Here is a 57,671-nt window from a genome sequence, read left to right on the forward strand (position 1 = left end):
ACCAGATCATTTCCGGCATGGCGGACGATGTGATCATTGTACCGGAATCAGATGAACTGGTAGCACCTATTATTTCCGTGATCCCTCTCCAATTACTGGCTTATCACATTGGCGTATTAAAAGGTTTGGATGTAGACAAACCAAGGAATCTTGCGAAGTCTGTAACTGTAGAATAATATCCTTATGAACCATATAGAAAAGAAACCACTGCACCTTTTGGGGTATCAGTTCATCGATGGTCCTTATCTGCCGGAAGGGAAGAATGAATACTACCTCCGGGATAAACAACGCGGCAAAGAAAGTGTGCACCGCAAACTGAATGCAAGGGAGATCGAAACGCTTGTACGGAACGACAATACTTCTGACGACTGGAATAATTTCTTTGTAGATAACGACTTTGATCCCAACCTGGTGCAGCACTGCCACTTTTACGGCATGATCCGCATCGGCAAACTGGAACCTTACTTCCTGGAATTCCATAACCTCCGTTTACCAGTAGGGCTCTATAACAGTACCATCGCCTCCTGCGATTTCGGGGATAATGTGGTAGTGCAGAACGTGAACTTCCTCTCTCATTACATCATCGGCAACGAAGTGATCATTGCCAATGTAAATGAAATGGCTACAACGGATCATGCAAAGTTCGGGAATGGCATAGTGAAAGAAGGTGAACCGGAAAGCGTACGCATCTGGCTGGAACTGTGCAATGAAAACGGCGGCAGAAATGTGATGCCCTTTGATGGCATGCTGCCCGGAGATGCCTGGTTATGGACGCGCAACCGCCACGACGATACCCTGATGAACCAGTTCAAAGCTTTCACCGAAAAAGAGTTCGATAAGAAAAGAGGATACTACGGCATGGTGGGAGACCGTACGGTGATCAAGAACTGCAAGATCATTAAAGATGTAACGATCGGCACAGATGCTTATCTGAAAGGTGCCAATAAATTAAAGAACCTTACCATCAACAGTGAAGCGAATGCTGCTACACAAATAGGCGAAGGATGTGAAATGGTGAACGGGATCATAGGGCTTGGCTGTCGCGCTTTCTATGGCGTGAAGGCTGTTCGTTTTATCATGGCCTCTCATTCGCAATTAAAATATGGTGCGCGGCTGATCAACTCTTACCTGGGTAACAACGCTACCATCTCCTGCTGTGAAGTATTGAATTCACTGATCTTCCCGGCACATGAGCAACATCATAACAATTCCTTCCTCTGCGCCGCATTGATCATGGGGCAGAGTAATATGGCTGCAGGCGCTACCATCGGATCCAACCATAATTCAAGAGGAGCAGACGGCGAGATCATTGCAGGCAGGGGCTTCTGGCCCGGCCTCTGCGTAAGCCTGAAACACAATTCCAAATTCGCCAGCTTCACGCTCATCTCCAAAGGCAACTACCTGCATGAATTACAGGTGCCCTACCCTTTCAGCCTCGTAGTGAACGATGAACACGAGAATAGCCTGAAAGTAATGCCAGGATACTGGTTCATGCACAACATGTATGCACTGGCCCGCAACTCCTGGAAGTATGTGGACAGAGACAAACGCGTTGATAAAACGCAGGTGCTGGAATTTGATTACCTGGCGCCGGATTCCGTAGAGGAAATGTTCACCGCACTGGAACTGATGGAACTGGCTGTAGGAAAGGCTTATCACGGCAATAAAAAAGTAAGCGATAAAACATTACGGCAGGATGGTAAACAATTACTGCTGAACGAAAATGAATCCGTTAGCCGGATGACGCTCTACGCCGATAATATTGAAAACGCCACCCGCAAAGTACAACTGCTGAAAGTACATAAGGCCTATCCCCTCTTCCGGGAGCTGATCATACTATACGCTGTACGAAACCTGCTGAAAAATGCAGCGGGCATTGCTTCTTTCTCCGCTTTACTTTCTCTTTGCAGGAACAGCAAACGCACTGCCTGGTATAATGCCGGTGGACAGCTGATCAAAGCAGAGGATATGGACGACATTAAATCGCGGATCAGAAAAGGAAAGATCAATAGCTGGCACCAGCTGCATGATATTTATCGCCAGCTCGGTGTTTCCTACGAACAGGATAAACTGCAACATGCTCTCGCCTGCCTGCTGGACCTGTTACAGTTAACTCCCAAAGAGTTCAACGCTGAAAAGCTCAGGAAATGCCTGGAACAATCCGTGCATACTTCTGGTGCGCTCACAGAAGGTATCTACCGCAGCAGGGAAAAAGATTATACCAATCCTTACCGCCAGATGACCTACGAGAACCAGGAAGAAATGGACGCAGTAGTAGGCAAACTGGATGAGAACAGTTTTATTCAACAAACGATCACGGACCTTAAAGCCTATAAGAAACAGGTAAAAGACCTGATCAAAAAATGGGAACTATAATGGAAAAGAACCGTTGTGGCTGGAGCACGAAAGATCAGTTGTATAAAGACTATCATGATAATGAATGGGGCGTACCCAATCACGACGACACCCATTTATTTGAAATGCTCAACCTGGAAGGCGCACAAGCCGGATTAAGCTGGTACACCGTGCTTACCAAACGGGAGAACTACCGGAAAGCATTTGATCAGTGGGATGCAAATAAGATAGCCCGTTATACAGAAAAGAAGATCGAAAAGCTGTTACAGGACCCGGGCATTATCCGCAACCAGCTGAAGATCCGGGCTACGATCGGGAATGCGAAAGCTTTCCTGGCGGTGCAAAAAGAATTCGGCAGTTTTGATAAGTATATCTGGCAGTTCGTTGGGCATAAGCCTGTTCTTCATCGGTTTAAATCCTTGTCCCAGGTGCCTGCTAAAACACCAGAGTCTGATGCCATGAGTAAGGATCTGTTGAAGCGGGGGTTTAAGTTTGTGGGGTCTACGATCTGTTATGCTTATATGCAGGCTACGGGGATGGTGAATGATCATGTGGTGGGGTGTTGGAGGTATGAGGGGTAGTATTGGGGAGCGTGTATATGTTGCACAGTCAACCATTACGACATAATTTGTCGCAATAGTTTTTAATAACTCATTTATTTTATTGCTTTACAAGAGCCTCAATAAAAAGGGAGGTCGTCATCTTTCTCAGCTCCGCTACCAATTGAAATAAGTTTTTTTCCTAAATAATTAGAGATAGTAGCAGAGAGTTCCACTACTAACTCTGCCTCTAAATACTCTGGTTCTTTCCCTTCTTTTAAATGTCTACCCTGTTCTGAGCTATAACCCCATATTTTTGAAATAACCTGATCCAATGGAGTGGGGATAATAGTTCCTGCTATTTTCATTATATCACCTAGTGTTGCATTTTTTTTGCCTGAAACTTCCCTGCAAACACATTCCAAACTGGCAAGTGAGTGCTGAATAGCCCCTGTAATATCAGGATTAGGACGCCTTGAGAGGTCGGCAATGGCTTCCTTTATTTCAGACTTTGCCGTTTTAAGTTTTGCATCCTCTAAGGTACTTTCGACCTTTTTAATGGCAGTTTCAAAGGTTTCATCACCGCGCATTTGGATTAAGCCGTTTTCCAACTTCCACCCTATGCCATTAGTCCTAAAGAAATCGTTTAAGTCATCGTGAAAGAGTTGTTTTTTCTCCTCTTTGATTTGACGTGCAAAAGCCTCAATTATATCATAAATCTTATACCAATCACAATTTTCGATTAAATTATGAACTTCCCCGTCAATGTTTGGATAGTCTGTCCAATTATTTCTATCAGGCGCAACCCTTAAAACTTTACAAATTACATCTCTTAAAAAAAATGGGGTATAGTCAAAATGATAAAGGGTCATTATTAGGAACTCTCTTAATGACTGAGGTGCATCTTCTCTTACCGTTATTTCTTTGTCATTTTGTGAATGTCCAAATCTTTTTGAAAAAGTTTCCATATAATATTAATTAAAACATTAACTACAATTATAGTTCTTAGAAACATTTAAAAATAATGACTATCAGCATGTGCTATCTCGCAACATCCAAAAGTTCCTGCATTAATTCATGCAATGGAATGGCTATAACTCCATCCCGCATAGAAAATTTCTCATTGCCGGAATAAACAACATAACGCCGATCTGCTTTTATATCTTCACACGCCATGTGAAACCCTTTTGACAAGGCGGGCGCAGAACTGCGTTTCACCTCTATGGCCCATTTTTCCTGCCCGGAAAACTCCAGGATAAGATCAATTTCAGCACCGTCCGCTGTGCGATAATAAAAAGGCAATGCATGGGAAGGTGCAACAGACAGCAGGTTTTCTATAACAAACCCTTCCCAACTTCCTCCCAAAACCGGATGTCCAAGCAAATCGTTGTAAGAGGAAACATTCAGCAGTGCATGCGTGATACCGCTATCTCTTACAAATACCTTCGGTGCGCGCACAAGCCGTTTGCCTACATTAAACGTCCAGGGTTGCAGCCGCCGAACAAGCAATAGATCCACCATCAGGTCAAGATACCTTCCTACAGTTACGCTGGTTACTTCCAGATTCCTGCCCAGTTGCGAGGCATTCAAAACACCTCCCTGATTATGAGCGAGCATCGTCCAAAAGCGTTCAAGCGTTTGAGCCGGTATACGTGGTCCTAGCTGCGGTATATCACGTTCGAGATATGTTTTGATAAAATTACGACGCCAATTGAGGCTATCACGATCTGATGCTGACAAAAGGCTTTCGGGAAATCCGCCCCGCAACCAAAGGGATGTCATTTTTTCCTGATCAGACCCGGCATATTCCATCACATCAATGCCATAGAGTTCGATATAAGCGATACGCCCGGCAAGCGATTCACTGGATTGTTGCAAAAGATCGATGGAGGCCGAGCCTAGAAATAAAAACTGTCCTGCCTTATTTCCTTTACGGCGCTCTTTATCTATGATACCACGCAATGGCGCGAATACCTCTGGCATTCGCTGCACTTCATCAAGTATCAGCAGCTTTCCACTGTTTTCCGAATGAAAACTGACGATATCGCTCACCCGTTCCAGATCTAGTGTGTTTTCCAGATCAAGATACAGGGAGGGTGTTTCTTCCGATATATTTAGGGCAATGGTTGTTTTACCAACCTGACGCGGGCCCATAAGCGCAACAGAGGGGCTACGCTGTAACTCTTCCCGGATCAAAGTTTCAAGTCTACGCTTAATCATCCCTGCAAATTTAACATGAAATATTAAATTTACGGGGTTAATACAGATTTAAATAATAAGTTATTGTTTATCAATTACTTAAAAGCACAAGTTTTCCCCTATGAAAATAAAAAAGGAGGATATATCAAGATATATCCTCCTTTTTCGCAATAATTTTCCCTAATTCACCGCCACATCCCACAAAGGCACACTATTCACAAACTCCCTGGACACCACTTCCACTTTCACCCTTGTTAATCCCCAGTGAATATAACCCAGCTTCTTTGCCGCTGCCTGTGTAAGATCTACGATCCTGCGGTTAGCAGCATGCAAACGGTCTGTTACCTTCACTATCACCCAACGGTTATTCCTGACATTTGTGACTTTAATAAATGTACCCAACGGCAGCGTATTATGCGCAGCGGTCATAGCGGTATTATCAAATACCTCACCGCTCGCTGTTTTCCTGCCATGGAATTTCTGCGCGTAATAACTCGCGATCCCCATGGAAGGTGATTTTGCTTTCTGTTGTGCCATGGCTGGTATTCCCCCCATACACAACACACATAGTATTAATATAATATTTTTCATGACACCCCCTTTTGGCAAAATTCCTGCCAGATAATGTTAAAATCTCACAATCGTTTGATTATCATTAATTAGTAATTACTATCTCGCTGAGCGCCTTGCTATTTATGAAGCCGGGATCGGTTAATGTATTAAGGAAAAAATACAGATCACGCTGCTCGCTGGGAGTAAGAGGTAGTCCATTCCGCAGGAGTGGGTCTACTGTCGGGGTTTGGGGGATTTGTAAAATAATGCCTGAGGAATAATGCTCAAACACATTGAAAATATCATAAAAGCGCCCATCATGCATATAAGGCGGGCTCTTGATGATGTTGCGGAGTGACGGCACTTTAAATTTCAGATAGTCGTTGGTGTTATTGGTGATGCGCATACGACCGGCATCGTGCAGAGAGGCATTGATGGGAAGGCCGTTGTTCCTGTAAGAACCATCTGTGAACAGCGGCTCTTTATGGCAGGAGGCACAGTTATTCTGAAAGATCTTATACCCGCTTGCCTCTTCTGCGGTGAATTGCACACCGGGGGCTTTCCGCATTACGCTGTCGTATTTTGAATCGAATGAATTCATGGTGGCCATGAATTGTGCCAGCGCTTTGAAGACTTTCTGGCTATTGATCTCACCTGCACCGAAGGCATCATTGAAGAGCCCCCTGTATTTTGCATCTGCATTCAGCTTTGCAATAAGGTGTGCAAGGTCCTCTCCCATTTCATTGGGATCTGTGATGGGTGTAAGTGGTTGTATCTCCAAATGATTCACTCCTCCATCCCACATGAAATCCCTTTGCCAGATAAGATTGAATAAACCGGGCACAGAACGGAAGCCGGTGTTATTATCAATACCATGACTCAAAGGATGATCAAAGTGTGCGAAAGCAGCAAACTGCTGGTGGCAAAAACCACAGGAAATAGTACTGTCTCTGGACAAGCGCGGATCATAGAATAATCTCCTTCCCAATGCCACTCCCTGTACGGTGAGCGGGTTCTGGGACAGATCATATACAGGCTGCGGAAAATTGGCGGGTAAGTTCAGTGTATACGGCTGCGGTCCGGAAGGTCTTACATCCGATCCGCGTCTGCAGCTCCAGATGAGCAGGAAGAAGCAAGCTGTATATATGAGATATCTTGTCACAGGTCAGTTACATCTGTAATGCGGAACATGTTACGATAATTCGTGGCTATTTTCCAGGCATCTTCTCCCGGCACATGAATGGTAGAGATGGTTTGAAAACGGACCAGGTTTGGTTGATTGAACCAGGCATAGGCATCGGCGTTAATGGTGATCTGCGGATGACGGATCTCAGAAACGGATAAGCTTATGGGGCTGATCAGCGGAATGGTTTGCAGTGCACTGTATTGTCCCTGAAATCCTCCGATGTGAAAAGTGAGGGCATTATTCGCTGCGGTGGATACCGGTGAAGTGCCTTCCAGCTGCGCCATGATATAACCACTGTTCCAACTCCAGAACATTCCACTCACAGGATCTAAAGCACCCGTTTGTGCGCCACTTACATTGCGGATACTATCTACTCCCACCATAAAGGTGATCCCCCTGTATTCGCCTCCGGGAGCCGGGATATCAATTGTTTTGGATGCGGAGTCCGCTTCATTAATGAGATAATAAGCAGCGGGCAATTTTAGCTCGCTGTTATCCATTTTAATGAGAGCGATGTTGCTGATAAAATACCTGAACCTGGAAATAGTGAATGTTTCGCCGGCGGCATTGGTGTAATTGGTAGTATTCAGCTTCAGTGCAGCGCCGTTCACTACATTTTTGAAAGTGATCTGGAGGGTACCTTCCTGCTCCTTAATATCCTTTTTACAGGCGATGCATAAAACACAGAATGCGATCAGGAGGCGGTGCAGCTTCATATAAGTGGTTTCTTATACTGAAAGTTACATAAAAAAACGCTGTAAAACCGGGGTGGTCTTACAGCGTTTTTAATATGTAAATGATTATTATTTAGTCTTGTACCCTTTCCATCCGTATAATAATACTACCACAAAGCAGATCAGTGGCACAATAAAGGAGATGGCGGTTGACTGGGATTCCGCAATTGCACCCATTACATAAGGCACCAAAGCACCACCTACGATAGACATAATGATGAAGGAAGATGCTTCTTTTGTGTGTTCGCCCAGGTCTTTTACACCTAATGCAAAAATGGTGGGGAACATGATCGACATAAAGAAGAAGATACCGATCAATGCATATACTGACATTTCTCCTTTACCCATCATTACTAAAGCGCAGAGCAGGATGTTGACACCTGCGTACAATGTTAACAATGCATTCGGCGCAATCTTACGCATCAACGCAGTACCTACAAAACGGCCAATGGTAAATAATGCGAGGGATACAGCCAGCAGGTAAGAAGCTTTTTCGCTGGTGGCACCTTCCCAATATTCTGTTACATAGTTGATGAACAAAGCACCTACGCCCACTTGTGCAGCTACGTAAAAGAACTGTGCGGTTACACCAAAAGTAAAGTGACTGTGTGCAAAAAGTCTTTTGCCGCTGGAAGTTGCTTTTACTGTTCCTTCTTCACTGGTAGCGATCTCCGGCAATGTAGTACGATAGAAGAGGAAAGCGATCAGCAATACCACTACTGCCATTACAATGTATACCACCTGTACAGAAGAAAGATCAGATTCCGCGCCTGCTACTTTTTCGCCACCAAAGAATAATGCACCGCCGATAATGGGCCCCAGGAAAGAACCCAGCCCATTAAAACACTGTGATAAATTCAGGCGTTGCTCAGAAGTAGCCCTGTCACCCAATACAGTTACATAAGGGTTGGCGGCGGTTTCCAGGAACGTTAATCCTGAAGCCAGTACAAATAATGCTCCCAGGAAGAAATTGAAATTAGCAAAGTGTGCAGCGGGATAGAATAATGCCGCGCCTGCTGCATACAGCAATAAACCCAGGATGATCCCTGTTTTATAACTGAATTTTTTCATGAGCAAACCAGCAGGTAAGGCCATCAGGAAGTAAGCCCCGAAATAAGCTGCCTGCAGGAGTGTGGAACGTGCTTTATTGATGGACAATGCTTCCTGGAAATGTTTATTGAGTACATCCAGCAAACCGTAAGCCAGGCCCCACATAAAGAAAAGGCTGGTCACCAGGATGAAAGGAAATAAAAATTTCTGACCCGTTGTAGTGCCCTTGGATGTATAATTAGTTGTGCTAGCTGCGCCGCCTGCCATATACAATTGCGTTTAAGGTGAAATGATTATAAGTGGAATTTGTAGGCGTTTTTAACTGACAGAACGGTCCAGGTGTGTGTATCCCCCATCTACATAGATGATCTGCCCGGTGGTGTGTGATGATAATCCTGATAAGAGGAATACGGTCATTCCGGCAATCTCTTCAGAAGTGGTCATTCTTTTTTCCAGTGGAATTTTAGATACGATGGACTTCAGTTTCTCTTCCGGGTTGGGTAAAGAATTGATCCATGTTTCGTACAGCGGCGTCCACACCTCTGCTGGTATTACGGTGTTCACGCGTACGGAAAAAGGCAGCAGTTCTACGGCCCATTCTCTTGTGAGTGCATTGATAGCACCTTTGGAAGCAGCATAACCGGAGGTGTTGCCCTGGCCGGTGCTGGCTACTTTTGAACCGATGTTCACAATGTTGCCTTTTGTTGCTTTCAGGTAAGGCAATGCATAATGCGCCAGGTTGTAGTAGTGAGAAAGATTGTTCTGCAATGATTGCATGAACTTCTCCGGGCTGCCACTTTCCAGGCCTACGCCATCATTGGCGCCTGCGTTATTGATCAATCCGTCTATACGGCCAAATTCTTTTACGGTTTGGTCTATTACTTTTTTACAGTCTTCCACTTTACCTAATTCAGCAGTGATACCGATCGCTTTGCCACCGCCTTTGCGGAGTTCTGCTACTGTTTTTTCATTATCAGCTTCCTTACGGCCTGCAATCACGGCAATGCCGCCTTCCGCTACGATCATCCGCGCAATAGCTTCACCAATACCTTTGGCGCCACCTGTAACGATCACTACTTTATCCTGTAATCCGAGATCCATTTGTGAAATTTAAGCGAGTTTATAAAATTCAATGGCATTACCACCCATGATCTGTGCTTGTTCAGCAGCAGATAAACGGGAGATGTAATCCGTCACGATATCCTTTACCTGTGTATAATCTGCTGCGAGCAGGCACACCGGCCAGTCTGACCCAAACATTAAACGTGCTGGTCCAAATGCTTCCAGTGCCACATCCAGGAAGGGCGTAAAGTCTTCTTTCTTCCAGTTTTGTATATCCGCTTCCGTGACCATACCGCTCAGTTTGCAGTATACGTTCTGAGAACGGGCGATGTTGCGGATGTGTTGTTCCCATCCTTTCAGTTCGCCTGTTTCAAAATCCGGTTTAGCGAGGTGATCTATCACCATGGGCTGGTTTTCGAACTTCTTCACAAACTCTACAGCAGCGGGCAGCTGGTGTGGATAGATGAGGATATCGTAAGTTAATCCGAATGCAGAGAGGGCTTTGATACCACGACCGAAATCTTCTCTCAATAAGAAGTTACGGTCTGGTTCTCCCTGTACAATATGCCGGACACCTTTCAGTAAAGGGAACTGTGCGTAATGTGCCAAACGTTCTTCTACATTGGCTGCCTTCAGATCTACCCAACCTACTACACCTTTAATAAAAGGGTTTTCGGCTGCAAGTTGTAAAAGGAAATCTGTTTCTGCTTCGCTTTGATCAGCTTGTACAGCTACACAACCTTCTATGCCATTGGCCTGTAATACGGGCGCAAGATCAGCGGGTAAAAAATCCTTGCGGATAATGCTCATGTCCTCCGTGATCCAGGCGTCACGGATGGGGTCAAAATTCCAAAAATGCTGATGCGCATCTATCATAACGTAAATATCTTGTCCATCAATACCCATTTTTCTCCGGGCTTTGCTACCGGGATGGCTTGCTGATATTTCCACATCAGTTCCTCCCACTCTTGTACTTTCGGATTGGCTGCATCTGAAGCGCCTTTCCTTTCAAAAGAAAAAGTATTGTCCACCTCCATGATCATGAACATACGGTTACCGGCGCGGTAGATCTCCAGGTTGGTGATACCGCTGCTGCGGATACTTTCCAGGATCTCCGGCCATACGGCACTGTGATATGTTTCATATTCTGCTATCAGCTTCGGCTCATCCTTCAGATCAAGCGCCAGGCAATATCTTTTCATAACGATCTGTTTTATTTTTTCCAGGCAACCGCCTCTTGTTTAGAAGTACCCAATCCGTCAATTCCCAATTCTATCACATCTCCTGCCTTCAGATAAACGGGCGGATTGAATCCTAAACCAACACCTGCAGGTGTTCCGGTAGAGATCACATCTCCCGGGAGCAGGGTCATGAACTGGCTCAGGTAAGAAACGATGAAAGGAATTTTGAAGATGAAGTTGGAAGTATTACCATCCTGCATCTTTTTACCATTCACGGTTAACCAGAGGCGCAGGTTATCTATGTTTTCAATTTCATCTTTTGTAGCCATCCATGGGCCCAGTGGCGCGAAGGTATCGCAGCTCTTTCCTTTTACCCATTGGCCGCCTCTTTCTATCTGGAATTCCCTTTCGCTGTAATCATTGTGCAGGCTGTAACCCGCAATGTATTGCAGCGCATCGCTTTCTTCCACATAACTGGCTTTTTTACCGATCACTACGGCCAGTTCTACTTCCCAGTCTGTTTTCACACTGTTGCGCGGGATCACGACATTATCATTAGGCCCTACGAGGGAAGAAGTTGCTTTAAAGAATACGATAGGTTCTTTGGGGATGGCTGCATTTGTTTCCTTTGCATGATCTGCATAGTTCAAACCGATGCAGATGATCTTGGAAGGGCGTGCCACGCAGGAACCCAGCCTTGTACCTTCTGGTACTTTAGGGCAAACATTGCTATTTGCAGCCCACCATTCTGTAAGGCGGATCAAACCATCTGTTTCAAAAAAACGTTCTCCGTAATCTTCTCCGAAAGCAGATACATCAAACATACCCGCGTCTGTTATAACGCCTGGTTTTTCTTCTCCCAACAATCCAAACCTGATAAGTTTCATATGTTATATTATTTTACAACTGATTTTAATTGTTTAGCGCCAATGCGGCCTTCCACTACTTTTACTTCGTAATATTCTTCCAGTTCACCATCTATCTGCAAACCCACAAACACATCATCTTTTTTGTAAGACTGGATATAAGGTTTACCACCGCCATATACCGGCATGTTCAGGGTACGTTCAGCACCACCGAATTTGATGTAGACATCCACTGTACCCACAGTAGCAGATGGTTTTAATTCTACGATGAAATCTGAGATGATGAGGCCGGACTGGAAGTTCTCTTTGTATTTTTCCACAAGCGGCTGCTGACGGATCACATCACCCAGGCCCAGTTTTTTATCAATGTATTCGTAGATGCGTGCAGGGGGTGAAGGCACCCATAAGATCCGCAATGATGCGCCATCCTGTGTACCGTGATAATAACGGTTATCCCTGTTTGCTTTGATGATGCCTATCCACACGCTGTTGGGTTTATCCCAGAGGATGCGGTAGATAGCAGTATCTGCGAAACCTTTCATCAGGGGCAGATCCTCAAATGATTTTTCATACTTCAGCGTGTCTACCGTGAAATTGAATGTAACGGTGGAAGTGTCTTTGTCTTTTTTGCTAAAAGCTACATTGATGGTTCCGGCAGGTTTCGCTTCTTTCACAGTGTTATCTGCGGCAGAAGCGCTTGTTTCTGTTTTCTGATCTGTGGAATTGTTACAGGCCATTATGCCTGTGGCCAGCGCACATACGGCGAGGAATTGTTTCATTAGTTATTCAGTTTTATAAAACCTCCGTCAAGCGGATAATCGCAACCGGTGATAAAACCTGCTTCATCAGAGCAGAGGTATAAAGCGAGGTAACCCACTTCATCCGGTTTGGCCATACGGCCTATAGGTTGTGTCTTAGACAGCTTTTCAAACATTTCCGCTTCTTTGCCGGGATAGTTCTTGGCAATAAACCCATCTACGAAAGGCGTGTGTACACGGGCAGGGGAAATACTGTTCACACGGATCTTGTCTGCCAGGTAATCTTTGGCCACGGAGAGCGTCATGGTGTATACGGCGCCTTTGCTCATGGAGTAAGCAAACCTGTCAGGAATACCTACGCTGGAAGCAATAGAAGCGATATTGAGGATCACGCCGCCACCTTGCTTTTTCATCTGCTCTATTACCCCATACATGCAGTTGTAAGTACCTTTTACATTCACGGAGAATACGCGGTCGAAATCCTGTTCGGCCGTAGATTCCAGTTTCCCTACGTGTGCAATACCGGCGCAGTTCACCAGGATATCCAGTTTACCGGATGTTTGGATGATCTTTTGCATCACGGCCACTACCGCGGCCTGATCTGCCACATTCACGGCATGCACAAATCCCTTGCCCCCAGCTGCACTGATCTCTTCCACGGTACCCTTTCCGGCATCTTCATTCAATTCCAGCACGTGAACAATAGCCCCATTGCCGGCAAAACAACGCGCAATTGCCTGTCCGATGCCACTACCGGCACCCGTTACAACAGCAATTTTCCCATCTAAACGGAACAAACTCATCTTTTACTTATTTTAAGGGTTCTAAAATACCGTAATTATAGGCGTTATTGCAATCCTTTTTTACCCTCATTTTGTACTTTCTTGACTATTTTCATGTGTAAATAAACCCAATGTTGTGAAAAATATATACATCTTATACTTATTCCTACTACCATGGAAGCTCTCCGCCCAGGAAATCCCCCTGAATAAACACGGCCTGCCTGTTGTGAATTCCCTCCAATTATACAAAGAACTGGTGAAACAGAACGAGGACCTTCGCTTAATAAAGATCGATGATATAAAGCAGGATGTACGTTATGCTACTGCTAATAATTTTACGAAGGAGCAACTATACCCCTACCCTGTTGTTTATCTGCGGCGCCCTGCCTACCGGGCATTACAAGCTTTACAAATGGTACTGGAGCCTATGGGTGTGGGGCTTAAAATATTTGACGGGTACCGGCCCTACCGAATAACGGAGAAGATGTGGAAGGTGATGCCGGACGACCGTTATGCTGCTGATCCTAAAAAGGGATCCGGCCATAACCGGGGCATAGCGGTAGACCTTACGCTCATTTATCTTAACACGGGCAAGGAATTCCCCATGGGCACGGATTACGATGATCTTTCTGAAAAAGCCCATCACGAATATGAGCAGTTAACGCCGGAAGAAAAAGAAAACCGGGTATTCCTGCGTACTTTAATGGAAGCACACGGGTTTGTAGCATTGGATACGGAATGGTGGCATTATTACCTGAAAGACCCGGAAAAATATCCTTTAATGGATATCTGGTTTGATGAGTTAAAGTAATTTCATAGTTTAACAGCCTAATACACGTCTATGCAAAGAATAAAACTACTGATGACGATCTGCCTGGCACTGGTAACCGGGATAAGTACTGCACAGGAATCTCAAAAGGGATGGCAGCAGCTTTTTAACGGGAAAGACCTGAAAGACTGGGATATCAAGATCTCCAAACATCAGCTGAATGATAACAACGGGAACACTTTCAGCGTGAAAGATGGTAAGCTCACTGTATCCTATGATGGGTACAAAGCTTTTGATGAACAATATGGTCACATCTTTCACAAGAAAAAATTCTCTGCTTACCTGCTGGTGATGGAATACCGTTTTGTGGGAGAACAGGTGAATGGCGGGCCGGGATGGGCTTACCGTAACAGTGGCGCGATGATCCATTCACAATCAGCGAAGAGCATGGGTGTGGACCAGGATTTCCCTATTTCCATCGAAGTACAATTGCTGGGTGGTAATGGCAAAGGAAAACGCTCTACGGCTAACCTTTGCACACCGGGTACCAACGTGGTGATGAAGGATCAACTGGTTACTGCGCATTGCATTAATTCCACTTCCAAAACATATGATATGGATGTATGGGTGAGAGCGGAAGTATTGGTGCTGGGAGATTCCATCGTTAAACATATTGTGGAAGGAGATACGGTGCTGACCTATGAAAAACCACAGATCGGCGGCGGTAATGTTTCCAACTATGATCCGGCGCTGAAAAAGAATGGTCAGCTTTTATCTGAAGGATATATTGCGCTGCAGAGTGAAAGCCATCCTATTGAATACAGGAAGGTAGAGTTGTTTGATCTGGTGCCTTATATGAAGGACCCGAAGAAGCTGGGGGCGAAGTTGAAAGAATTGCAACAGCGGAAAAAATAAAAAAAAGGGCCGTATCAAAATTATGATGCGGCCCTTTTTTTATTCGGGTACTTGATGGAGGCATGCCATCATTTATGCAATTCTCCGGGCTATCTTTTATTTTTGATACGGCCCCTTTTTATTATATCTTCTCGATAGACACTATTCGGATCCCCCGGAAACAATCATCCTGGCATCCATTTTCCACATAACCGCAAGAAGAGATCATACCACTGTTCTTTGCTTCGAAATACACCGTGACATCTTTTCTTTTCGGCAGCCACTGTGCTTTCGCCTCCTGGTAGATCTCGTCCAATGTTTGGGGAGTAAACGCATTCTGATGTGAGTTCAGGTTAGAGGCGTCTTCCTGCCATTCTTCCATGAGGGTGATCTGCCCTGTTCCACCATCCATGTTGCTGCGTTTAAAAGCGCGCCCCACAGGTTTCCCGGCTTGAACAGTAATGGAGGTTTCAGTCCTTGTTCCTGTCCAGCTTACGGTACTTACCGTATAACGGTAGTTATCACCGGAGGAAGTCCTGAAATTCGTCCAGGTTTTGTAACTCTTGTCAAAATCTTTTTCGTAAGCGGTGTCGCTTTTCTTACATGCTGCAAAAAGCAGGAGCATTAACAGGTAAACATTGTACTTCATATGGGAATTTTTCTCCCTGTTAAAACGTAAGATGTCCCTTTAATGTTACAGTCAACTGTTTACACCGTAGGTTCCCATCCTGGTTGATAATCCCGTTTCCAGAATTTCATGGCAGCGGGATCATTTTTTATATGGCCGTTGGAAGGGTCAATATGCAGTGTATTGCCGGAGCGCAACGCAATATTACCTAACTGGCAGAGCAGCGTACTTTGATGACCACTGATGATATCTGAATTCAATGGCGTGCCTTTGCGGATACCGTCAAAAAAGTTTTGCAGGTGAATAGCATCCAGGTCTGCCGCAGGATTTGTTACATTGCGGGCATCTATCGTTTTATCGTTCTTCACTTCTTTCACAATCTTATTCTTCAGATCAAAGATCGTGTAGGCATTACCGCTATCTATCAGCAATGAACCGGTTTCTCCATAGAAAATAACGCCTACGGAACCACCTTCAATATATTTGCCATTACAGCTGCGGCCTTCCCAGACCATGCTGGTGTTATTAGCAAATTCGTGTGTGATCACTTGTGTATCCGGCGTTTCCCAGTCATCTTTGTAACGGTAGCGGCCGCCGGAAGAAGTAACGCGGGTAGGGTAATCTACCTGTAAACCCCAACGCATCAGGTCTACCATGTGTGTTCCATTGTTTAATGCTTCGCCGGTGCCCCAGTTCCAGAACCAATGCCAGTTATAATGGAGCAGGTTATCTTTAAAGGCACGGCGTGGTGCAGGGCCTTGCCAGAGATCGTAATTCAACCAGGAAGGCACATCTATTTCTTTACCGATGCCAATGGATTCCCTGTTATTGGTGTACCAGCCTTTGGCAAAGTAGGCACGGCCAATTACGCCATCCTGTACTGCTTTGATACCAGCTGCTACATTCGGCCAGGAACGGCGTTGGTTGCCCATCTGGATCACTGATCTGTATTTCTTCTGCACCTGCACCAGCAATTCACCTTCATGGGGATTGTGGCTGCAGGGCTTTTCCAGGTATACATGTTTGCCAGCTTTGGCGGCTAATATAGCTGCAGGGGCATGCCAATGGTCCGGTGCGGCTATCACCAGTGCATCCATCTCTTTATTCTCCAGTGCCTTCCTGAAATCAGGAACAGCAGTAGGCGCTTTTTTCTGAATGGCTGTTACCTGCTGGATACATTTCTCCGCAGCGCGGCTATCTACATCTGAAATGGAGAGTACTTCACAGTTCGGCTGGCGGGCATAATTGGTGGCCAGTGCCAGACCGCGGGCATTTACGCCCATCATGCCTACTTTTATACGTTCGTTTGCACCGATGATGCTGGCATAGCTTTTGGCGCTCATACCGGGCAGTATTCCGCCAATAGCCAATGCGGCGGACCCTTTCATAGCGTTTTTAAGGAACGCCCTGCGTGATTTTTCCATTTTTTAACTGGATTTGGTTGTTATCCCTTTAAAGTAATACTATTTGTAAGAAAATGAAAGTGAAAAGTGCGCTTTTAATACGGGATGGATACGGGATTGCTACGGGATTGGTATGCTTTTGCTACGGGATTACTCCCTTTTTATTGGGATTTCCCAACTTTCTGCGTGGCAGATAAGGTTTAAATTTGGGTATGGCCAGGCAAATAGGCATAAAAAAGATCACGGGCACTAAGGGCAATATCACCTTTTACAAGATGAACGGGGAATACTATGCCAGGATGAAGAGTTCTTTAAAGGGTAAAAGAGTTAAAAAAGATCCTGCTTTCCGGCTTACGATGATGTATGCCGGCTGGCTGGCAAAGGCATCCAAAATTGCTGCTGTGGTGTATAGCTCTCTCCCTGAAGATGAACGGGAACATCAGCAATACCGTACCATGACGGGTATAGCGATGAAGATGCTGAAAGCAGGATCAGCACCGGAAATGATAGTGGACCACCTGGTGAGTTTGTATACGTTTCATGTAACAGCGGAAGGGATATTAGCATGCCCTTCCGCCAGAAAAACTACTTCCCCTTACGGATATCCATCTCCTGCTGCATCTTATCCACCTGCTTCTTCAATTCAATTATATACAGCATCTGCTCTTCTATCTTCTGCAACAGCAGCTTGTTCATTTCTCCCACATCAACGCCTTTCTCTTTCACTTCCGTTTCATTAGGGATGCCCGGCAGGTGTTTATGTTTTTGGATGTACTGCTCCGTTTCGTAGATGGAGGGGAATTTGTAACCCGGTTCAAACACAAAATCGGACCAGCCGGTGAGGGTGACTTTTACTTTTTTTGCGAATACATTTCCTTTCACGGCGAGTTTTGCATCTGGGTCGGGGTACAAGGTGCCGATGCCTACGTTTCCGCTTCCATCTATCACAATATCATCTCCGTAGTACCATTCAACTCCTGTGTTTAATTTATCAAAATGCCTCCGGGTGCCGATGATCATTTTCCCTGTAGCATGACCATTTGTAGTGTTGCCGGGTACAGTCATAACGCGGCCCTGGCCCCATGGATTATTACCGTCCATATCAGTAGGCAATACAAATTCCAGTGCAGCACCTGTACTCATATTACGTCCGGTCTGCGTTGCTTTGATGGCAACTCCCCCACCAAAAGTCTTATTATTTCCCATATTTATATTTTCCGCCAGCGCTACGACCGTCAAAGTGGAAGGTCCTCCTTCATTTTTAATAGTGGTTTGCCCCTGTAACACGATCTGATCGTTTGGGCTACTAAGTTCCTGTACATTACTTACCTGATCCCCTGGAACAAGGATAAGTGTTTCATTACGGGTATACCCTGTAAAGGATAAATTAAACATAGTTGCTCCATAACCGATCTCAGCAGCCATGTACTTTTCTCCGTTATACGTAAGCAATACCAAACGGGCACTTTCATTATACCCCACCAAAGTACCAAGATCTGCATTATAAGCAGAAGCGGTATTCACTTCCACCGTCCATTTACGGTTATACGACCCCGTAGTTCCACGGATAGCTGTTATCTTTCCCATCACAAAGTTGTCATTCATGGCTACGCCTGCATAGGATTTGTGCAGCAGTACATAATCCGGCCCCGCACCATCACGGGTTTGGCCTGCTATGCTTTTGTTTGCGTAATAATCTCTGCCATTGTTGAGCGAGTGAATTTCCTGTGCCTGGGCACCTGCTATGGTTAGCAACAATAGGATAATACCGGTTAACTTTTTCATATGTAAAAGGGACTTTTAGGATAGCAATATAATAAAAAAACTGCCCCGGTTACCCGAAGCAGCTTAACTATTACATACATCGAAAAAACTCTTCCTAGAATATCTTGTTCAGTGCATCTACATAAGCATGTACACTGGCATTTACAATGTCTGTTGAATAGCCAAATCCATAATAGGATTTGCCATTGTGGTTCACGCGCATATTCACTTTACTTACATCTTCACTACCACCACGCATAGCCTGAATGCTGAATTCATCCAGTTCAATATCATCCTGTATGATGGTATGAATGGCGTTGATCGTTGCATTCACAGGACCGTTGCCGGCTGCGCTGCCTTCTTTCTCTTCTCCGTTGATGCGCAGTTTCACAGTAGCCATCGGGCGTAAAGGATCACCGCATACTACCTGCAGCAGAATTACTTTGATCGCTTTATCATCATAGTTGCTATCCGCACCATCGCCCATGAGTGTGAGCAGATCGTGATCTGTGATCTCTTTGCGGGTATCCGCCATTTCTAAGAAGCGGGAATACACATCATCAATATTGATCTTTTCCAGTTTGTAACCCAGTCTTTCCAGGTGATGTTTCAATGCATGGCGGCCACTGCGTGCAGTAAGGATGATGGAGTTGGATTGCAGTCCGATATCTTCCGGATCTAAGATCTCGTAGTTTTCACGGTGTTTCAGTACACCGTCCTGGTGAATACCGGAACTGTGTGCAAAGGCGTTCCTTCCTACAATTGCTTTGTTTGGTTGTACGGGCATGCGCATCATGTTAGATACCAGGTTGCTGAGATCGTAGATGCGTTTGCTGTTGATGCCTGTGGTGTAACCCAGTGCGTGATGGGTTTTCAGGATCATGGCCACTTCTTCAAGAGAAGTATTACCGGCACGTTCACCAATACCATTGATGGTACATTCTACCTGGCGGGCGCCATTGAAAACACCGGCGATGGTGTTGGCAGTAGCGAGACCAAGATCGTTATGGCAGTGTACGGAAATGATAGCTTTATCAATGTTGGATACGTGATCCATGAGGTATTTGATCTTGGCGCCATATTGTTCCGGCAGGCAGTATCCGTTGGTATCAGGGATATTCACTACGGTAGCTCCGGCAGCAATTACTGCTTCTATCATTTGAGCGAGGTAGGCATTATCTGCACGGCCGGCATCTTCTGCGTAGAATTCTACATCATCAACAAACCTGCGGGAGTATTTTACTGCTTCCACAGCGCGTTCCAGGATGTTTTCCCTGGTGCTGTTGAATTTGTATTTGATGTGCATATCTGAAGCGCCGATACCGGTGTGGATGCGTTTGCGTTTGGCGAATTTAAGCGCTGCTGCTGCTGCATCGATATCTGCTGTGTTGGCACGTGTGAGTGCACAGATCACAGGTTCGGTCACTGCTTTAGAAATTTCGACGACGCTTTGGAAATCGCCGGGGCTGGAGATAGGAAAGCCTGCTTCTATCACATCCACTCCTAACGCTTCCAGTTCTTTTGCTACAATGATCTTTTCCACGGTCGTCAACTGGCAACCCGGCACCTGTTCGCCATCGCGCAGGGTTGTATCAAAAACGTAAACACGATTGTTATCCATGGTATTTTACTATTTCAAATGAGGTAAATAAAATTAATTCAGGTTTTCCAGCACTTTGGCGCCCATGGCGTCTGTGCCTAATAAAAATTCGTTGGGTGTATGTTTGTTGGCAATATCCATTGTACGGTAACCCTGGCGCAGCGTGGCATCTACGGCACGGATCACACGTTGGGATTCTTCTTTTAATCCGAATGAAATATCCAGCAGCAGCGCAGCAGATAAGATAGATGCCAGCGGATTGGCAATCCCTTTTCCGGTAATGTCGTGCGCGGAACCGTGGATAGGTTCATAGAAACCGATGGAATCTCCTACGGATGCAGATGCCAGCATACCCATAGATCCTGCGATCTGGGAAGCTTCGTCTGTGAGGATATCTCCAAACAGGTTGCCGGTTACTACCACATCAAAACGCTTAGGGTCTTTGATCAATTGCATGGCGGCATTATCGATGAACATATGTTCTGTTTCCACGTCAGGATATTCTTTCGCAATTTCCTGTACCACTTCTCTCCAAAGGCGGGATGCCTCCAGCACATTGGCTTTATCTACAGAGCAGAGTTTTTTACGGCGGGTGCGTGCAGCATCGTATGCTTTACGGGCAATACGTTCTACTTCATATCTATGATAGATCATCAGGTCAGACGCCGTGTTGCGGTCTTCACTTCTGTTCTTTTCTCCAAAATATACATCTCCTGTGAGCTCACGGAAGAAAAGGATATCTGCGCCTTGCAGGATCTCCGGTTTAATACTGGAGGCATGCAGCAGATCGTCGAATAATTTGATGGGGCGAAGATTTGCGTAGAGTCCCAGTTCTTTCCTGATCTTCAGCAATCCTTGTTCAGGGCGTACTTTCAGGGTTGGGTCATTATCATATTTTTCATGGCCGATGGCACCGAATAAGATAGCATCGCTCTGGCGTGCTTTTTCCAGTGTTTCATCCGGCAGCGGATTACCAGTGGCTTCTATGGCTACGTGGCCCATGATGCCTTCGTGGAAGGTAAAAGTATGCTTGTAGTTTTCCGCTATTGTTTCCAATACTTTCTTTCCCCAGGCTGTTACTTCCTGTCCGATCCCGTCTCCGGGTATTACCAGAATTTTCTTTGTGACTCCCATAGTTTATTTAGAAATTAAATGGTCTTGTTGTTTCGTATGCTGCTACTTCTTTGCTTAGACTGAGCAGGTAATCAATGTCGTCATAACCGTTCAGGAGGCACGTTTTCTTGTAGGCGTTGATATCGAAGGTTTCCTTTTCGCCGGAGTTTACAATCCTGATGAATTGCTCTTCCAGGTTAACTTCTACTTCAGCGGTTGGATCTTTTTCAACAGCGGCGAAGATCTTTTGCAGGAAATCATCACTTACCTGGATGGGCAGGATGAAGTTATTCAATGCATTGTTCTTAAAGATATCTGCAAAGAAACTGCTCACTACTACTTTAAATCCGTAATCACCCAATGCCCAGGCGGCGTGTTCCCTGGAAGAGCCGCAACCGAAGTTCTTCCCGGCTACCAGAACGCGTCCTTTATAGAGCGGATTGTTGAGTACGAAATCTTTTTTTGGCGTTTGCTGATCATCAAAGCGCCAGTCGCGGAACAGGTTCTCACCAAAACCATCACGGGTAGTAGCTTTCAGGAACCGGGCCGGGATGATCTGGTCTGTGTCTATGTTCTCTATCGGTAAAGGTACCACGGTGGATACCAGGTTTGAAAATTTCTTGTCCATGTTGTTTTAATTAGATCATGTTCCTCACGTCCGTTACATTTCCGGTAATAGCAGCTGCTGCAGCTGTTAGCGGGCTTGCCAGGAAAGTACGGGCATTAGGGCCCTGGCGACCTTCGAAGTTCCGGTTGGAAGTAGCAATGCAATACTTTCCGGCCGGGATCTTATCCTCATTCATGGCCAGGCAGGCTGAACATCCCGGCTGGCGCAACTGGAATCCTGCTGCTTCAAACACTTTATCAATTCCTTCTGCAATCGCCTGTGCTTCCACTTGTTTGGAACCCGGAACGATCCATACGGTTACATCGTCTGCTTTGCGTTTTCCTTTTACGAATTCTGCCACCATGCGGAGGTCTTCTATCCGGGAATTCGTGCAACTGCCGATAAATACGTAATCCACTTTCTTTCCCAAGAGCTGGCTGCCTGGTTCCAGATCCATGTACTGCAGGGATTTGGAGAAAGAAGGTCTTTCTTTATCGTCTATCTCTCCGAGAGAAGGAATGTGCTGGGTTACCCCGATACCCATTCCCGGGTTCGTGCCATAAGTGATCTGGGGTTCAATATCCGCCGCGTCGAAGGTGAGCACTTTGTCAAACTCCGCATCTTCATCCGTTTGCAGTGTTTCCCAGAAAGCGAGGGCTTTGTCCCAGTCTGCTCCTTTTGGAGCAAACTCACGGCCTTTGATATATTCAAAAGTGGTAACGTCCGGTGCAATCAATCCGCCGCGGGCGCCCATTTCGATACTCATGTTACAGATGGTCATCCGGGCTTCCATGCTCAGGCTGCGGATGGCTTCTCCGGCATACTCCACAAAGTAGCCGGTAGCGCCGGAAGCAGAGATCTGTGCAATGATGTAGAGGATGATGTCTTTAGATAAAACCCCTTTCTTCAATTGCCCGTTCACTTCTATCTTCATCCTTTTGGGCTTGTATTGCAGGATGCACTGGGTGGCCAGCACCTGCTCCACTTCTGAAGTTCCGATCCCGAAGGCAACGGTTCCAAATGCCCCGTGTGTGGAAGTATGACTGTCACCACAAACGATGGTCATGCCCGGCAGGGTGATCCCCAGTTCTGGCCCTATCACATGCACAATGCCCTGGTAAGGATGGCCCAGGCCGTATAATTCCACCCCAAATTCAGTGGTGTTCTTTGTTAGCATTTCTACCTGTTTCCGGCTCAGGGCTTCCTTAATGGGAAGATGCTGTTCCAGGGTAGGCACGTTATGATCTGCAGTAGCCCTGGTCTTAGCAGGCCTGAAAACAGGGATATTACGTTTCCGCAGACCATCAAAGGCCTGTGGACTGGTCACTTCATGTATAAAATGTGTATTAATGTACACGGCATCCGGGAATCCCGGCTTACTGGCAACGATGTGCCCATCCCAAATCTTATCGAATAATGTTTTACCCATGTGTAGTTCGTTTACACCCTATATTTGCTTTTCTTATCAGTTTATTCATTCAAATCTAATTGACACATTTAATCTACAGTTCGTTAAATTTGTCATTATTACGATTCATAACAGCTAAGTATAGCCATTAACCTATTAAGGATCAATTATTTATAATCCAGTATCAACGATGTCCAACACGCAGAATGATGCGCTATTTATATTGATTAAAACGCTCACGAAGGCCGAAAAAAGGAATTTTCAACTGGCTTTTAACCGGGATAACACGAAAGAGGACGTACTGTTCATTCAGCTGTTCCAGACTTTGGACAAGCTGAAGGAGTACGATGAGGCGGAAATACTGAAACGGATCCCGGACATCAAAAAACAACAGTTAAGCAATGTAAAGGCCCATTTATACAAACATCTCCTCACCACCTTACGGTTGTTGTATAAAACCAAAGACCCCCTGATAGAACTCCGGGAGCAACTGGATTATGCCCGGGTGCTTTACAATAAAGGTTTGTACAACCAAAGTCTGAAAATCCTGGCCAAGGCAAAAGTGAGTGCCCGGGAGCAGGAAGAGGTGATGTTGTACTTTGAGATCGTGGAGTTTGAGAAACTGATCGAAACCAGGCATATCACCCGCAGCCTGGATAACCGGGCAGATGAACTGAGTGATGAATCCCGTATTATCAATGAACAGCTCAACAATGTCAGCAAACTTTCTACCCTTTCGCTCCGGATGTATGGCATGTACCTCAAATTAGGACATGCGAGGGATGTGAAGGATGTGCATATGCTAAAAAGCTTTTTCGACTCCAACCTGCCGGTGGTGCCTTTACAGGGTATGAGCTTTTATGAAAGGGTTTACCTGTATCAGGCCTATTGCTGGTATTACTACATCCTGCAGGATTTCCTGATGTATTACCGTTATACACAGAAGTGGGTGGACCTCTTTACAGAATATCCTGCTTTAAAGGATTCTGATGTAGACCTTTACATTAAAGCGCTGCATAACTTACTCACCGCACATTTTCATACCATGAACCACGACAGGTTCATTGAGGTGCTGGGCGTGATGGAGAAATTCATTATTGAAAAAGAAGAAAGCCTCAACGAAAATACCCGCACTTCTGCATTCGTATATCTCTATACCGGCAAGATCAACAGCCACTTCCTGGATGGTACGTTTACGGAAGGGCTTAGTTTAGTGGCGGAAGTAGAAGAGAAAATATCAGAACACCAGCTGACGGTAGATCAGCATCGTGTATTGGTATTCTATTACAAGATCGCGTGTTTATATTTTGGCAGCGGGGATAATGATAATGCCATTGTGTACCTGAATAAGATCATCCAACTGCGCATTGGCAATTTGCGGGCAGATATTCAATGCTTTGCACGTATCCTGCATCTGATAGCTCATTATGAACTGGAGAACTACAGCCTGGTGGAATACCTGATCAAGTCTGTGTATCACTTCATTGCGAAACATAAAGACCTTAGCCTGGTGCTGGAGGAGATCCTGAAATTCCTTCGTAAGAATATGTATGCCAATCCCAAAGCCCTGCGTACTGCTTTTAAAGACCTGAAAGGCAAACTGGAACAGATCGCGAAGAATCCTTTTGAGCGGAGGAGCTATCTGTACCTGGATATTGTATCATGGCTGGAAAGTAAGATAGAGGGCATCCCGGTGCAAACGGTGATCAGGAAGAAATTCATTGGAAAAGTACCCCGGATCTAGGGTTTTCCACATAACCGCTGTGGATTACCTCAATTGGTAACATTAAATTAAAGTGCCATAGGAAATCCTGTTAACAGGAAACGTGGTGAGATTACCCCAGTAGTTGCCCGATCATTCATCAAAACATTGCTGATCAGTTACTCAAGTATTCACTTCTTCCATAATTTATTTTTATATTTTTCGTGCCAGTTTTTTAACACATTTCACAAATATATTATACCAGAGACCTGCATTTATATGTGCAAAAGTCCGTATTGTACACCCCTGCTACCTCTTGAAAAAACCGGCTTTCTTTATCCACACGTGTTAGGAACTTTTGCCTCTTCCGCACCCCTTTGATCGTTAGATTTGCAAACAGTCTTGACGCTGTTGTATCGGCTTCTATCGTTAGAAAAACAACCATTACAGCTTCATTGTCAAAGTCTTCGCGAGTGAGAGTGACCCTTTCCAATTTAAACAGGATTGTTATACCGTCGGCCCGCGTCTTTATTTGAAAAACATTGGACAGTCATAACCATATTATAAAATTTTTATGAGTAACGAGAATGAGATATTATTGAGAGAGAACAAAGACCGGTTTGTAATCCTCCCGATAAACTACCCCGCCATCTGGGAACAATATAAACGCCACGAAGCCAGTTTCTGGACTGCGGAAGAAATTGATCTTTCCAGCGACCTGAAAGACTGGGCTAACCTCAATGACGGAGAACGCCACTTTGTTTCCCACGTACTGGCATTTTTTGCTGCGTCTGACGGGATTGTGAATGAGAACCTGGCCGTAAACTTCATGAGCGAAGTACAGATCCCGGAAGCCCGTTGTTTTTATGGCTTCCAGATCATGATGGAAAATATTCACTCTGAAACATATGCATTGCTGATAGACACATATATCAGTGATCCTGTTGAGAAGAACCGTCTCTTCCATGCTATTGATACCATCCCTGCTGTTACTAAAAAAGCAGAATGGGCTTTACGCTGGATCAACAACGGAAGTTTTGCACAGCGCCTCGTAGCCTTTGCTGCGGTGGAAGGTATTTTCTTCAGTGGTAGCTTCTGTTCTATCTTCTGGTTAAAAAAACGCGGCCTCATGCCCGGCCTGACCTTCTCTAATGAACTGATCAGCCGTGATGAAGGATTACATTGCGAATTTGCCTGCCTGCTCTACAGCATGCTGAATGGTAAACTGGATGAAGCGGAAGTACACCAGATCATTGGCGATGCCGTTGAGATCGAAAAAGAATTTATCACAGACGCGTTACCTGCTGCATTGATAGGCATGAACAGCGAACTGATGAAACAATACATCGAATTTGTTGCAGACCGCTGGATCAGCGAACTCGGCTGCAAGAAGATATATAATACAGCCAATCCTTTCGACTTTATGGAAATGATATCCTTACAGGGAAAAACCAATTTCTTCGAAAAACGGGTGGGTGACTATCAAAAATCAGGCGTGATCGGTGGAAAAGAATCCAACACCTTCAGCCTGGATGAAGACTTCTAGAAACTACTAACCTCCATATATTCATCACCCATTAAATTCAATACACCATGTTCGTTATAAAAAGAGACGGCAGAAAAGAGTCTGTCAAATTTGACAAGATCACAGCAAGAGTAGAAAAACTGTGCTATGGACTCGCGCCTGAATATGTTGATTCGATAGATGTGGCTAAAAAGGTGATTCAGGGACTGTACGATGGTGTTACCACTACTGAATTAGATAACCTGGCTGCCGAAACTGCTGCTTCACTTACTACCAAACATCCTGACTACGCACAGCTTGCTTCCCGTATTGCGGTGAGCAACCTGCATAAGAATACAGAGAAGTCGTTTTCCAAAACGATGAAGAAACTGTACGATTACATCGATCCTAAAACGGACAAACCAGCAGGTTTGCTGAGTGACGAAGTATGGGACATCATCCAGGAGAATGCAGACATCCTGGATTCCACTATCATCTATGACCGCGACTTTGCTTTTGATTACTTCGGTTTCAAAACCCTGGAGCGTTCTTACCTGTTGAAATTAGACGGAAAGATCGCTGAACGTCCGCAACATATGTTCATGCGTGTGTCTGTTGGTATTCACAGGAACGATATTGATTCTGCTATCAAAACGTACAACCTGATGAGCGAACGCTGGTTTACACATGCCACGCCTACCCTCTTCAACGCAGGTACGCCTAAACCGCAAATGAGCAGCTGCTTCCTGTTAACTATGCAGGGAGATAGCATTGAAGGAATATATGATACGCTGAAACAAACTGCCAAGATCTCTCAGAGCGCCGGCGGTATTGGTTTAAGCATTCACAACATCCGCGCTACGGGTTCTTACATCAGCGGTACCAACGGAACTTCTAATGGTATCATCCCCATGCTGCGTGTATTCAACGACACTGCACGTTACGTAGACCAGGGTGGTGGAAAACGCAAAGGCGCTTTCGCTATCTACCTGGAGCCATGGCATGCTGATGTATTTGAATTCTTAGATCTCCGCAAAAACCACGGTAAAGAAGAAATGCGCGCACGCGACTTATTCTATGCCCTCTGGATGCCTGACCTGTTCATGCAACGTGTAGAAGCTGGTGGAGACTGGAGCTTGTTCTGTCCGCATGAAGCACCAGGACTGGCTGATTGCTGGGGCCCCGAATTTGAAGCACTGTATGCAAAATACGAGAAAGAAGGCCGTGCACGTAAAACCGTGAAAGCACAAGACCTCTGGTTCGCTATCCTGGATGCACAGATCGAAACGGGTACTCCTTACCTGCTGTATAAAGATGCTGCCAACCGCAAATCTAACCAGCAGAACCTGGGTACTATCAAAAGTTCCAACCTGTGTACAGAGATCATCGAGTTTACTTCCCCTGATGAAGTGGCAGTATGTAACCTCGCATCACTGGCGTTACCACGCTTCGTGATAGATGGTAAATTTGATCATCAGAAATTGTACGAAGTAGCTTACCAGGCTACACTCAACCTGAATGTGATCATCGATACCAACTACTACCCTGTTGAAGAAGCCCGTCGTAGTAACATGCGTCACCGTCCTATCGGATTGGGTGTGCAAGGTTTGGCGGATGCATTCTTCCTGCTGCGCTATCCGTTTGAAAGCGCACCAGCACAACAGCTGAATAAAGAGATCTTTGAAACTATCTACTTTGCTGCATTGACTGCTTCCAAAGACCTCGCATCTAAAGATGGCGCATACGAAACATATGAAGGTTCACCTGTTTCCAAAGGTATCCTGCAGTATGACATGTGGGATGCTACTCCATCTGCACGTTGGGATTGGGCTGGCCTGAAAGCTGAGATCAAGAAACATGGTATCCGCAACTCCCTGTTGCTGGCGCCTATGCCTACTGCCTCTACTTCTCAGATCCTGGGTAACAATGAGTGTTTTGAACCCTACACTTCCAACATCTACACACGTCGTGTATTGAGCGGTGAGTTCGTGGTAGTGAACAAACACCTGCTGAAAGACCTGGTGGAACTGGGCCTCTGGGATAACGATATGAAACAGAAGATCATTGCAGCCAATGGTTCTGTACAGAGTATTGCTGAAATCCCATCTAACATCAAAGAGCTGTACAAAACTGTTTGGGAGATCAAACAACGTACGATCATTGATATGGCGGCAGACCGTGGTGCGTTCATCTGTCAGTCGCAAAGCCTTAACCTGTTCGTAGATACACCATCTGCATCTAAACTGACTTCTATGCATTTCTACGCATGGAAGAAAGGACTCAAGACCGGTATGTACTACCTGCGTACACAAGCTGCTACGCAAGCGGTTCAGTTCACAGTGGAGAAACAAGGTGGCCAGAATATGGTGCCGGTTGTGAATTCAGGAGATGTGCTGGAACTGGAAGTACCAGAGGGTGCGGTATGTACGATGGAAGAAGGTTGCGTTACCTGCAGTGCATAATTGCTGACTTTAGATATTTAAGAAAGCCCTGGGAGTTGTTGCTTCCAGGGCTTTTTTTATTGAATTATCCTTCGTTCAATTAGTAATACCAATTATCATCAATCTTAACTAATTGGTTCAGGTAATCTTTCCATTGAGATTGCTCGATCTTTTTCATATCAGATACATATATCAGTATCTTTCCAGCGTTAGTATGGAATTGTAAATCAATTCCCTTATCATAAAACTCTCTGGTTACAGCTCTAAGACCCAAATTTTCCATTTGTTTCAGCAGAAGCATACCGTATTCACTGATAGGACCCTCATTATTTGAACGTATTTTCAATCCAATAGTATCCGGACTAAACAGTATGCTCTCCCTGTAGAAAATATACTTCTTCCCTATTAGATCAAATACATACTCATTCTTGTTTCCCTTGTCATAAGTATATATAAACAAAATTCGTTTTCCACCTTCTTTAAAAATACTTATGTTCTTAAATGCATGAAGTACATCTTCCCGATGTTGATAAACATCATTTATTTCATCTGGAAGGCCCTTATCCTTACAGGCTAAGAAACAAACACAAATCAAAAAGAGGAAATATTTCATTTTTATAAAAATTTAGGGTTGCTGTTGTAATCGTTTAAGTTCTGCTGCTGCATTTATTAAAACTTACAATCCTCAAACGGCTTCAAAGCCCTGCCCCTTTGTTTCTCCGCTACTGCAAACTGTTCTTCATTCAATGCTTTAAAACCTTTGGGGGCTTTGTTGGAAGGGCCTTTATAAATGCCCAGGAAGGGTTTGGAGGATGTTCTTCTGGTGACCGGGTCTGTCATCTTGAAGAATTGAGGGTACCAGCCTTGTACTTGTACGTTTTCTGCTGGTGCTGCTTTTTCCCTGTTCTGTAAGATCTTTTCAAGCGGGATGTTTTCTATATCGTCTGCGTGGAAGAAATATACGCGCTTTCCTTTTAATCTGTTTCCTACTTTGAAAATGCCGGCATGGTGCCATTCCCTGGCGAAGGGGATCAATTCTTTTGCGGTGATCTTTGTGTTGACTTTTTTAGATAGTTGAGTGGCTACGGCACCTGCTTTCAACAATCCTTTCTCTTCTGCATCCTGGTAGTTCTCGGACTTTTTCTGCTGCAGGTAATCACGCATTTTCATACGGGAAAGGTACGAACTAATTTACCTTCTCCAGTTTTTCCAGCCTTTCGTTCAATTGCTTCAGGGTTTTATTCATCTCTATGATATACAACGCCTGCTCTTCTATCTTCTGCAATAATTTCTGGTTCATTTCGCCAAGTTCTATTCCGTTCTCTGCAACTTCTGTGGCGGATGGAATACCAGGGAGGTGTTTGTGTTGTTTGATGTGTTGCTCCAGTCCCTGTAAGGAAGGGAGTTTGTATCCTTCTTCAAATACGAAGTCGGGCCAACCACTGATGGTTACTCTTACTTTCTGTGCGGTAATGATCCCTGCTACGGCTAATAAGGATTGCGGGGTTGTGGTGCCTATTCCAACATTACCGTTTTCAGTGATCCGCATTCTTTCTGTCATGCTATGAGTTGTGGCAGCACCATAGGCATTTGTATAGAACTTTATATAAGTATCATAACTTCCTCCTCTGGCAAAACTAATAGCTGAAGCTCCGCCGCCAAATGCAGAATACCCAATGGCTGCTTCTGTTTCAGCTGTTCTGCCCTGCATCCACAAAAATTTCACGTCATCGAAATTATTGACAAAGCCATTATTGGATTTCAGCATTCTCATAGCGCCATCATGCAGATCCAGCCGCTCTCCCGGGATTGTAGTTCCTATGCCAATTTTACCATCCTGCGTTAACACCATGTTCGGATTGCTTCCATTTGTTGCAGACAGGAATCCAAGGCTATTTGAATTTCCTTCCAGCTGCATAGAATATTTTTCCGATCCGGTTACCCCTACATTTTGGCCGGATGTACTTGCATTCTGCGCAAATACAATGGCATTCCTTGCATTTGTACCAAAAAGCCAGGCATCATTTCCATCCTGTATCCTGCCTGTTAAAACAAGATGCGTTCTTCCATAATTTATAGCATTGTTTGTTATAAAAACACTTGTGTAGGAATCAGTTTCATTGAGCCCTTTTATTTGTAATATGCCGGGAAGTGCGCCACTTGTATAACCGATTCCATATGGCCCGGATAAATAGGTTTGTTGTGCATGAACAGTAAAAGATAACAAAAGGAACAAACTGAGAAGGAGTTTCATATCTGGTATAGATTAAACCGGGTTAAGAATAGTATAAAGTAATAGATTTTAATTTAATCTTTCTAATTCTTCGATCAACTCTTTTTCCGTCATCATCCCTTCTACAAATTTGCGGTATCCCTTCTTACTATTAATAAAAATTGTAGCCGGAATACTACCCTCCCAGCGCGGATCGATCTTATTGGCGTATTTATTGGCATTCGGCTCATCCAACCATACCACGGCGGAACGGATCTTACGTTTACGGATAAACTTAGTGATCTGCTCCGGATACGCATCCTTCATATCAAGGCTTAAAAAGATAAATTTTACTTGTGGGAATTTCTGCGCCTGTTTTACGAAATAAGGCATTTCTTTTACACAGGGGCCGCACCAGGTTGCCCAGAGATTGATCACTATGGCGCTGTCCGGATGTTGCATGAGCTGTTCTAATTCGGCGGCTTTGATGCGCGTTACCTCCTGAGCTTGGGAAAATGCAGGGAAGCAAAACAGTAATATGATCGATAACTTTTTCATACTTAAAGGTCTTCTTCTTTAAATCCCCATTCATTCAACAGCGATTCTCTTTGTGCGGCTGGCAGGCTGGGTTGCTCATATTGACCGGCAGCCAGTTTCTGGCGCATGGCTTCGTAGATGCTGATGGCACAGGCTACGGAGATATTCAGGGAGCGGATGATCCCCTGCATAGGGATGATAAAATTTCCGTCTGCCAGGGCGCGGGTCTCATCACTGATGCCATAATGTTCACTGCCGAATACCAATGCAACGGAACCGGTAAAATCTATATCGTACAGGCTCACGGCATCTGAGGAAAGATGGGTGGTGTATATTTTATCAAAACGCTGGCGTAGTTCGGTGAAAAGCAGGTTCACATCTGTGAACTGGTGTACATCCAGCCATTTGTCTGCACTGGAAGAACTTCTTCTTCCCCAATGGCGGCGGGGTGTTTTATTGGTAAGTACGTATATATCCTGGATACCTACGGCATCGCAGGTGCGCATGGCGGCGGCAATATTGTGCGGGTCTTCCACGTTTTCTAATACCACCGTTAGATTGGCCTGCCGCTTGTTTAATACTGATAATAGCCTTTCTCTTCTTTCCGGTGTCATGTGTTGTTAATTTAATGGCAAAATTAGGAGAAATTAAGTTTAGGTGGGGTGATTTACTATCTTTAGCTAATTGTTTAATAAAAAGCATCCTATGAAGTTTAAAAAGGTACTGAAAGGTATCGGCATCACATTGCTCGTACTGATTGGACTACTGATCGCCATTCCCTATTTCTTTAAAGGGCAGATCATGGCGAAGATCAAAACGGAGTTGAATAAAAGCCTGAATGCCAAAGTAGATTTTAAAGATGTGGATATCAGCCTCTTCCGCAGATTTCCCCGTTTGGCCGTAGCATTGGAAGAATTACAAATCACCGGTGTAGCTCATTTTGAAGGAGATACCCTGCTGGCTGTTCGTCGCCTGGACCTGGCTATGAACCTCATGAGTGTCATCAAAGGGGACAACATAGAGATCTATAACGTGGTACTCCAACAGCCACGCATCTACGCCACCGTGGATGAACAAGGCCGTGCCAACTGGGATATCACCAAACCAGATACCTCCACAACTGCTGCCGCACCAGCGGATACCGCTGCCAGTGAGTTTGCACTCAGCCTGCAACAATACAGCATCGAGGATGCCACTATCAAATACACGGACCGCCAGGGTCATATGGCCCTCACGATTGAGCAGCTGAATCATAAAGGGAAAGGAGATTTCTCACAGGACCAATTCACCCTGCAAACTACTACTACGGCAGAATCAGTAAGTTTTGCCCAAGGGTTCATTCCTTACCTGCTCAATGCTAAAGCGGAGATCCTTGCGGATATCAATATCGATAATAAAACGAGCACGTATGCTTTCAAAACGGATAAGATCTCTGTAAACAACCTGAAAATTGCTACAGAAGGATTTCTCCAGTTGCTGAGTGACAGTGCATATAAAATGGATATCAAATTCAATGCGCCTTCCACGGACTTCAAAGATATCCTCTCCCTGATCCCGGCTATTTATTCCCAGGATTTTGCGAGCATCAAAACGAGCGGCAGCACTACTTTTTCCGGTTTCGTGAAAGGTACTTATACGCCGCAGCAAATGCCCTCATACGGATTACACCTGACTATCAAGAATGGTTTCTTCCAATATCCTGACCTGCCTAAACCGGTGAAGAATATTCAGTTAGCCGTAAACGTTAGTAACCCGGATGGTATTCCTGATCATACGATCGTGGATGTGCCGCAGGCTCACCTGGAAATGGATGAAAGCCCTGTAGACCTCCGCCTGATGGTGAAAACGCCGATATCTGATCTTTACCTGGATGCAGCAGCCAAAGGCAAACTGGACCTCAGCAAAGTGGCGCAGTTCGTGAAAATGGAAGCAGGTACCAAACTGAGCGGTTTGCTGGATGCAGACCTGAAAGCGCGGGGATATATGAGCGCCATTGAAAAGCAACAATATGAAAACTTTGATGCTTCTGGTAAACTGGCGGTGAATAACTTAGCTTATAGCAGTAAGGATTATCCTGATGGCGTGAAAGTATCCAGCCTGCTGATGCAATTCAATCCGAAGAATGTAACGGTGCAGGAATTCATCGGGCAATACCTGGGTACTAATTTTACCGCAACAGGACAAGTGAATAACCTGCTGGCCTACGCACTCCGTAACGATGCGCTGAATGGCCAGCTGGCTTTAAAAGCGGATAACATCAACCTGGATAAATGGATGGCTACCGGTACCACAGAAGCAACTCCTGCCAAACCTGCGGATACTGCAGCTGCGGTTCCTTTTGCCGTTCCTAATAACCTTGATTTCACCATACAGGCGCAAGCGGATAAAGTGCATTATGATAAAGTGGACCTTACGCAGTTATCGGGTAATCTGCTGATCAGCGATCAGACGGTAACGATGAAAGACATCAAGGGGAATGCACTGCAGGGCAGCATGAAAATAGATGGTACTTATTCCACCAAAGTAGATAAACTGCATCCTGATATCAGTCTTACGTATGATGTAAAGGAACTGGACATTCAGCAAACCTTCAAAGCATTCAATACTGTGCAGAAGCTCATGCCTATTGCACAATTCCTGAGCGGTAAGCTGAGTTCCCAAATGACTATGAAAGGTAAACTGGGTAAGGACATGACGCCGGACCTCAGTACGCTTACCGGAGATGGTAACCTGTTACTGATACAGGGTTTCCTGAAAAAATTCGCACCGCTGGACCAATTGGCCACACAACTGAATGTGAATTCATTGAAAGATATTTCTGTAAGGGATATCAAGAACTACTTCGCATTTGAGAACGGGCGTATGAAGGTGAACCCCTTCCGGGTGAAACTCTCTAACATGAACATGCTCATCGGCGGCTCGCATGGTTTTGATCAATCCATGGATTACACCATGCAACTGGCATTACCCCGCGCCCTACTGGGTCAGCAAGGGAATAGTCTTGTGAACAACCTGGTTACACAGGCCAATAACAAAGGCATCCCTGTTACCGTGAGCGATACTGTTTATCTCAATGTGCTGATGGGCGGAAGTTTATTGAAACCTTCCTTAAAAACTGACCTGAAAGAAGTAGCGGGTAATGCAGTGAACAACCTGAAAGATCAGGCTACTGCCCTCGTGAAAAACAAGCTGGATACCATTCAGCATACGGTGAAAGATTCTTTGCAGTCGGTGAAAAAGGAAGCGGTTTCCGCAGTGAAGGATGAGTTGAAAAAGCAATTGCTGGGCAGTAAAGACAGTACCCAATCCGGCAAACCACTGCAGAATGCAGGAAAGGCTGCGGAGAAAACATTGAATAATACATTGAAAGGTTTGCTGAACCGTAAAAAAGCGCCGGCAGACTCAACAAAACAATAGTTTGATTTGTTTTTAAAACGTGGTATAGCGGTAAATACGTTATGCCACGTTTTTTTATGAACAGCATCATACACAGCCCCTTTTGCAATGCCAGTTTGTTAGCCGGACTGCTCTTCCTTTTCATGGGTTTCATGATCCGGAAATTCCCCCCGCGCAGTATGAAAGCCTGGTATGGATACCGTACTTTCTCTTCCACCATTAATGAAAAGACCTGGCACGAAGCCAATCAATACGCAGCATATCTTTCCCGCTGTATGGCTTATATCCTCATCCCTTTCGGGTTGCTGATGGCATTCCTGTTTAAAACACAAACGGATGCCTTCCTGTATCTTACCATCTGTCCGGTTATCTTCTGTGCTTTGCTGATGACAGGCATGACCGAGTGGCATTTGCTGCAGGTATTTGATGAAGACGGGGAACGAAAGGAGAATAAGAAAGATGGTGTTGATATAGGTTAAAATGTAAAAAGGCTAAAGCGTATGCCACTTTAGCCTTTCAATATATTCGGGCAGATTATTTTCTGCCGCTGAAAATGTGTTTTTCAGCATGGTAGGAAGAACGAACCAATGGTCCGGCTTCTACATAATCCAATCCCATGTCGTAACCGATCTCTCTCAGTTCTGCAAACTCATCCGGATGCACAAAGCGGATCACGGGGAGATGTTTGGGAGTAGGCTGGAGATACTGGCCGAGGGTGATCACATCACAACCATTGTCTGCCAGGTCCTGCATAGCCTGTACCACTTCTTCTTTGGTTTCACCGAGACCCAGCATGATACCGCTTTTGGTACGCATGCCACCTTCTTTTAATCTGCGGATCACTTCAAGACTGCGGTGATATTTAGCCTGGATACGCACTTGTTTGGTCATGCGCTCCACGGTTTCCAGGTTGTGGGATACCACTTCCGGGGCTGCTTCGATCACACGGTCCAGGTTTTCCCAGATACCTCTGAAGTCAGGGATCAGGGTTTCCATGGTGGTGTTTGGATTGAGGGCGCGAACGGCTTTGATGGTATTGGACCAGATAATGGAACCGCCATCTTTTAACTCGTCACGGTCTACGGAGGTGATAACGGCGTGTTTTACCTTCATCAGGTAGATGGCTTCTGCCACCCTTTGGGGTTCATCCCAATCTACAGGTTCAGGCCGGCCGGTGGCTACGGCACAGAATCCGCAACTCCGGGTACAAACATTGCCCAGGATCATAAAGGTGGCGGTACCGGCTCCCCAGCACTCGCCCATATTTGGACAATTTCCGCTTTCGCAGATGGTATGTAGTTTATGTGTGTCTACCAGGTTCCTAACCTGCCTGTAATTCTCTCCGATCGGCAGTTTCACACGCAGCCAGTCGGGCTTTTTCACTCTCGGCGCAGCTGCTTCAGCTGCGATTACGGGTAATTCTTGCATCGCAAATCCTTTCTTTAATAAGATACAAAGTTACTTATTCCAGCGTTTCCCCAGTTGTATTCCTATGTAAGCATTGAAAAAGAAGGACTTACCCTTCTCATCTACCATGATTTCCACCTTTTTGGTGTAATATTCGGCGTTTACGCCTACTTCAATTGCGGAAATTACTTCATTGAACTTGGCCCAATCGAACCGGAACCCTACTTTGGCATGCAGCCCGGGGTTCAGTTTTACTTCGCCCCAACCTTTTGTGAGGCCCCCAGCGCCGTAGATCAGGTCGCGGTTCAGGAAATCGTCCCGTATTTCGTCGGAATATTTTACTGTCCGGCGGTTATTGGGATCGCCGGAATCATTCATGAGGTCCAGGTAATAGGGTTTAACGAGGCCGAAGGATACACCACCATAGTAGATGGCATTCACTTCTACACCGTTCTTATTGCCTTTTCCGCCAATCAGGTATTTCTGACCTACGCCCAGTTTGGCCTGGTAGAAATTATTCTTTTTACCATAAACGAAGGGGGTGGTGCTGATGGTGTAGCCCATCTGGGAATCCAGTACCCTGGAAGCACGGTCCTGTTTAGGGTGTCTTTTTTCTGAAAATTCCAGCTGGAAGTAGTTCACGAAAGAAGCGTTCTTGCGGAAGCCCATTTCGAGAAAACCTGTCCAACCGTCTGTATTGAGGCGGGCGCCACCGGAGAATTCCCGGTTAAAGAGGTTATCCCCTTCTTCGATCTCTCTGAAAAGGGAGATCTTCCTGAGCCTTTTCTCTTCCTTTTCCTCCTTTTTGGATTGCCGGCTACTTTGGGCATAGAGCATGGTGGAAGTCAGCAATAATAGTAAGAGTACATTTATTTTTTTCACGGTGAGCGCGATTATATTTTAATTAAACGCCTGAATACGTTTTATGTTTTATTCCCATACAAACATAGACAAATTTGTTGATAGTTGGCAGGAGTTCAGATGTACCTTCGTATAGGAAAATACGCTTATTTTACAGACAAATTTATATATCATGCAAACAGCAGCGATCCTTTACAATGGCGAATTGAGAACTACAGCAAAGCATCTCCGGTCAGGTACGGTTATAGAGACGGATGCACCGGTGGATAATAATGGAAAAGGGGAGCGGTTTTCGCCGAGTGACCTGGTGGCTACTGCCCTTGGATCTTGTATGCTGACGATCATGGGGATTAAGGCGAGGGATAAGGGGTGGAATATTGATGGTACGGCGGTGAGTGTGGAGAAGATCATGGGGACGGAGCCGCGGAGGATCACCGGGGTGAAGATACAGTTTGATTTTCCGGCGGGGCATGGATTGGAGGAGAAGGATAGGAAGATATTGGAGAATGTGGCTTTTACGTGTCCTGTAGCGGAGAGTGTGCATCCGGATATTAAGCAGGATGTGACTTTTAATTGGTAGGCTGAGAGCTTGCCGCGCTGCAAAGGGCGGTTTATTATTTTTTTTGAGGGAGATTTCTTTTGGGAGGAAGTTTCTTCTTTTCATATTTTTTGGGAGGGGTTTTATTCTTTAAAATAAAACCCCTTCCTCCCATTCCTCCTCTCCCGTCCAGCCGAGTTCATCTTCGCGGCATTCGTTTACATCTGCGCCTCTGATCAAACGCTTGCCTACTGCACATTGCAGGCATTTCTTTTCTTCACAGTAATATTGTTTCAATTGCAGCAAAGACTGGGAATCCCAGGCTGATGTGGCTTTTGTGTTTTCTGCTGCCCAGGCGCGGATGACGCGGTTGTTTTCCGGGGGGAGTTGTTGCAGAAACCTTACTGCTCTTTGCTGGTATTGGAGTAAGCCCATATGCCGGCCATATAAGTGTAGTAAAGGGATGACGGTATTTATGAGGATATGATGTACACCCGCTTTTCCGATACCTGCCGTGCGCAGAGCGGGAATATCAAAACGATAATGATCTTCCCAGTACGGGGAAGGGTCTACGAAAAATAACTTTTCCAGTGAGGGTAGGTCCTCTATTTCGAGGATGCGGGAAAAGAGATGAGGCGTGTTATGTAATAATGCGGCAAAACAGGCGATCCGCATAGTGGGGAAAGCAGACGGGCGCATGCGTAACCAGCGCCAGCCATGAGATGGCAGAGATTCCAGCTGGTGTTTGTGTTGCTGGAAACGGTATTCTTCCTGTAACTGCTGCGGATATGCATCTTTAAAACTTCCTGCCAGCATACCTGCCTGTCCAAACAACAAAGCTTCCAGCCTTTGTAAATGCGGACGCTGACGAGCCAGTAATACAAAAGGCATGGATTGTGCCAGTTGCAGAAATGCTTCTGTGTTTACGGGCATCCCGAAACCCTGTGCCATAGCACGGAAACAGACTTCCTCCCAATTAAAATGATTCTGTTGCAGCCAGTTCATAAAAAGGCTCGTTTTGCGTTCAAACCGTTCCCGCATGAGTTTACCATTCCAGGATAACCAGTCTTCTTCTGTAATCCGTGGTAATAAAGGGGCGCAGGGAACAAAGGTGGCGTCCTCTTTCAATTGCTGGTAGCGCTTTAGCAACATCTTTGGGATCCGCTGCTGTAGTTCCAGGCAGGGGATGTTCAATGCAGGAGCATCGTTTTCAAACACCACATGCAGGATCACATTATCATAGCGCTGATTGCGATGGTGGCCATGTTTCCGCCAATCTGAACTGCGGTAATGCAGTTCTACATTCCCGGCCCATTCTACGCCGCCGATATTGATCCTGGCTGCTGTAAAGTCTGGTCCGGCATCCCGGTTAAGGGTACCAGCGTGGATAATGGTGACAGGCTCTCCCTTAATAGTGGAAAGACGATGCTGGTTAAACAAACCGAATTGCCAGATATGCTGCAGCAATTCCTCTGAGAATAATGGGTCAACAAACATAAAATACTATTACAAACCATCAATAAATTACTACAAAAATTGCTAAAAATCGAAATTCTGCATCTGTATTTGGAAATTTGGCTCTTCTACCATTACCTTTGCGCACAGTTCTTAAACATCACTTATCCAGAAAGGCAGAGGGTACTGGCCCTGCGAAGCCTTAGCAACCAATTCCGGTTACACGGAAAAAAGGTGCTAATTCCGGCCCCTATACGGGGAAAGATAAGTTGGCAGAGATATTACTTACAGCATCATCAACATATTGCTTTAAGCTCTTCCAACCCCGGAAGGGCTTTTTTTGTGCCTGCTCTCCATTCTGTTATTAAGTCGATATTTATAGAATCGCAACGGCTTGTTCGTTTCGTAAAAACATTGATCGACCATGAAACCATCTACGCAACTGATCCACAGCATCCCGATAGATGAACTGACGGGAGCCATTTCGGTGCCTATCTACCAAACGTCTACGTTTGTGCAGGAAAGCCCCGGAATCAACAAAGGATTCGAATTCTCGCGGGCCAACAACCCCACGCGGAAAGTGCTGGAAGACCTGATCTGTAGCCTGGAAGATGGCTATGCAGGCTTCGCCTTTGCCAGTGGTATGTCCGCCATCGATGCTGTATTGAAATTATTGAAAACCGGCGATGAGATCATGGCCGTGGAAGATACCTATGGTGGCATCTTCCAGATCTTTAACGCGATGTTCGAACGCTTTGGCATCAAAGTGAACTTTGTGGATACGAGTGATATTGATAAAGTGCTGGAAAAGATCACGCCCAAAACAAAGATCATCTGGCTGGAGTCTCCCACCAACCCCACTTTGAAGATCTCTGATATTAAATCTATCAGCAAGATCGCCAAACAGCATAACATCCTGCTGGTGGTGGACAATACCTTCTCCACTCCCCTGCTGCTGAAACCTATTCCACTTGGAGCGGATATCGTGATCCACAGTGCATCCAAATACCTCTCCGGCCATTCTGATGTAATAGCAGGACTGGTAGTAGTGAACAATAAATTACTGGCAGACCAGATCCGGTTCAACCAGAATATCTCCGGTAGTATCCTTAGCCCTTTTGAGGCATGGCTGACTATCAGAGGTATTGAAACACTGGCCCTGCGCCTGGAAAAGCAATGTGCGAATGCTACGGCTATCGCTACTTTCCTCACAGATCATCCTGCAGTGGATAAAGTATTCTATCCTGGATTGGCCACACATAAGAACCATCATATTGCGCGCAAGCAGCAAAAAGGATATGGTGGCATGGTGAGCTTTACGCTGAAGGAAGACCAGATCAAAAATGCGATCCGTATTGTGAACGCTACCAAGCTCTTTAAACTGGCGGAAAGTTTTGGCGGTGTGAAGAGCATGCTCAATCACCCGGTGACGATGACGCATCGTAATATACCTGAAGATTTCCGTCGTAAGGCGGGATTACAGGATTCCTGCATCCGGTTGTCTGTTGGCGTGGAAGATGCGGAAGATCTCATCAATGACCTCAAACAAGCTTTGGATAAACTTAACCAGCCTATTGGCAAACAAATTACTGTACTGCAATAACTATGGAAAAGAAGAACATTAATCTTGGCATTTTCGGATTTGGCTGTGTTGGCCAGGGCCTCTATGAAGTACTGAACCGAACAAAAGGTATCAACGCAAGGATCAAAAAGATCTGTATTAAAGATCCAAACAAACCCCGTCCGATAGACGCGAGCTATTTTACGACGGACCCTAATGAAATCCTCAACGATCCTACTATCGACGTGGTAGTAGAATTGATCAACGATACGGAAGCTGCTTTTTCTATTGTAAGCACTGCACTGAAGAATGGTAAAGCGGTGGTTAGTGCCAGTAAACGCATGATCGCAGAGAACCTGCCTGCTCTCTATCAATTGCAGGTAGAGAACAAAGTACCGTTCCTCTACGAAGCATCCAGCTGTGCCAGTATTCCTATCATCCGGAACCTGGAAGAATACTATGATAATGACCTGCTGAATGCAGTGGAAGGGATCTGTAATGGTTCTACCAATTACATCCTCACAAAAATATTTGAAGAGAACCTGAGCTTTGAGACGGCACTGCGCCAGGCTACGGACCTCGGTTTTGCTGAAACTGATCCAACGCTGGACATCGAAGGATATGATCCTAAATTTAAGATCGTGATCCTGTTGCTGCATGCATTCGGTACTTTCGTGAAACCGGAGAATGTATTCAACTTCGGGATCAGTCACCTCAATGATTTTGATATTCAGTTTGCCCGTCAGCGGAATTGTACGATTAAGCTGATAGGTACCTGTCGCAGACAGAATGGGCATGTGAATGCTTATGTATTGCCTCATCTCATTAAAGAACACAATCTGCTGTATGATGTGTATAATGAGTACAACGGTATCCTGCTGGAAAGTGCTTTTACAGATAAGCAATTCTTTGTGGGTAAAGGGGCAGGGGGTACTGCTACGGGTAGTGCGGTATTGAGTGATATCTCAGCCTTATTGTACAATTACCGTTACGAGTATAAAAAGATCAAACAAGCCAACCAGCCTGCTTTCACTAATGATCTGCAATTGCAGGTGTATGTGCGGTACAGCACACCGGATCAGGTGGATCTTACCGAGTTCTATAATATCTCGGAGAAGTATGAGTCGCCTACCTACCGTTATGTAGTGGGTACCATCAACCTGGATAAATTAAAAGATGCGGTGTGGTTGCAGAATAAGGATGTGAACTTATTGGTGCTGGAACATTAATAAAAGAGACCCTGCCGCGCTACAAAGGGCGGAGGTTTTTTATTCTTTAAAGGAAGATTCTTTTTTATAGAAAAGGCTGTATCGATTGATGCAGCCTTTCTTTTTGCAAAGAGCCTGCCGCGCTGCAAAGGGCGGAGGTTTTCTCTTTTTGAGGGAGATTTCTTTTGGGTGTGAGGCTCTTTTCTTTTTTGAAGGATGAGGGTTTTCCGCGCTGCAAAGGGCGGTGTTGTTTATTTTTAAAGGAAGATTCTTTTTTATAGAAAAGGCTGTATCGATTGATACGGCCTTTTTTTTTGCAAAGAGCCTGCCGCGCTGCAAAGGGCGGAGGTTTTCTCTTTTTGAGGAAGATTTCTTTTGGGTGTGAGGCTCTTTTCTTTTTTGAAGGATGAGGGTTTTCCGCGCTGCAAAGGGCGGAGTTTTATACTTTTTAAAGGAAGATTTTTTTTGTAGAGAACCTGCCGTCCTGCAAAGGCCGGTGTTTTTTTTTATTTTTAGGCGAAGAGGTTTTATTAAATTATTTTATATAAAAAGCCTACCGCCCTTTGCAGCGCGGCGGGCTTTTTATTTTTTTACGGGAAGAAGTTTTATTAAAAATAATTATTTCTTCGTATAACTGAAGGTTATAACCCTGTTACTCACGGAAGGATCGTTTATCAGTTGCTCTGATCTCACTTTTTGTTCTACCAGCAGATCCTTTTCGTTGAACTTATATTCATACGTATCGCGGGAATGTACCTCTCCGGCGAAGACTGTTTCTTGTTTAACAAGGTTATTAAAACTTAATAACTCAAAGGATAAGGGGGAGCATAGCCACATGCAATTATCCTTTAGCGCTATTTTTTTATTGCCGTAGGTGTAATTCTTTGTGCTGCCCTGGGTCGTGTCTTCATTATATACGTTGAACGTTGTCATGCTTTTTACATTCTCATTCTCCCAGGTGAGTTTGTAAATGGTGGACTTCCATCTCACTTCACTTATTTTATGCTCAGCGTTATATATCACGTCGTAGTATGCTTCAGATTCGTTGATGCGGATAATGTTGTTTCCGGTGTATTCAAATGCCCTCGTGACCACATCAGATTCCATGATCTTAGCCAGTTTGTTTTCTTCGAAAACAGGGTAGGCAACAAGTGTATCCCGGCTTTCTACATCGATACGGGTGAGTTTGCTGAGGAGCCATTCTTCTGCGGGAGGATGCTCTCCTCCTGCCGGAGATGTATCATTCTTGTTGCAGGCAAATAATAAGAGTATAAAAGCGGAAATATTTAATAATGCTCTTTTCATTTCTTTTGCTTTACAGAAAAAGGGCTGCCACTGTGTGTGGCAGCCCTGGACTTACTTCTTTGTATAGGTGAAAGTCACTATACTGTTACTTACGGAAGGCTGATCCATCAGTTGCTCTGATCTCACTTTCTGTTCCGTCAGCTGGTTCTTTTCATTAAACTTAAACTCAAAGGTATCCCTGGTGTACACTTCGCCGCTGTAAAGGGTTTCGTGTTTAGCCAGGTTATTGGCGCTTAAATATTCGAAAGAGGTTGGCGAACTCAGCCACATGTAATTATCCTTAAATAAGGCTTTCACAATGTTGGGCTGATCGTCGTACGTGAAGTTGTTGGTGCTGCCCTGGCTCGTGTCCGTACCAGCTACATTGAAAGTGGTCACGCTTTTCACATTCTCGTTTTCCCAGGTGACCTTGTAGATGGCAGCATAATCAGGAGCGGCAATTGACTTCCGTCTCAATTCGCTTATCTTATTCTGTGCATTGTATAACACTTCATAATACTCTTCAATCGTCCACTCCTGTGCCTGATCAAATCCATATGTGTTGATGCGGGTAACGTTGTTACCTGTATACTCAAATGAATTCCTGATAGTGGGTGTGGTCACTTCCAGGTCAGACTCCATGATCTTCGTCAACTTGCTTCCTTCAAAAACAGGATAAGAAGTGAAGCTGTAAGGCTGATCACCGTCTGCTCCGCTTTCTGTTAGTTCAGACAGAACAGATGACGTGTTGTACTTCAGGCTGGTGGTAACGGTATCCTGCCTTTCCACATCAATATTGGTGAATTTGGTAAGGATCCATTCTTCTGCCGGCGCTGCATCATCCTTTTTACAGGCAGACAGTAACAGTACAAAAGCTGCAATGCTTAATAATGTTCTTTTCATGGTACAGGTTATCTTGTGATATATTCAAGTTTTACTTTGTAGATGTCCGGAGATCCACTTTCAAATGTGTCTTCAGAATCTATCGTTTTCAGCAGATTACCTTCAAAAGTGTACACATCCGTAAAGGTGGAATACAGTTCACCATTCATGAACATTTCCTCTTTTACCACGTTATTGGCACTCAGGTATTCAACGCTGGCTACATCACTTAACCATTGGTAATTTCCGAGGAGTTGCTGGAAGCCGGGTTTGTTATCATAGGTGTATTTCTTTACGCTGTTCAGTACATAATCCGCGCCACCTTCTTTCACGTATAGGCTGCAGACCTTCACATTGTTTCCTTCCCAGGTCAATACGGATTTCTTATTATAACCGTTGTTCATTTCAAACAATTCAGCGAGCTTTCCGCCAGCATACACCAGGGAATCATAACGATATGTGTCCTCTATTCCATCTCCGTTCCTGTCTCCAAAATATTGCACCTTACTAACAACACCAGCTGTATATACAAAAGAACTGATTGTGTGCAATGCAGGCTGGTCAGGGTTCTTTTCGTAGATGGATACGATCTTTCCTCCTTCATAAACCGGGCCTTGTGCATAAGATTCCAGTATATCATTATTAATGTAGGAATAAGACAACTCTTTAAAGGTATTGTCTGCATTATAGGTGATGAAAGTGGTATCATTACCATCTGTGCCAACTTCGATAATGTGGCTCAGGTAGTAGGTTTCAGGTGAAGCGTCGTCTTTTTTACAGGCTGCAAAGAAGAGAGTGATGGCTGTTAAGCCCAACATTGTTTTTTTCATAGGATATTTGCTTAAGTAGTTTACCGTTTATTTTGTGATGTATTCAAACTTTATTTTGTAGGTTTCTGAACGTACAGGATCTGTGAATGCTTCTTCTGTATCTATCGTTTTCAGCAGGTTGCCTTCATAAGTATATGCATGGGTATAAGTGGAACCCAGCACATCATTATTATTGAAGTATTCTTCTTTTGTGACATTATTGGCACTCAGGTATTCAAAGCTGGTCAGATCATCTAACCACAGGTATGATCCGATGAGATGCTGATATCCGGGCTTGTTATCATAGGTATATTTATTTACACTTTCCAGTATAAAATCATTGCCGGAATGTTTAAAGTAAAGCGAGCAGGTCTTCACATTATTCCCTTCCCAGGTAAGCAGATATTTATTCTGATTATCAGGTTGATCCGGGTTCAGCGCCCATAATTCTGTTAATTTTCCTGCGACATATACCAGTGAATCAAAAGCAGGGCCCACTTCATACTGTCCATCCTGGTTATTATCCCAATAATAGTTCACTTTTGTTACAAGATCACCTGTATAAACAAAGGATTTCGTGTAGTGACTAACAGGATTCAAACTGCTTCTTTGCTGCACAGCTATTATCTTTCCTCCTTCGTATACCGGTCCTGCCTCATAGAATTCCAACTGGCCATTGTTCATGCCGGAAGAATATGTTTCTTTGAAAGTATTGTTTTCATTGTAGGAGATCAGTGTGGTATCATTACCATCTTCTCCCACTTGAATAAATTTGCTCAGGTAGTAAGTTCCAGGTGTTGTGTCGTCGTTGTCGTCTTTGTTACAAGCTGCAAAAAAGAGGGTCATGGCAGTTAAGCCCAACAGTGTTTTTCTCATAGGTTGTTTATCGTTTTGTGTATTCTAAAACAGTTGTATAATTTTTAGCAGATTCAAGATATACAGATTCTTCTCTCGTAGCGATGGATGTTAGCAGCCCTTCTCCGTTATATATGAATGTATTGGTCCTGCTGGTTTCCACGGTTCCTTCCGGTTGTCTTATCATGTCTGCTTTAGTTACGTTATTAGCACTCAGATAGGTGAAATTTGTGATGTCCGCCAGCCAATAGTAGTTACCAGTCAACATCCGGTGGAATGCTGGTTTGGCATCATACGTGTAGTTAAACGTTTGGAACAATACATATTCAGTACCGGTTTGTTTTGAATAACATTCATAACTCTTCACATTATCTCCTTCCCAGGTGAGTTTATAGAATGTAGTGGAACCATTCTTGTAGTTCGCATATAACTCAGCTAATTTTCCTCCGGCATATACCAATGAATCATGACTGTTGATCACCCATTTGGCCTGCTCACGATCATATACTTCCTGGTCAGCAATGGTTACCAGGTTGCCGGTATACTGAATTGAAGTGATGGTATGGCGCTCAGGCATGGAATTGCTCCACATTTGGATACCGGTAATTTTATCGCCTTCGTAAACGGCGCCGAAAGCATTAAATGCCGGCGCATCGTTGTGTATATATGAAAAACGGGATTCTTTAAACGTATTGTCCGCATTGTATGAAATGAAGGTGGTATCATTTCTTGCCTCGTATACATCGATCAACCTGGTTAAATACCAGTTTTCAGCTGCCGGATCATCATCCTTTTTACAGGACGAAAAAAAGAGGGCAATGACTATTAAGCTAAATAGTGGCTTTCTCATAGGGTAGGGTGTATTCTATTTTTTGATGTATTGCAAGTTTTCAGTGTACTCTTTGGTCAGGCTGTTAGGCAGGTCTTCTTCTTTTGTGGCGATCTTTTCCAGCAGGCCTTTTGCATCGTAGGTGTAGACCATTGTATTCCTTACGGCCAATACGTTGGAAGGCAGTAAAGTGGTTTCTTCTTTCAACAGGTTATTTTCACTCAGGTATTCCACATACCAGGGATTGGTGAGTATTTCGAAATTACCGGGAATGTTTTTCCAGAAATTAGCTTTATCATCGTAGGTATAGTTGATGGTGGCTTCATGTACCATCGTACCTTCATTATTTCTGTGACGTTCTACTTTGGTGATGTTTCCGCCGGTCCATTGTAGTTTCAGGATGTGATCTATCTTGCCCTGCTGAATAACCACATATTCCTTCAACTTACCATCTGCATACACCAGGGAATCTGCTGCACTGGATGGAGAGCTGTCGTCATTGTAGTAATCTATCCTGCTGAGCAGGCTGCCATTATATTGGAAGATACATTCCAGCCGGGGCGTGATAGTTGAATCAAGTGTTACCCGCATTTTTTCTATCCTGCCATTTACATATTCTGGCACTTGAACCGTATAGATGGTGGTAACACCACTAGGGGCGGGATAGGGCATAATGGAGAGCACTTTACTTACTTTGTGTTCATTATCGTAGAAATAGCGCGTAGTATCTGTATTGCGGATCTTTGCGGACAGGAACCACTCGACCATGACATCGGGGGGATCCACTGCTGCATTATCTTTTTCCGAGCAGGACGCAAGCAGGCATATCATGGCAGAGATGCCAATCAGTTTTGTTTTCATAGGATAATAGGTTCTTTTACTAGTTAAATTTCGTGTATTCAAAAACGGTATTAAAAGTCAGTGACTGATTATTATCAAGGTCTTCTGTTGTTTCAGTTGTTTTCACCACATTCTTTCCTTCCAGCACAAAGTCTTTCACTGTTCTTGAAAACAAGATCTCTCCGGGAACCCTTGCCCTCTCCGCTTTGGCCAGCATCTTATCACTCAAAAGCGTAAAATCCCGGAACAGGTAGAGGAAAAGGAACTGGCCGCTGATGCGATGCTGTACTCCTTCTTCTGCCGCATACGTATAGGTGTTCACGTAAGCGGGTATGTCTGTTCCCTGGTCTACGTCAAAACCTTCTTCTTTTATTATATTTTTCTCTTCCCAGGTGAATTTGTTCACCCTGCTGCGGATGCCTCCGCTGATCTCGTGGTATTCTGCCAGCCGGCCATTCTTATACACCAGGGAATCATAATCCAGTATCACCCATTGGTCCTGTAAGTTCCAGCCATACTGATTGATCCGCACGATGTTCTCTCCGCTGTATGTAAAAGATCTAAAAGGGAGGCCCTTCACATATTCCATCAGGTACACGAATTGTTTGATCCGGCCGTTTTCGTATACTACTTTAAAGGAATCATTATTGGCTTCATTTACCTGTTTTATTGTTCTGTTGGAATTATAAAAGAAGTGAGTCGTATCTGTTCCCTTTATCATGCTGGAAACCAACCAATAATCTATTGGCGGAGCAGGCGGAGCGTCTTTTTTCTTGCAGGCAGACAGGGTTATTGTCAACACCGTTAAGCATCCAAGGGTTTTCATCAGCATAGGGCTTCCTTACATTACAAAATTCTGCATTTCGGGGACAAATATAAATATAATTTCTATAATGTATATATTATTATAATCTGGATAAGCGTTCCGCTACCTGGCTGATGGGAAGGCCCATCACGTTATAAAAGCAACCGTTTATCCGATCTATGCCCACAGCCCCTATCCATTCCTGGATGGCATAAGCGCCGGCTTTATCAAAAGGTTGATAATGATCTACATAGTAAACGATCTGTTCGGGGGTAAGGGGTTTGAAATGTACTTCTGTGGTTTGCGAAAAGGCATCTTCCGTTCCATTGAAACGGATCACGACTCCTGTGATCACTTCGTGTATGCGTCCGCTTAAGCGGGAGAGTATATTAATGGCGTCCTGCCTGTCTGTCGGTTTGCCGATGATCTCTTTATCCAGTAAAACGATGGTATCTGCAGCGATGATCACATCGTCCTTTCCAAAAGAGCTGCTGACAGCATTGGCTTTCTGGCGGGCAATATGTACCGGCACTTCTGCAATGGGCATTTCCGGCGGGAAGGTTTCTGCTGCTTCACTCACCATTACTTCAAAAGGAATACCGGCCTGCTCTAATAACTGCTTGCGGCGCGGAGATTGCGATGCCAGGATCACACGTTTACCAGCGTACATTACAACATGATTTTAAAGAAGATCATTGATAAGATACCTGTGAGCATCACGATCTTGATCCAGGTACTGATCTTATGATATTGTTCCGGCGTATAGGCCGTGAGGAAAGGTTTCTGTACGAAAAGGGTGAAAGGCGCCAATACGAAAACGAAGATGTAAGCCACTGCTGCATACCATTCTTTCAAACCAGTTACCACCATGATAGTGATCAGCAAGACCTGCAAAATTACCATCAGCAGGATGGTGAAACGTTTCGTTTTCTTCAATCCCCATACGATGGGTAGTGTGCGGCAGCCGTCTTTACTATCCCCGATCATGTCTTCCATATCTTTCACGATCTCACGGATCATGGATAATACAAAAGCGAAGGTGGCGTAAACACCGATGATCTTGATGAGCTTTCTTCCTTCGAAGGACATGATGGCTTCAAAGCTGGAATAGATCTGCTTTTCGTAAAACCCTACCACCACTACGCTCAATGCGGTCAGGATGGAGATCACTACGTTGCCGATCAGCACCTGGCGTTTGAAAGAAGTGGAATAGAACCATAACAACAGGGTGCAGATCACCTGTATAAAACCAAGGTAGAACTGGCCGATCTGGAAAGCTACCAGGAAACCCAGTGATACCCCGGCCATGTTCAGGAGGGTATGCCAGGCCATGGCCCAGCGGCGGTTAATGATCCTGTCCACCACCATTTTATCTGGTTTATTGACGAGGTCGATATTGATATCGAAATAATCATTGATGATGTATCCGCCGGCTGCTACCAATATGGTAGAGAGGCATAACATCAGGAAATGCGGGAAAGAGAGGGAAGGTTCTGCTCCTCCATTTAATAATACCGGCCTTACCACGCAGTACTGCAGCAAAAATTGCGTCAGTACAATGTAGATCAGGTTCGGGTACCGTATCATTCTGAAAAAGGCCGCGAGGAGAGTCATATTCAATTCAATGTAGAATTATTCAATTTCGAATGACGAATGTAGCTGAACTAATCGTAATCCGGCTATTTTGATGCCACCCCTTCGTCCATTGTCCAGTGACCGTTGAGTTTCAATACTTTCTCAATTACGTCACGGACACAACCCTGGCCACCTGTCACGGGGGATATGTATTTGCAAATGCTTTTTATTTCCGGGGCAGCGTCTCCGGGGCAAACGGGCAAACCGCATAACTGCATGGCCCTGTAATCCGGAATATCATCTCCCATAAAGAGTACTTCTTCCCAGCGCAGATCATGTTCAATGGCATAATCTTCCAGTTTTTCCTGTTTATTGGTGACGCCGGTGAAGATATCTGTGATGCCTAATCCGTTGAGGCGGTTGACCACACTTTCTGAGCGGCCGCCTGAAATAATGGCTATGCGATAGCCTTTTTTAACAGCCAGCTGCAGAGCATAGCCATCCCGGATGCTCATTTTGCGGCTTTGTTCCCCATTGGGGAGCAATTGTACCGTTCCGTCTGTCAGTACGCCATCCACGTCGAATATGAACGTGCGGATGTGCCTGAATTGTTCCAATACGTTCATCGTTAGTTCTGCTGGTGTTTTTCCATGAATGGGCAAAAATAGCTATTTTTCTGCGTGGTGGAACTGGTAAATACTTTCAGACAGCATGGGATAGATCTGTTGCATGGAAGGAAATTGTGCCAGGATGGATTGATGAAGGGCCATGGTCTGTTCATCGTGCCTTATAGCGGGGCCTGTTTGTACAGATTCCGGCGGATATTTATCCAGCCGCTGGAAGGTTTCCCGGATAATTGGCCCGAGAAGGGAGAAATCCCGCCCTTCCTGCTCACAATAGAATTTAGCCAGGGCTATCAGGTGATTGGTGAAATTGTTGCAAAATACGGCTGCCAGGTGCATTTGCAGGCGCTGGGCGGAGTTCATGGTAGCCGTAACAGGAGAAATACTCTGTGCCAGGGCATACAACCGCTTCAATACTTCATCGTTGGAACCTTCCAGGATGAGGGGGATGGAAGGATAACTCTTGATCTCCTTCCGGATACTTTGGAGGGGATAGATCACCCCGATATTCATGGACATGCGGGAAATAGCCTCCATGGGTACTGCCCCTGCGGTATGAACCACAATCCTCCGGCCCAGTCTTAACTGGTCGTTCAATTCAAGGATCACGCTATCGTTTACAGCCAGCAGGTATACATCTGCCTCCATATTAATATCTATCAGTTCGGTAGTATACTCCCCTCCCAGCAATTCTGCCAGTTCCCGGGCGTTTTCCTTCCGTCTGCTGATCACCTGGGTTACATGGTGACCGTGTAACTTCATCAGGTGACCAAAACAATGCGCCACATTGCCCGCTCCTATAATAACTATGTCCATGATACGTTTTTAAAATTCGGTTAACGGCGGTATGGCCCCCAAATCCATGCCAACCACCAGATACATGGCTTTATTTTAACATGTAATAATACTGCCTTTACAGCTAATAGGAGACTAAATATATTATATGGAGGATTGCCTCCTGCCATTGCTACCTCGAAATCAACTATTTACCGGATAATATTTTTTATATCAACCTACTTTTATATACTTGCAGAATGCGGATTCGCACCTTTCGTGCTAAATTTTGCGTAATTATAGTAAATAAAGCAGGCGTTCATGGCTAAAAATCTTGTAATTGTTGAGTCCCCGGCAAAGGCAAAAACGATAGAAAAAATTTTAGGTAAAGACTTTGAGGTTAAATCTTGTTTTGGTCATATCCGGGATCTTGAAAAGGATGATATGGGTATTGACATTCAGAACAGCTTCAAACCCAAGTATATAATACCAGAAGATAAAGAAAAGGTTGTAAAGGAATTAAAAAAAATAGCGAAGGACTCCGATGAGGTTTGGCTCGCAACGGATGAGGACCGTGAAGGGGAAGCCATATCCTGGCACCTTTGCGAAGTACTCAACCTGGACCCTGCTACTACCAAACGCATTGTATTTCATGAGATTACGAAGCCTGCCATTGAAAAAGCCGTTCTGAATCCCCGCCTGCTGAACATGGACCTCGTGAACGCTCAGCAAGCCCGCCGGATCCTGGATCGTATTGTTGGTTTTGAACTGTCGCCCGTTTTGTGGAGAAAGATGAGCATGCGCAATTCTCTGTCCGCTGGCCGTGTTCAATCGGTTGCCGTACGCCTGATCGTGGAAAGGGAAAGGGAGATCAATGGATTTACTACTACCAGCAGCTTCAAAGTGGAAGCTTTTTTCCTCGCCAAGGACATTGCGGGTAAAACCATCACTTTCAAAGCAGAAGGACCTACCAAGTTCAAAACTGCGGAAGATGCGGAAAAGTTCCTCCAACAATGTGTGGGGGCAGCTTATACGGTGAAAGACATCCAGGTAAAACCGGGTAAGAAATCACCTTCAGCGCCTTTTACCACTTCTACCCTTCAGCAGGAAGCCAGCCGGAAACTGGGTTACAGTGTTTCCAAAACGATGCTCCTGGCGCAAAAGCTCTATGAAAGTGGTAATATCACCTATATGAGAACGGATTCCGTGAACCTCTCGGAAACCGCCATGACGGACATCAGCAATGCCATTCACAAGAATTATGGCGAACGCTACTACCAAAGCCGCAAATACAAGAACAAAAATGAGAACGCTCAGGAAGCCCACGAAGCCATCCGCCCTACTTATATGGAGAATGCTTCCGTGGACGACGCCGATCTCAAAAGATTATATGAACTGATCTGGAAACGGACCATCGCCAGCCAGATGAGTGATGCCGAACTGGAAAAGACCATCGCCAAGATCGAGATCTCTACCAATAAGGAAGACCTCACAGCCAGCGGGGAAGTGCTGAAATTTGACGGGTTCCTCAAGATATATATGGAGGGTCAGGATGATGAGGACGAAGGTGAAGAAGATCAGGAAGGTGTATTGCCACCACTCGCTGTGAAGCAGGTGCTGGAAATGAAGGAAATGAAGGCCACTGAACGTTATACCCGCCCTGCTCCCCGTTATACAGAGGCAAGTCTGGTAAAGAAACTGGAAGAGCTGGGCATCGGCCGACCTTCTACTTACGCCCCCACTATTACTACTGTTCAGAAACGCGGATATGTAGAAAAACGGGATAAAGAAGGCGTGAAAAGGGATGTACGCATCCTCTTCCTGAAGAATGACCAGATCAGCAAACAAACAGACCAGGAGAACACCGGCGCGGAGAAATCCAAACTGTTCCCTACGGACCTGGGCATGCTGGTAACGGACTTCCTCAAACAGTACTTCGAAAAAGTAATGGACTATAGCTTCACGGCTAATATTGAACAACAGTTTGATGAAATTGCCCATGGCAAAAAGGTATGGAACATCATGCTGCATGAGTTCTACGATCCTTTCCATCATACGGTGGAAGAAACCCTCGAGAAAGCAGAAAGGGTGAAAGGGGAAAGACCACTTGGAGAAGATCCCACTTCCGGCAAACCGGTTGTAGCGCGTATGGGACGTTTTGGCCCAATGGTGCAGATCGGGAAAGTAGAAGATGAAGAGAAACCACGCTTCGCCAAATTAAAACAAACGCAAAGCATTGAGACCATCACCATGGAAGAAGCCATGGACCTGTTCCGCCTTCCGCGTAACCTGGGTCTTTTTGAAGGAACGGATGTACTGGTGAATATCGGTCGTTTTGGTCCTTATGCGCAACATGATAAGAAATTCTATTCCCTCAAAAAGGAAATGGACCCCTACTCTGTAGAACTGGAAGAAGTAGCACCCCTCATCGCTGAAAAACGTACGGCCAAAGATGAACGTACTATTAAGGTGTTTGAGAAAGAAAAGATCCAGGTGCTGAAAGGACCTTATGGCCCTTATCTTAAAGTAGGTCTGAAGAATTATAAGATTCCGAAAGAAAAAATAGATACTGCAGCGGACATCACGGTGGAAGAAGCAAAAGCGATCATTGAAGAGCTGAAGGCTAATCCTCCTAAAAAGAAAGCGCCTGCACGGAAGAAGAAAGCGGAATAGAAGATACTGATTTTATTGTAGAAATACAATGCTTCCAATTCAGACTACAATTCGTAAATTGTTTACCAGAATCTAACTCTAGCTGCATTGAACGAAACCAGGGAAATAAACGCATTGTTCCATTTACTGGATGATCCGGATCAGGAAGTATTTGATACGGTGGCCAGCAAGATCCTGCTGTTCGGAAAAGAAATTATTCCGAACCTGGAGCATCTCTGGGAAACCACTTACGACGAATCTATCCAGGAACGAATAGAACTGCTCATTCACCGTGTTCACTACCAGGATTTACAGGAAGCTGTTCGTATCTGGGGGAGTACCGGTACGCAGGACCTGGTGCAGGGGGCTATCCTGGCTGCCCGGTATCAGTATCCGGAGCTGGTGGCAGCTACGGTGAATACGGAGATTGAACGTATCAAACGGAATATCTGGCTGGAATTAAATAACTACCTCACACCGCTGGAGCAGATCAACGTGCTGAACAGCATGATCTATAATTATTTCGGCTTAAAGGGTGAAGAGGTGTCCTACCAGCGTAAGAACCAGTTCTTCCTTAACCAGGTGATGGAAGCTAAGAAAGGGAACCCTATCACCAACGGGATCATCTATCAAAGCCTCTGTTCTATGCTGGACCTTCCGGTGTATGCAGTGAACATTCCCCGCCAGTTCATCCTGGCTTATTTTGATACTTTCTATGATTTTACGGAGCCTGCTGATCCAGGGGATTACAGGATACTTTTCTTCATTGATCCTATCCAGGGGCAGATCTATACACAGCAGGATGTGGAGACTTATTTTAAACGGGTAAATGTGCCGCAGTTGCCGGAGTATTATAAACCGATGAGTAATCAGCGGATCATTCAGTTCCTGATGAGTGAATTGGCGAAGTGTTTCCGGAATGATAAGGAGCAGTATAAGTTTGATGAGTTGAATAATCTTTCGCAGATATTGGAGTTGTAAAGGAGATTTTTTTATAGTGAGGCTGTCCTGAGGGGCGGCCTTTTTTGTTTTTAGGGAACAGTTTTTTTTCTTTTGTTTATAAAAAATACCCCTACCCTCGCAGCAGAAGGTGGAGCGACTTTATTAGGGAACAGTTTTTGAGCATCATCAATATGCTAAAAATTGCCAGTTATAATGTCAATGGAATTAATGGGCGGCTAGCTGTTTTGCTTAAATGGCTGGAGGAGGCTAAGCCTGATATTGTTTGCCTGCAGGAATTGAAAGCACCCAATGATCGGTTTCCTTTAGCGGCCATCCAGACAGCTGGTTATCAGGCGGTATGGGATGGGCAGAAGAGCTGGAACGGCGTTGCTATCCTTTCGCGGTCCCTTCCTATTGAGGAGGTTCGGCGTGTGTTGCCGGGAGATAAGGAAGATGTCCAGAGCCGCTACCTTGAAGCGGTTATTGGGAAGATGGTAATTTCTTGCCTCTATTGCCCGAATGGTAACCCCTACCCTGGTGAGAAGTTTGAATATAAACTCAAATGGTATAAACGATTAACCGCACATGCTAAAAAGCTGCTTGAGCATGATGTGCCTGTCATCCTGGTTGGAGATTATAACGTGATGCCTACCGCGCTGGATGTTTATAAGCCTGAGAAGTATATCAATGATGCGCTTTTTCGTGAAGAAGTAAGGGAGGCTTTTGACAGGCTTTTAAAGCAGGGATGGAGTGATGCTATCCGGCAGCTTTTCCCGGGTGAAATCATTTACACCTTCTGGGATTATTTTCGCCATGCCTGGGAGCGGAATGCGGGGTTGAGGCTTGATCATTTTTTAATGAGTCCGCATTTGACGGATCGGCTTAATGGGGGTGGTGTTGATAAACATGTTCGGGGTTGGGAGAAGACAAGTGATCATGCGCCTGTTTGGATTGAATTGAAATGATTATAATCCTGATATCAAAATTATCTGGACATAAATCTGGACAGTTTTGTCCAGATTTATAATTATGCCCCAATTTCAGGAACTTATCTGGACAATTTGTCCAGAATGTCTCTGGATAAAAAACTTTTTGCCTTTAGAGAAGAAGACGAATATGGGCCTTCAGATAGCCCGTATCTACAAAACATGCATATTATGCTGATTTTCTGCATAAACGACGTATTTTTAGAATCATTTTGGCTTTATTTGCTTTAATTTGCATAAAATCCGCATGTATGTTAGTCTATTTTAAAGCAGAAAACTACAAGTCTATTAAAGCCCCTGTAGTCATAAATTTTGAGGCAACGGCTATAGCTGCCCACCAACAGACAAATGTACTTGATAGAGGTAAAGCAAAATTGCTAAAGACAGTATTGCTGTACGGTGCAAATGCCAGCGGCAAATCAAACATTTTGGAAGCATTTGTAACCTACCGCGGACTGATATTGACGTCAACAACTCATCACAGTACATCCCCGCTTCCAGTGCATTTTTTCAAACTGAATACAGAGACTGTAAAACAGCCTTCACACTTCGAATCTGAATTCATCATTAAAAATAAGCGCTACAAGTATGGCTTTAAAGCAAACCGTAAACATATAGAATCTGAGTGGCTGATTGAAGTGAAATTGACGACTGAATCGCCGATTTTTTTAAGAATTGCGCAAGAGTTTGACATTGACAAAAAGAAATTCCTGAATGCGGAAGGGCTAGAAAAAAAATGTAATGAAAACGTGCTTTTTCTATCAGTCGCAGACCAATGGAATGTGCCGCTGGCAAAGGAAATCTATAAATGGTTTTTCGACATGGTTACCATACATGGACTACATGACGGAAAATTTAAAAGACATACAAACGAGCTGTTAGAAAAAACAGAATATAATAAACTGATCAATGATCTCGTAGCACATGCAGATCTGGGGATTAAGTCGTTAAATGTGGTCAAATTTAGGGAGACTCAGCGGCAGCATCTTCAGGAGCGTGGTGTATTGTCTCCTGGCGACTTAGATCCAGACAACGAGAGCCGCGTGTTTGCGCGTCATGATATTTATAATAACGAAGGGCAGATAACCGGAGAAGAATCGTTTGATATGCTGACCCATGAATCGGAAGGAACCAAGAAATTTTATAACATTCTTGGAGCAATACTATCTTCCATTAAAACCGGCAACTTGGTTTTAATAGACGAACTGGACGCAAGATTTCATACACTATTGACCAAGGCTATTATTGGCCTTTTCAACAGTGAAATTGTAAAAAGCGGGGCACAGCTAATGGCCGTAAGTCATGACGTGTCTGTAGTAGATCATGAGCTTTTGAGAAGGGACCAGGTTTATATTGTTGAAAAAGACAACTTTGGTGCTACTACCACAGTGAGCCTTGCCGAGTACAAAACTGTTCGTAATGAAACTCCTTTTGCCAAAAACTACCTGGAAGGCAAATATGGCGGCATTCCTTTTATCGAAAATCTTGAAAATTTCCTGAAGGATGGCAAAAAATAAGAGCAAGGAATTGAGTGGATTTGCAA

General features: G+C 44.8%; 57 protein-coding genes and 1 riboswitch (2 of these 58 cut by a window edge). Of the genes, 18 read left to right on the forward strand and 39 right to left on the reverse strand.

Annotated elements, in window-relative coordinates:
* The 3 genes in view from glmS to GFS24_RS17960 are tightly spaced (at most 7 nt apart) and all read left to right on the forward strand, a layout consistent with a single transcriptional unit that may run on beyond the window.
* Positions 1–176, forward strand: the final stretch of a protein-coding gene (gene glmS / locus GFS24_RS17950) for a glutamine--fructose-6-phosphate transaminase (isomerizing) (RefSeq protein WP_153661731.1). 1,663 nt of this gene lie to the left of the window's left edge; 176 of the gene's 1,839 nt are visible here — the last part of the coding sequence; its start codon lies off the left edge, out of view; its stop codon occupies positions 174–176.
* 7 nt (positions 177–183) lie between these two features.
* Positions 184–2,376 (forward strand): DUF4954 family protein, encoded by a 2,193-nt coding sequence (locus GFS24_RS17955; RefSeq protein WP_153661733.1) that lies wholly within the window; start codon positions 184–186, stop codon positions 2,374–2,376.
* Positions 2,376–2,936, forward strand: a complete 561-nt coding sequence (locus GFS24_RS17960; RefSeq protein WP_253906518.1) for a DNA-3-methyladenine glycosylase I — start codon at positions 2,376–2,378, stop codon at positions 2,934–2,936. Before GFS24_RS17955 ends, GFS24_RS17960 begins: the two co-directional genes overlap by 1 nt.
* A gap of 98 nt (positions 2,937–3,034) precedes the next feature.
* Here the strand turns inward: GFS24_RS17960 and GFS24_RS17965 are convergent, their stop codons facing one another.
* The 12 genes from GFS24_RS17965 to GFS24_RS18020 form a co-directional block, all read right to left on the reverse strand.
* On the reverse strand, positions 3,035–3,862 hold the full coding sequence (locus GFS24_RS17965) for an AbiJ-NTD4 domain-containing protein (RefSeq protein ID WP_153661737.1): 828 nt from the start codon (positions 3,860–3,862) through the stop codon (positions 3,035–3,037).
* Between the two features lie 73 nt (positions 3,863–3,935).
* Positions 3,936–5,114 carry an ATP-binding protein gene (locus tag GFS24_RS17970; protein ID WP_153661739.1) on the reverse strand — a complete coding sequence of 393 codons (1,179 nt, stop codon included), beginning with the start codon at positions 5,112–5,114 and terminating at the stop codon, positions 3,936–3,938.
* 159 nt (positions 5,115–5,273) lie between these two features.
* The gene (locus tag GFS24_RS17975) at positions 5,274–5,684 is read right to left on the reverse strand and encodes a septal ring lytic transglycosylase RlpA family protein (protein ID WP_153661740.1); all 411 of its coding nucleotides are present in this window, start codon (positions 5,682–5,684) and stop codon (positions 5,274–5,276) included.
* Positions 5,685–5,748: 64 nt separating this feature from the next.
* A complete protein-coding gene (locus tag GFS24_RS17980; protein ID WP_371731089.1) occupies positions 5,749–6,807 on the reverse strand; it encodes a cytochrome-c peroxidase in 1,059 nt (352 codons plus the stop codon).
* Entirely contained in the window at positions 6,804–7,547 is a 744-nt protein-coding gene (locus GFS24_RS17985; RefSeq protein WP_153661741.1) for an MbnP family protein, read from the reverse strand. Before GFS24_RS17985 ends, GFS24_RS17980 begins: the two co-directional genes overlap by 4 nt.
* Positions 7,548–7,634: 87 nt before the next feature.
* Positions 7,635–8,882: an L-fucose:H+ symporter permease gene (gene fucP / locus GFS24_RS17990; RefSeq protein ID WP_153661743.1), complete on the reverse strand. Its 1,248-nt coding sequence runs from the start codon at positions 8,880–8,882 to the stop codon at positions 7,635–7,637.
* A gap of 51 nt (positions 8,883–8,933) precedes the next feature.
* Positions 8,934–9,716: an SDR family oxidoreductase gene (locus GFS24_RS17995; RefSeq protein ID WP_153661745.1), complete on the reverse strand. Its 783-nt coding sequence runs from the start codon at positions 9,714–9,716 to the stop codon at positions 8,934–8,936.
* A gap of 9 nt (positions 9,717–9,725) precedes the next feature.
* A complete protein-coding gene (locus tag GFS24_RS18000) occupies positions 9,726–10,553 on the reverse strand; it encodes an amidohydrolase (RefSeq protein WP_253906519.1) in 828 nt (275 codons plus the stop codon).
* Positions 10,550–10,879 (reverse strand): L-rhamnose mutarotase, encoded by a 330-nt coding sequence (locus GFS24_RS18005; protein ID WP_153661749.1) that lies wholly within the window; start codon positions 10,877–10,879, stop codon positions 10,550–10,552. Before GFS24_RS18005 ends, GFS24_RS18000 begins: the two co-directional genes overlap by 4 nt.
* A gap of 11 nt (positions 10,880–10,890) precedes the next feature.
* Positions 10,891–11,745 carry a fumarylacetoacetate hydrolase family protein gene (locus GFS24_RS18010; protein WP_153661751.1) on the reverse strand — a complete coding sequence of 285 codons (855 nt, stop codon included), beginning with the start codon at positions 11,743–11,745 and terminating at the stop codon, positions 10,891–10,893.
* A gap of 8 nt (positions 11,746–11,753) precedes the next feature.
* Positions 11,754–12,503: a hypothetical protein gene (locus GFS24_RS18015; RefSeq protein ID WP_153661753.1), complete on the reverse strand. Its 750-nt coding sequence runs from the start codon at positions 12,501–12,503 to the stop codon at positions 11,754–11,756.
* A complete protein-coding gene (locus tag GFS24_RS18020; RefSeq protein ID WP_253906520.1) occupies positions 12,503–13,285 on the reverse strand; it encodes an SDR family NAD(P)-dependent oxidoreductase in 783 nt (260 codons plus the stop codon). The genes GFS24_RS18015 and GFS24_RS18020 overlap by 1 nt, the downstream gene beginning before the upstream one ends.
* Positions 13,286–13,400: 115 nt before the next feature.
* Here GFS24_RS18020 and GFS24_RS18025 point away from each other — a divergent pair, with 115 nt between their 5' ends.
* Together GFS24_RS18025 and GFS24_RS18030 are read left to right on the forward strand one after the other, a co-directional pair.
* Complete coding sequence (locus GFS24_RS18025) at positions 13,401–14,075, forward strand: M15 family metallopeptidase (protein WP_153661755.1); 675 nt, start codon at positions 13,401–13,403, stop codon at positions 14,073–14,075.
* A gap of 30 nt (positions 14,076–14,105) precedes the next feature.
* Positions 14,106–14,948, forward strand: a complete 843-nt coding sequence (locus GFS24_RS18030) for a DUF1080 domain-containing protein (protein WP_153661757.1) — start codon at positions 14,106–14,108, stop codon at positions 14,946–14,948.
* A 121-nt stretch (positions 14,949–15,069) separates the two neighbouring features.
* Here GFS24_RS18030 and GFS24_RS18035 read toward each other — a convergent pair whose 3' ends face one another.
* The 7 genes from GFS24_RS18035 to leuC all read right to left on the reverse strand — a co-directional run bounded on the left by GFS24_RS18035 (position 15,070) and on the right by leuC (position 23,471).
* Positions 15,070–15,576: a hypothetical protein gene (locus GFS24_RS18035; RefSeq protein WP_153661759.1), complete on the reverse strand. Its 507-nt coding sequence runs from the start codon at positions 15,574–15,576 to the stop codon at positions 15,070–15,072.
* A gap of 59 nt (positions 15,577–15,635) precedes the next feature.
* Positions 15,636–16,979, reverse strand: a complete 1,344-nt coding sequence (locus GFS24_RS18040; protein ID WP_153661761.1) for a Gfo/Idh/MocA family protein — start codon at positions 16,977–16,979, stop codon at positions 15,636–15,638.
* A gap of 564 nt (positions 16,980–17,543) precedes the next feature.
* Complete coding sequence (locus GFS24_RS18045) at positions 17,544–18,743, reverse strand: hypothetical protein (protein WP_153661763.1); 1,200 nt, start codon at positions 18,741–18,743, stop codon at positions 17,544–17,546.
* A gap of 94 nt (positions 18,744–18,837) precedes the next feature.
* Positions 18,838–20,343: a 2-isopropylmalate synthase gene (locus GFS24_RS18050; protein ID WP_153661765.1), complete on the reverse strand. Its 1,506-nt coding sequence runs from the start codon at positions 20,341–20,343 to the stop codon at positions 18,838–18,840.
* Between the two features lie 33 nt (positions 20,344–20,376).
* Positions 20,377–21,456 carry a 3-isopropylmalate dehydrogenase gene (gene leuB, locus GFS24_RS18055; RefSeq protein ID WP_153661767.1) on the reverse strand — a complete coding sequence of 360 codons (1,080 nt, stop codon included), beginning with the start codon at positions 21,454–21,456 and terminating at the stop codon, positions 20,377–20,379.
* 7 nt (positions 21,457–21,463) lie between these two features.
* A complete protein-coding gene (gene leuD / locus GFS24_RS18060) occupies positions 21,464–22,063 on the reverse strand; it encodes a 3-isopropylmalate dehydratase small subunit (protein ID WP_153661769.1) in 600 nt (199 codons plus the stop codon).
* Between the two features lie 10 nt (positions 22,064–22,073).
* Complete coding sequence (leuC, locus tag GFS24_RS18065) at positions 22,074–23,471, reverse strand: 3-isopropylmalate dehydratase large subunit (protein ID WP_153661771.1); 1,398 nt, start codon at positions 23,469–23,471, stop codon at positions 22,074–22,076.
* 169 nt (positions 23,472–23,640) lie between these two features.
* On the opposite strand from leuC, the gene GFS24_RS18070 reads away from it, so the two are divergent.
* From GFS24_RS18070 to GFS24_RS18080, 3 genes are all read left to right on the forward strand, one after another.
* Positions 23,641–25,194, forward strand: a complete 1,554-nt coding sequence (locus GFS24_RS18070; RefSeq protein ID WP_153661773.1) for a hypothetical protein — start codon at positions 23,641–23,643, stop codon at positions 25,192–25,194.
* Positions 25,195–25,726: 532 nt separating this feature from the next.
* Positions 25,727–26,698: a ribonucleoside-diphosphate reductase small subunit gene (locus GFS24_RS18075; protein ID WP_153661775.1), complete on the forward strand. Its 972-nt coding sequence runs from the start codon at positions 25,727–25,729 to the stop codon at positions 26,696–26,698.
* A gap of 47 nt (positions 26,699–26,745) precedes the next feature.
* Positions 26,746–29,118: a ribonucleoside-diphosphate reductase subunit alpha gene (locus GFS24_RS18080; RefSeq protein ID WP_153661777.1), complete on the forward strand. Its 2,373-nt coding sequence runs from the start codon at positions 26,746–26,748 to the stop codon at positions 29,116–29,118.
* A 79-nt stretch (positions 29,119–29,197) separates the two neighbouring features.
* Here GFS24_RS18080 and GFS24_RS18085 read toward each other — a convergent pair whose 3' ends face one another.
* From GFS24_RS18085 to GFS24_RS18105, 5 genes are read right to left on the reverse strand one after another with little or no spacing between them, the layout of a single operon-like run.
* The gene (locus tag GFS24_RS18085) at positions 29,198–29,710 is read right to left on the reverse strand and encodes a hypothetical protein (RefSeq protein ID WP_153661779.1); all 513 of its coding nucleotides are present in this window, start codon (positions 29,708–29,710) and stop codon (positions 29,198–29,200) included.
* A 56-nt stretch (positions 29,711–29,766) separates the two neighbouring features.
* Positions 29,767–30,267: a hypothetical protein gene (locus GFS24_RS18090; RefSeq protein WP_153661781.1), complete on the reverse strand. Its 501-nt coding sequence runs from the start codon at positions 30,265–30,267 to the stop codon at positions 29,767–29,769.
* Positions 30,268–30,283: 16 nt separating this feature from the next.
* On the reverse strand, positions 30,284–31,351 hold the full coding sequence (locus tag GFS24_RS18095; protein ID WP_153661783.1) for a hypothetical protein: 1,068 nt from the start codon (positions 31,349–31,351) through the stop codon (positions 30,284–30,286).
* 48 nt (positions 31,352–31,399) lie between these two features.
* Positions 31,400–31,867, reverse strand: coding sequence for a TlpA disulfide reductase family protein (locus tag GFS24_RS18100; protein ID WP_153661785.1), 468 nt, complete (start codon positions 31,865–31,867; stop codon positions 31,400–31,402).
* Positions 31,868–31,869: 2 nt separating this feature from the next.
* A complete protein-coding gene (locus tag GFS24_RS18105) occupies positions 31,870–32,460 on the reverse strand; it encodes an RNA methyltransferase (protein ID WP_153661787.1) in 591 nt (196 codons plus the stop codon).
* 91 nt (positions 32,461–32,551) lie between these two features.
* Here GFS24_RS18105 and GFS24_RS18110 point away from each other — a divergent pair, with 91 nt between their 5' ends.
* The gene (locus GFS24_RS18110; protein ID WP_153661789.1) at positions 32,552–35,263 is read left to right on the forward strand and encodes an AsmA-like C-terminal region-containing protein; all 2,712 of its coding nucleotides are present in this window, start codon (positions 32,552–32,554) and stop codon (positions 35,261–35,263) included.
* A 56-nt stretch (positions 35,264–35,319) separates the two neighbouring features.
* Positions 35,320–35,721 carry an SdpI family protein gene (locus tag GFS24_RS18115; protein ID WP_173003118.1) on the forward strand — a complete coding sequence of 134 codons (402 nt, stop codon included), beginning with the start codon at positions 35,320–35,322 and terminating at the stop codon, positions 35,719–35,721.
* A 55-nt stretch (positions 35,722–35,776) separates the two neighbouring features.
* Here GFS24_RS18115 and lipA read toward each other — a convergent pair whose 3' ends face one another.
* Both lipA and GFS24_RS18125 read right to left on the reverse strand, forming a co-directional pair.
* Complete coding sequence (lipA, locus tag GFS24_RS18120) at positions 35,777–36,670, reverse strand: lipoyl synthase (protein WP_153661792.1); 894 nt, start codon at positions 36,668–36,670, stop codon at positions 35,777–35,779.
* A 30-nt stretch (positions 36,671–36,700) separates the two neighbouring features.
* Positions 36,701–37,531, reverse strand: coding sequence for a hypothetical protein (locus tag GFS24_RS18125; protein WP_153661794.1), 831 nt, complete (start codon positions 37,529–37,531; stop codon positions 36,701–36,703).
* 151 nt (positions 37,532–37,682) lie between these two features.
* On the opposite strand from GFS24_RS18125, the gene GFS24_RS18130 reads away from it, so the two are divergent.
* Positions 37,683–38,090 carry an OsmC family protein gene (locus tag GFS24_RS18130; protein ID WP_153661796.1) on the forward strand — a complete coding sequence of 136 codons (408 nt, stop codon included), beginning with the start codon at positions 37,683–37,685 and terminating at the stop codon, positions 38,088–38,090.
* Between the two features lie 108 nt (positions 38,091–38,198).
* Here the strand turns inward: GFS24_RS18130 and GFS24_RS18135 are convergent, their stop codons facing one another.
* A complete protein-coding gene (locus tag GFS24_RS18135; protein WP_153661798.1) occupies positions 38,199–39,545 on the reverse strand; it encodes a DUF2851 family protein in 1,347 nt (448 codons plus the stop codon).
* A gap of 119 nt (positions 39,546–39,664) precedes the next feature.
* Positions 39,665–39,774, forward strand: a riboswitch (SAM riboswitch).
* A gap of 153 nt (positions 39,775–39,927) precedes the next feature.
* Between GFS24_RS18135 and GFS24_RS18140 the strand changes: the two genes are divergently transcribed.
* Both GFS24_RS18140 and GFS24_RS18145 read left to right on the forward strand, forming a co-directional pair.
* Positions 39,928–41,106, forward strand: coding sequence for a PLP-dependent aspartate aminotransferase family protein (locus GFS24_RS18140; RefSeq protein WP_153661800.1), 1,179 nt, complete (start codon positions 39,928–39,930; stop codon positions 41,104–41,106).
* 2 nt (positions 41,107–41,108) lie between these two features.
* Positions 41,109–42,293 carry a homoserine dehydrogenase gene (locus GFS24_RS18145; protein WP_153661802.1) on the forward strand — a complete coding sequence of 395 codons (1,185 nt, stop codon included), beginning with the start codon at positions 41,109–41,111 and terminating at the stop codon, positions 42,291–42,293.
* A 39-nt stretch (positions 42,294–42,332) separates the two neighbouring features.
* Here GFS24_RS18145 and GFS24_RS18150 read toward each other — a convergent pair whose 3' ends face one another.
* From GFS24_RS18150 to GFS24_RS18205, 12 genes are all read right to left on the reverse strand, one after another.
* Positions 42,333–42,611: a hypothetical protein gene (locus tag GFS24_RS18150; protein WP_153661804.1), complete on the reverse strand. Its 279-nt coding sequence runs from the start codon at positions 42,609–42,611 to the stop codon at positions 42,333–42,335.
* Positions 42,612–42,890: 279 nt separating this feature from the next.
* Complete coding sequence (locus GFS24_RS18155) at positions 42,891–43,577, reverse strand: hypothetical protein (protein ID WP_153661806.1); 687 nt, start codon at positions 43,575–43,577, stop codon at positions 42,891–42,893.
* Positions 43,578–43,628: 51 nt separating this feature from the next.
* Positions 43,629–44,459, reverse strand: a complete 831-nt coding sequence (locus GFS24_RS18160) for a hypothetical protein (protein ID WP_153661808.1) — start codon at positions 44,457–44,459, stop codon at positions 43,629–43,631.
* Positions 44,460–44,467: 8 nt separating this feature from the next.
* The gene (locus tag GFS24_RS18165; protein WP_153661810.1) at positions 44,468–45,268 is read right to left on the reverse strand and encodes a hypothetical protein; all 801 of its coding nucleotides are present in this window, start codon (positions 45,266–45,268) and stop codon (positions 44,468–44,470) included.
* A 27-nt stretch (positions 45,269–45,295) separates the two neighbouring features.
* Positions 45,296–46,123: a hypothetical protein gene (locus GFS24_RS18170; RefSeq protein ID WP_153661812.1), complete on the reverse strand. Its 828-nt coding sequence runs from the start codon at positions 46,121–46,123 to the stop codon at positions 45,296–45,298.
* A gap of 7 nt (positions 46,124–46,130) precedes the next feature.
* Positions 46,131–46,952: a hypothetical protein gene (locus tag GFS24_RS18175; protein ID WP_153661814.1), complete on the reverse strand. Its 822-nt coding sequence runs from the start codon at positions 46,950–46,952 to the stop codon at positions 46,131–46,133.
* Positions 46,953–46,967: 15 nt separating this feature from the next.
* Complete coding sequence (locus GFS24_RS18180) at positions 46,968–47,792, reverse strand: hypothetical protein (RefSeq protein WP_153661816.1); 825 nt, start codon at positions 47,790–47,792, stop codon at positions 46,968–46,970.
* 19 nt (positions 47,793–47,811) lie between these two features.
* Positions 47,812–48,597 carry a hypothetical protein gene (locus tag GFS24_RS18185; RefSeq protein ID WP_153661818.1) on the reverse strand — a complete coding sequence of 262 codons (786 nt, stop codon included), beginning with the start codon at positions 48,595–48,597 and terminating at the stop codon, positions 47,812–47,814.
* Positions 48,598–48,676: 79 nt separating this feature from the next.
* Positions 48,677–49,246, reverse strand: a complete 570-nt coding sequence (locus GFS24_RS18190; protein ID WP_153661820.1) for a nucleoside triphosphate pyrophosphatase — start codon at positions 49,244–49,246, stop codon at positions 48,677–48,679.
* A complete protein-coding gene (locus GFS24_RS18195; protein ID WP_153661822.1) occupies positions 49,246–50,190 on the reverse strand; it encodes a geranylgeranylglycerol-phosphate geranylgeranyltransferase in 945 nt (314 codons plus the stop codon). Before GFS24_RS18195 ends, GFS24_RS18190 begins: the two co-directional genes overlap by 1 nt.
* Before the next feature lie 65 nt (positions 50,191–50,255).
* Positions 50,256–50,813, reverse strand: coding sequence for an HAD family hydrolase (locus tag GFS24_RS18200; protein ID WP_253906521.1), 558 nt, complete (start codon positions 50,811–50,813; stop codon positions 50,256–50,258).
* Between the two features lie 6 nt (positions 50,814–50,819).
* Entirely contained in the window at positions 50,820–51,590 is a 771-nt protein-coding gene (locus tag GFS24_RS18205; protein WP_153661824.1) for a Rossmann-like and DUF2520 domain-containing protein, read from the reverse strand.
* A 279-nt stretch (positions 51,591–51,869) separates the two neighbouring features.
* Here GFS24_RS18205 and topA point away from each other — a divergent pair, with 279 nt between their 5' ends.
* The 5 genes from topA to GFS24_RS18230 all read left to right on the forward strand — a co-directional run.
* Positions 51,870–54,221 carry a type I DNA topoisomerase gene (gene topA, locus GFS24_RS18210; protein WP_153661826.1) on the forward strand — a complete coding sequence of 784 codons (2,352 nt, stop codon included), beginning with the start codon at positions 51,870–51,872 and terminating at the stop codon, positions 54,219–54,221.
* Positions 54,222–54,308: 87 nt separating this feature from the next.
* Positions 54,309–55,181 carry a transglutaminase-like domain-containing protein gene (locus GFS24_RS18215; protein ID WP_153661828.1) on the forward strand — a complete coding sequence of 291 codons (873 nt, stop codon included), beginning with the start codon at positions 54,309–54,311 and terminating at the stop codon, positions 55,179–55,181.
* Positions 55,182–55,318: 137 nt separating this feature from the next.
* Positions 55,319–56,107 carry an exodeoxyribonuclease III gene (gene xth, locus GFS24_RS18220; RefSeq protein WP_253906522.1) on the forward strand — a complete coding sequence of 263 codons (789 nt, stop codon included), beginning with the start codon at positions 55,319–55,321 and terminating at the stop codon, positions 56,105–56,107.
* A gap of 272 nt (positions 56,108–56,379) precedes the next feature.
* Positions 56,380–57,645 (forward strand): ATP/GTP-binding protein, encoded by a 1,266-nt coding sequence (locus GFS24_RS18225; protein WP_153661830.1) that lies wholly within the window; start codon positions 56,380–56,382, stop codon positions 57,643–57,645.
* Positions 57,632–57,671 carry the 5' portion of an RloB family protein gene (locus tag GFS24_RS18230; RefSeq protein ID WP_153661832.1) on the forward strand. Its footprint extends 656 nt past the window's final position, so 40 of the gene's 696 nt are visible here — the first part of the coding sequence; it begins with the start codon at positions 57,632–57,634; its stop codon lies off the right edge, out of view. Before GFS24_RS18225 ends, GFS24_RS18230 begins: the two co-directional genes overlap by 14 nt.

The organism is Chitinophaga sp. SYP-B3965, assembly GCF_009647655.1.
Taxonomy (GTDB): domain Bacteria; phylum Bacteroidota; class Bacteroidia; order Chitinophagales; family Chitinophagaceae; genus Chitinophaga.

Bases quoted from the DNA above. Each gene is read 5' to 3' on its own strand.
- GFS24_RS17955 (WP_153661733.1), top strand. From the start codon at position 184: ATGAACCATATAGAAAAGAAACCACTGCACCTTTTGGGGTATCAGTTC.
- GFS24_RS17960 (WP_253906518.1), top strand. From the start codon at position 2,376: ATGGAAAAGAACCGTTGTGGCTGGAGCACGAAAGATCAGTTGTATAAA.
- GFS24_RS17965 (WP_153661737.1), bottom strand. From the start codon at position 3,862: ATGGAAACTTTTTCAAAAAGATTTGGACATTCACAAAATGACAAAGAA.
- GFS24_RS17970 (WP_153661739.1), bottom strand. From the start codon at position 5,114: ATGATTAAGCGTAGACTTGAAACTTTGATCCGGGAAGAGTTACAGCGT.
- GFS24_RS17975 (WP_153661740.1), bottom strand. From the start codon at position 5,684: ATGAAAAATATTATATTAATACTATGTGTGTTGTGTATGGGGGGAATA.
- GFS24_RS17985 (WP_153661741.1), bottom strand. From the start codon at position 7,547: ATGAAGCTGCACCGCCTCCTGATCGCATTCTGTGTTTTATGCATCGCC.
- fucP (WP_153661743.1), bottom strand. From the start codon at position 8,882: ATGGCAGGCGGCGCAGCTAGCACAACTAATTATACATCCAAGGGCACT.
- GFS24_RS17995 (WP_153661745.1), bottom strand. From the start codon at position 9,716: ATGGATCTCGGATTACAGGATAAAGTAGTGATCGTTACAGGTGGCGCC.
- GFS24_RS18000 (WP_253906519.1), bottom strand. From the start codon at position 10,553: ATGATAGATGCGCATCAGCATTTTTGGAATTTTGACCCCATCCGTGAC.
- GFS24_RS18005 (WP_153661749.1), bottom strand. From the start codon at position 10,879: ATGAAAAGATATTGCCTGGCGCTTGATCTGAAGGATGAGCCGAAGCTG.
- GFS24_RS18010 (WP_153661751.1), bottom strand. From the start codon at position 11,745: ATGAAACTTATCAGGTTTGGATTGTTGGGAGAAGAAAAACCAGGCGTT.
- GFS24_RS18015 (WP_153661753.1), bottom strand. From the start codon at position 12,503: ATGAAACAATTCCTCGCCGTATGTGCGCTGGCCACAGGCATAATGGCC.
- GFS24_RS18020 (WP_253906520.1), bottom strand. From the start codon at position 13,285: ATGAGTTTGTTCCGTTTAGATGGGAAAATTGCTGTTGTAACGGGTGCC.
- GFS24_RS18030 (WP_153661757.1), top strand. From the start codon at position 14,106: ATGCAAAGAATAAAACTACTGATGACGATCTGCCTGGCACTGGTAACC.
- GFS24_RS18035 (WP_153661759.1), bottom strand. From the start codon at position 15,576: ATGAAGTACAATGTTTACCTGTTAATGCTCCTGCTTTTTGCAGCATGT.
- GFS24_RS18040 (WP_153661761.1), bottom strand. From the start codon at position 16,979: ATGGAAAAATCACGCAGGGCGTTCCTTAAAAACGCTATGAAAGGGTCC.
- GFS24_RS18045 (WP_153661763.1), bottom strand. From the start codon at position 18,743: ATGAAAAAGTTAACCGGTATTATCCTATTGTTGCTAACCATAGCAGGT.
- GFS24_RS18050 (WP_153661765.1), bottom strand. From the start codon at position 20,343: ATGGATAACAATCGTGTTTACGTTTTTGATACAACCCTGCGCGATGGC.
- leuB (WP_153661767.1), bottom strand. From the start codon at position 21,456: ATGGGAGTCACAAAGAAAATTCTGGTAATACCCGGAGACGGGATCGGA.
- leuD (WP_153661769.1), bottom strand. From the start codon at position 22,063: ATGGACAAGAAATTTTCAAACCTGGTATCCACCGTGGTACCTTTACCG.
- leuC (WP_153661771.1), bottom strand. From the start codon at position 23,471: ATGGGTAAAACATTATTCGATAAGATTTGGGATGGGCACATCGTTGCC.
- GFS24_RS18070 (WP_153661773.1), top strand. From the start codon at position 23,641: ATGTCCAACACGCAGAATGATGCGCTATTTATATTGATTAAAACGCTC.
- GFS24_RS18075 (WP_153661775.1), top strand. From the start codon at position 25,727: ATGAGTAACGAGAATGAGATATTATTGAGAGAGAACAAAGACCGGTTT.
- GFS24_RS18080 (WP_153661777.1), top strand. From the start codon at position 26,746: ATGTTCGTTATAAAAAGAGACGGCAGAAAAGAGTCTGTCAAATTTGAC.
- GFS24_RS18085 (WP_153661779.1), bottom strand. From the start codon at position 29,710: ATGAAATATTTCCTCTTTTTGATTTGTGTTTGTTTCTTAGCCTGTAAG.
- GFS24_RS18090 (WP_153661781.1), bottom strand. From the start codon at position 30,267: ATGAAAATGCGTGATTACCTGCAGCAGAAAAAGTCCGAGAACTACCAG.
- GFS24_RS18095 (WP_153661783.1), bottom strand. From the start codon at position 31,351: ATGAAACTCCTTCTCAGTTTGTTCCTTTTGTTATCTTTTACTGTTCAT.
- GFS24_RS18100 (WP_153661785.1), bottom strand. From the start codon at position 31,867: ATGAAAAAGTTATCGATCATATTACTGTTTTGCTTCCCTGCATTTTCC.
- GFS24_RS18105 (WP_153661787.1), bottom strand. From the start codon at position 32,460: ATGACACCGGAAAGAAGAGAAAGGCTATTATCAGTATTAAACAAGCGG.
- GFS24_RS18110 (WP_153661789.1), top strand. From the start codon at position 32,552: ATGAAGTTTAAAAAGGTACTGAAAGGTATCGGCATCACATTGCTCGTA.
- GFS24_RS18115 (WP_173003118.1), top strand. From the start codon at position 35,320: ATGAACAGCATCATACACAGCCCCTTTTGCAATGCCAGTTTGTTAGCC.
- lipA (WP_153661792.1), bottom strand. From the start codon at position 36,670: ATGCAAGAATTACCCGTAATCGCAGCTGAAGCAGCTGCGCCGAGAGTG.
- GFS24_RS18130 (WP_153661796.1), top strand. From the start codon at position 37,683: ATGCAAACAGCAGCGATCCTTTACAATGGCGAATTGAGAACTACAGCA.
- GFS24_RS18135 (WP_153661798.1), bottom strand. From the start codon at position 39,545: ATGTTTGTTGACCCATTATTCTCAGAGGAATTGCTGCAGCATATCTGG.
- GFS24_RS18140 (WP_153661800.1), top strand. From the start codon at position 39,928: ATGAAACCATCTACGCAACTGATCCACAGCATCCCGATAGATGAACTG.
- GFS24_RS18145 (WP_153661802.1), top strand. From the start codon at position 41,109: ATGGAAAAGAAGAACATTAATCTTGGCATTTTCGGATTTGGCTGTGTT.
- GFS24_RS18155 (WP_153661806.1), bottom strand. From the start codon at position 43,577: ATGAAAAGAGCATTATTAAATATTTCCGCTTTTATACTCTTATTATTT.
- GFS24_RS18160 (WP_153661808.1), bottom strand. From the start codon at position 44,459: ATGAAAAGAACATTATTAAGCATTGCAGCTTTTGTACTGTTACTGTCT.
- GFS24_RS18165 (WP_153661810.1), bottom strand. From the start codon at position 45,268: ATGAAAAAAACAATGTTGGGCTTAACAGCCATCACTCTCTTCTTTGCA.
- GFS24_RS18170 (WP_153661812.1), bottom strand. From the start codon at position 46,123: ATGAGAAAAACACTGTTGGGCTTAACTGCCATGACCCTCTTTTTTGCA.
- GFS24_RS18175 (WP_153661814.1), bottom strand. From the start codon at position 46,952: ATGAGAAAGCCACTATTTAGCTTAATAGTCATTGCCCTCTTTTTTTCG.
- GFS24_RS18180 (WP_153661816.1), bottom strand. From the start codon at position 47,792: ATGAAAACAAAACTGATTGGCATCTCTGCCATGATATGCCTGCTTGCG.
- GFS24_RS18185 (WP_153661818.1), bottom strand. From the start codon at position 48,597: ATGAAAACCCTTGGATGCTTAACGGTGTTGACAATAACCCTGTCTGCC.
- GFS24_RS18190 (WP_153661820.1), bottom strand. From the start codon at position 49,246: ATGTACGCTGGTAAACGTGTGATCCTGGCATCGCAATCTCCGCGCCGC.
- GFS24_RS18195 (WP_153661822.1), bottom strand. From the start codon at position 50,190: ATGACTCTCCTCGCGGCCTTTTTCAGAATGATACGGTACCCGAACCTG.
- GFS24_RS18205 (WP_153661824.1), bottom strand. From the start codon at position 51,590: ATGGACATAGTTATTATAGGAGCGGGCAATGTGGCGCATTGTTTTGGT.
- topA (WP_153661826.1), top strand. From the start codon at position 51,870: ATGGCTAAAAATCTTGTAATTGTTGAGTCCCCGGCAAAGGCAAAAACG.
- GFS24_RS18225 (WP_153661830.1), top strand. From the start codon at position 56,380: ATGTTAGTCTATTTTAAAGCAGAAAACTACAAGTCTATTAAAGCCCCT.